Source organism: Streptomyces sp. NPDC031225, from assembly GCF_055570355.1.
Genome location: NZ_JBVIHJ010000019.1, coordinates 111,598 through 163,272 on the forward strand (window position 1 = coordinate 111,598; position 51,675 = coordinate 163,272).

At 70.9% G+C, this 51,675-nt stretch carries 45 protein-coding genes (1 of these 45 only partly in view); 27 read left to right on the top strand and 18 right to left on the bottom strand.

Translation table 11 applies throughout. The features are described 5' to 3' along the window. Positions 1-3,072, bottom strand: the 5' portion of a protein-coding gene (scy, locus tag ACZ48Z_RS29630; protein ID WP_468738938.1) for a polarized growth protein Scy. The gene continues 840 nt to the left of window position 1, outside the view; only the first 3,072 of its 3,912 coding nucleotides appear in the window; its start codon is at positions 3,070-3,072; the stop codon falls past the left edge of the window. Between the two features lie 231 nt (positions 3,073-3,303). Then, positions 3,304-3,744 (bottom strand): methylmalonyl-CoA epimerase, encoded by a 441-nt coding sequence (mce, locus tag ACZ48Z_RS29635; protein WP_468738939.1) that lies wholly within the window; start codon positions 3,742-3,744, stop codon positions 3,304-3,306. A gap of 148 nt (positions 3,745-3,892) precedes the next feature. Here mce and ACZ48Z_RS29640 point away from each other — a divergent pair, with 148 nt between their 5' ends. The 3 genes from ACZ48Z_RS29640 (at position 3,893) to ACZ48Z_RS29650 (ending at position 7,442) form a co-directional block, all read left to right on the top strand. After that, positions 3,893-5,095 (top strand): acetyl-CoA C-acetyltransferase, encoded by a 1,203-nt coding sequence (locus ACZ48Z_RS29640; RefSeq protein WP_468738940.1) that lies wholly within the window; start codon positions 3,893-3,895, stop codon positions 5,093-5,095. Between the two features lie 34 nt (positions 5,096-5,129). Continuing rightward, positions 5,130-6,086 carry a methylmalonyl Co-A mutase-associated GTPase MeaB gene (gene meaB / locus ACZ48Z_RS29645; protein WP_468738941.1) on the top strand — a complete coding sequence of 319 codons (957 nt, stop codon included), beginning with the start codon at positions 5,130-5,132 and terminating at the stop codon, positions 6,084-6,086. 126 nt (positions 6,087-6,212) lie between these two features. After that, complete coding sequence (locus tag ACZ48Z_RS29650; RefSeq protein ID WP_468738942.1) at positions 6,213-7,442, top strand: MFS transporter; 1,230 nt, start codon at positions 6,213-6,215, stop codon at positions 7,440-7,442. 8 nt (positions 7,443-7,450) lie between these two features. Here ACZ48Z_RS29650 and ACZ48Z_RS29655 read toward each other — a convergent pair whose 3' ends face one another. Further along, positions 7,451-8,056, bottom strand: a complete 606-nt coding sequence (locus tag ACZ48Z_RS29655; protein ID WP_468738943.1) for a PepSY domain-containing protein — start codon at positions 8,054-8,056, stop codon at positions 7,451-7,453. Between the two features lie 125 nt (positions 8,057-8,181). Between ACZ48Z_RS29655 and ACZ48Z_RS29660 the strand changes: the two genes are divergently transcribed. Further along, entirely contained in the window at positions 8,182-8,850 is a 669-nt protein-coding gene (locus ACZ48Z_RS29660) for a response regulator transcription factor (protein ID WP_468738944.1), read from the top strand. Continuing rightward, positions 8,847-10,241 carry a sensor histidine kinase gene (locus ACZ48Z_RS29665; protein ID WP_468738945.1) on the top strand — a complete coding sequence of 465 codons (1,395 nt, stop codon included), beginning with the start codon at positions 8,847-8,849 and terminating at the stop codon, positions 10,239-10,241. The genes ACZ48Z_RS29660 and ACZ48Z_RS29665 overlap by 4 nt, the downstream gene beginning before the upstream one ends. An 83-nt stretch (positions 10,242-10,324) precedes the next feature. Here ACZ48Z_RS29665 and ACZ48Z_RS29670 read toward each other — a convergent pair whose 3' ends face one another. The 4 genes from ACZ48Z_RS29670 to ACZ48Z_RS29685 form a co-directional block, all read right to left on the bottom strand. After that, positions 10,325-10,801: a MarR family winged helix-turn-helix transcriptional regulator gene (locus ACZ48Z_RS29670; RefSeq protein ID WP_468738946.1), complete on the bottom strand. Its 477-nt coding sequence runs from the start codon at positions 10,799-10,801 to the stop codon at positions 10,325-10,327. A 92-nt stretch (positions 10,802-10,893) separates the two neighbouring features. Further along, a complete protein-coding gene (locus ACZ48Z_RS29675) occupies positions 10,894-11,691 on the bottom strand; it encodes an AIM24 family protein (RefSeq protein WP_468738947.1) in 798 nt (265 codons plus the stop codon). After that, positions 11,688-12,338 carry an AIM24 family protein gene (locus ACZ48Z_RS29680; protein ID WP_468738948.1) on the bottom strand — a complete coding sequence of 217 codons (651 nt, stop codon included), beginning with the start codon at positions 12,336-12,338 and terminating at the stop codon, positions 11,688-11,690. Before ACZ48Z_RS29680 ends, ACZ48Z_RS29675 begins: the two co-directional genes overlap by 4 nt. Position 12,339: 1 nt before the next feature. Continuing rightward, a complete protein-coding gene (locus ACZ48Z_RS29685) occupies positions 12,340-12,972 on the bottom strand; it encodes an AIM24 family protein (protein WP_468739010.1) in 633 nt (210 codons plus the stop codon). Positions 12,973-13,650: 678 nt separating this feature from the next. On the opposite strand from ACZ48Z_RS29685, the gene ACZ48Z_RS29690 reads away from it, so the two are divergent. The 7 genes from ACZ48Z_RS29690 to glxA all read left to right on the top strand — a co-directional run bounded on the left by ACZ48Z_RS29690 (position 13,651) and on the right by glxA (position 20,939). Next, positions 13,651-13,995, top strand: a complete 345-nt coding sequence (locus ACZ48Z_RS29690; RefSeq protein WP_468738949.1) for a DUF3817 domain-containing protein — start codon at positions 13,651-13,653, stop codon at positions 13,993-13,995. Continuing rightward, positions 13,992-14,288, top strand: coding sequence for an MTH1187 family thiamine-binding protein (locus ACZ48Z_RS29695; RefSeq protein ID WP_123763116.1), 297 nt, complete (start codon positions 13,992-13,994; stop codon positions 14,286-14,288). Before ACZ48Z_RS29690 ends, ACZ48Z_RS29695 begins: the two co-directional genes overlap by 4 nt. 140 nt (positions 14,289-14,428) lie before the next feature. Next, positions 14,429-15,181 (top strand): hypothetical protein, encoded by a 753-nt coding sequence (locus tag ACZ48Z_RS29700; RefSeq protein ID WP_468738950.1) that lies wholly within the window; start codon positions 14,429-14,431, stop codon positions 15,179-15,181. After that, the gene (locus tag ACZ48Z_RS29705) at positions 15,178-15,858 is read left to right on the top strand and encodes a DUF4166 domain-containing protein (RefSeq protein WP_468738951.1); all 681 of its coding nucleotides are present in this window, start codon (positions 15,178-15,180) and stop codon (positions 15,856-15,858) included. Before ACZ48Z_RS29700 ends, ACZ48Z_RS29705 begins: the two co-directional genes overlap by 4 nt. Beyond that, positions 15,855-16,505, top strand: coding sequence for a TetR/AcrR family transcriptional regulator (locus ACZ48Z_RS29710; protein WP_468738952.1), 651 nt, complete (start codon positions 15,855-15,857; stop codon positions 16,503-16,505). The genes ACZ48Z_RS29705 and ACZ48Z_RS29710 overlap by 4 nt, the downstream gene beginning before the upstream one ends. 705 nt (positions 16,506-17,210) lie before the next feature. Beyond that, positions 17,211-18,980, top strand: coding sequence for a glycosyltransferase family 2 protein (locus tag ACZ48Z_RS29715; protein ID WP_468738953.1), 1,770 nt, complete (start codon positions 17,211-17,213; stop codon positions 18,978-18,980). A 3-nt stretch (positions 18,981-18,983) separates the two neighbouring features. Beyond that, entirely contained in the window at positions 18,984-20,939 is a 1,956-nt protein-coding gene (glxA, locus tag ACZ48Z_RS29720; RefSeq protein ID WP_468738954.1) for a radical copper oxidase GlxA, read from the top strand. Between the two features lie 4 nt (positions 20,940-20,943). On the opposite strand, the gene ACZ48Z_RS29725 is transcribed toward glxA, so the two are convergent. After that, positions 20,944-21,936 (bottom strand): glycoside hydrolase family 6 protein, encoded by a 993-nt coding sequence (locus ACZ48Z_RS29725; protein ID WP_468738955.1) that lies wholly within the window; start codon positions 21,934-21,936, stop codon positions 20,944-20,946. A gap of 147 nt (positions 21,937-22,083) precedes the next feature. Between ACZ48Z_RS29725 and ACZ48Z_RS29730 the strand changes: the two genes are divergently transcribed. Together ACZ48Z_RS29730 and ACZ48Z_RS29735 are read left to right on the top strand one after the other, a co-directional pair. Continuing rightward, positions 22,084-22,593 (top strand): MarR family winged helix-turn-helix transcriptional regulator, encoded by a 510-nt coding sequence (locus ACZ48Z_RS29730; RefSeq protein WP_468738956.1) that lies wholly within the window; start codon positions 22,084-22,086, stop codon positions 22,591-22,593. A 64-nt stretch (positions 22,594-22,657) separates the two neighbouring features. Next, positions 22,658-22,996, top strand: a complete 339-nt coding sequence (locus ACZ48Z_RS29735; protein WP_328750604.1) for a DUF3817 domain-containing protein — start codon at positions 22,658-22,660, stop codon at positions 22,994-22,996. Between the two features lie 31 nt (positions 22,997-23,027). On the opposite strand, the gene ACZ48Z_RS29740 is transcribed toward ACZ48Z_RS29735, so the two are convergent. Continuing rightward, the gene (locus ACZ48Z_RS29740) at positions 23,028-23,681 is read right to left on the bottom strand and encodes a TetR/AcrR family transcriptional regulator (protein WP_468738957.1); all 654 of its coding nucleotides are present in this window, start codon (positions 23,679-23,681) and stop codon (positions 23,028-23,030) included. Between the two features lie 232 nt (positions 23,682-23,913). Here ACZ48Z_RS29740 and ACZ48Z_RS29745 point away from each other — a divergent pair, with 232 nt between their 5' ends. The 4 genes from ACZ48Z_RS29745 (at position 23,914) to ACZ48Z_RS29760 (ending at position 28,283) form a co-directional block, all read left to right on the top strand. Continuing rightward, entirely contained in the window at positions 23,914-24,891 is a 978-nt protein-coding gene (locus ACZ48Z_RS29745) for a tetratricopeptide repeat protein (protein ID WP_468738958.1), read from the top strand. Positions 24,892-25,542: 651 nt separating this feature from the next. Beyond that, positions 25,543-26,187: a DUF6230 family protein gene (locus ACZ48Z_RS29750; RefSeq protein ID WP_468738959.1), complete on the top strand. Its 645-nt coding sequence runs from the start codon at positions 25,543-25,545 to the stop codon at positions 26,185-26,187. A 181-nt stretch (positions 26,188-26,368) separates the two neighbouring features. Then, positions 26,369-26,977 (top strand): DUF6114 domain-containing protein, encoded by a 609-nt coding sequence (locus ACZ48Z_RS29755; RefSeq protein WP_468738960.1) that lies wholly within the window; start codon positions 26,369-26,371, stop codon positions 26,975-26,977. A 118-nt stretch (positions 26,978-27,095) separates the two neighbouring features. After that, positions 27,096-28,283, top strand: a complete 1,188-nt coding sequence (locus tag ACZ48Z_RS29760; RefSeq protein WP_468738961.1) for a hypothetical protein — start codon at positions 27,096-27,098, stop codon at positions 28,281-28,283. Positions 28,284-28,438: 155 nt separating this feature from the next. Here the strand turns inward: ACZ48Z_RS29760 and pyk are convergent, their stop codons facing one another. The 3 genes from pyk to pta form a co-directional block, all read right to left on the bottom strand. Next, positions 28,439-29,869 carry a pyruvate kinase gene (gene pyk / locus ACZ48Z_RS29765; protein WP_468738962.1) on the bottom strand — a complete coding sequence of 477 codons (1,431 nt, stop codon included), beginning with the start codon at positions 29,867-29,869 and terminating at the stop codon, positions 28,439-28,441. A gap of 90 nt (positions 29,870-29,959) precedes the next feature. After that, on the bottom strand, positions 29,960-31,168 hold the full coding sequence (locus tag ACZ48Z_RS29770; protein ID WP_468738963.1) for an acetate kinase: 1,209 nt from the start codon (positions 31,166-31,168) through the stop codon (positions 29,960-29,962). Further along, the gene (gene pta, locus ACZ48Z_RS29775) at positions 31,165-33,264 is read right to left on the bottom strand and encodes a phosphate acetyltransferase (protein ID WP_468738964.1); all 2,100 of its coding nucleotides are present in this window, start codon (positions 33,262-33,264) and stop codon (positions 31,165-31,167) included. Before pta ends, ACZ48Z_RS29770 begins: the two co-directional genes overlap by 4 nt. 183 nt (positions 33,265-33,447) lie before the next feature. On the opposite strand from pta, the gene ACZ48Z_RS29780 reads away from it, so the two are divergent. Then, positions 33,448-34,473 (top strand): ATP-dependent 6-phosphofructokinase, encoded by a 1,026-nt coding sequence (locus ACZ48Z_RS29780; protein ID WP_468738965.1) that lies wholly within the window; start codon positions 33,448-33,450, stop codon positions 34,471-34,473. Positions 34,474-34,488: 15 nt separating this feature from the next. Here the strand turns inward: ACZ48Z_RS29780 and ACZ48Z_RS29785 are convergent, their stop codons facing one another. After that, positions 34,489-35,193, bottom strand: a complete 705-nt coding sequence (locus ACZ48Z_RS29785; RefSeq protein WP_468738966.1) for a helix-turn-helix domain-containing protein — start codon at positions 35,191-35,193, stop codon at positions 34,489-34,491. 187 nt (positions 35,194-35,380) lie between these two features. On the opposite strand from ACZ48Z_RS29785, the gene ACZ48Z_RS29790 reads away from it, so the two are divergent. Next, the gene (locus ACZ48Z_RS29790; protein WP_468738967.1) at positions 35,381-35,830 is read left to right on the top strand and encodes a PPOX class F420-dependent oxidoreductase; all 450 of its coding nucleotides are present in this window, start codon (positions 35,381-35,383) and stop codon (positions 35,828-35,830) included. A 234-nt stretch (positions 35,831-36,064) separates the two neighbouring features. Here the strand turns inward: ACZ48Z_RS29790 and ACZ48Z_RS29795 are convergent, their stop codons facing one another. Both ACZ48Z_RS29795 and ACZ48Z_RS29800 read right to left on the bottom strand, forming a co-directional pair. Further along, complete coding sequence (locus tag ACZ48Z_RS29795) at positions 36,065-36,757, bottom strand: response regulator (protein ID WP_468738968.1); 693 nt, start codon at positions 36,755-36,757, stop codon at positions 36,065-36,067. Further along, entirely contained in the window at positions 36,754-38,487 is a 1,734-nt protein-coding gene (locus tag ACZ48Z_RS29800) for a sensor histidine kinase (RefSeq protein ID WP_468738969.1), read from the bottom strand. The genes ACZ48Z_RS29795 and ACZ48Z_RS29800 overlap by 4 nt, the downstream gene beginning before the upstream one ends. Before the next feature lie 257 nt (positions 38,488-38,744). Between ACZ48Z_RS29800 and ACZ48Z_RS29805 the strand changes: the two genes are divergently transcribed. Continuing rightward, positions 38,745-40,127, top strand: coding sequence for a cation:dicarboxylate symporter family transporter (locus tag ACZ48Z_RS29805; protein ID WP_468738970.1), 1,383 nt, complete (start codon positions 38,745-38,747; stop codon positions 40,125-40,127). Between the two features lie 136 nt (positions 40,128-40,263). On the opposite strand, the gene ACZ48Z_RS29810 is transcribed toward ACZ48Z_RS29805, so the two are convergent. Next, entirely contained in the window at positions 40,264-40,872 is a 609-nt protein-coding gene (locus tag ACZ48Z_RS29810; RefSeq protein WP_468738971.1) for a TetR/AcrR family transcriptional regulator, read from the bottom strand. Positions 40,873-41,036: 164 nt separating this feature from the next. Between ACZ48Z_RS29810 and ACZ48Z_RS29815 the strand changes: the two genes are divergently transcribed. From ACZ48Z_RS29815 to ACZ48Z_RS29840, 6 genes are all read left to right on the top strand, one after another. After that, on the top strand, positions 41,037-41,804 hold the full coding sequence (locus ACZ48Z_RS29815) for a DUF2127 domain-containing protein (protein WP_468738972.1): 768 nt from the start codon (positions 41,037-41,039) through the stop codon (positions 41,802-41,804). 136 nt (positions 41,805-41,940) lie between these two features. After that, the gene (locus ACZ48Z_RS29820; protein ID WP_468738973.1) at positions 41,941-42,597 is read left to right on the top strand and encodes a maleylpyruvate isomerase family mycothiol-dependent enzyme; all 657 of its coding nucleotides are present in this window, start codon (positions 41,941-41,943) and stop codon (positions 42,595-42,597) included. A 350-nt stretch (positions 42,598-42,947) separates the two neighbouring features. Continuing rightward, entirely contained in the window at positions 42,948-43,376 is a 429-nt protein-coding gene (locus tag ACZ48Z_RS29825) for a MerR family transcriptional regulator (RefSeq protein ID WP_468739011.1), read from the top strand. Further along, a complete protein-coding gene (locus ACZ48Z_RS29830) occupies positions 43,373-43,705 on the top strand; it encodes a thioredoxin family protein (RefSeq protein ID WP_468738974.1) in 333 nt (110 codons plus the stop codon). The genes ACZ48Z_RS29825 and ACZ48Z_RS29830 overlap by 4 nt, the downstream gene beginning before the upstream one ends. A gap of 168 nt (positions 43,706-43,873) precedes the next feature. Next, complete coding sequence (locus ACZ48Z_RS29835; protein WP_468739012.1) at positions 43,874-46,090, top strand: HelD family protein; 2,217 nt, start codon at positions 43,874-43,876, stop codon at positions 46,088-46,090. A gap of 79 nt (positions 46,091-46,169) precedes the next feature. Then, entirely contained in the window at positions 46,170-47,546 is a 1,377-nt protein-coding gene (locus ACZ48Z_RS29840; RefSeq protein ID WP_468738975.1) for a cytochrome P450 family protein, read from the top strand. A gap of 128 nt (positions 47,547-47,674) precedes the next feature. Here the strand turns inward: ACZ48Z_RS29840 and glgB are convergent, their stop codons facing one another. Both glgB and ACZ48Z_RS29850 read right to left on the bottom strand, forming a co-directional pair. After that, positions 47,675-50,089: a 1,4-alpha-glucan branching enzyme gene (glgB, locus tag ACZ48Z_RS29845; protein WP_468738976.1), complete on the bottom strand. Its 2,415-nt coding sequence runs from the start codon at positions 50,087-50,089 to the stop codon at positions 47,675-47,677. A gap of 28 nt (positions 50,090-50,117) precedes the next feature. Further along, the gene (locus ACZ48Z_RS29850) at positions 50,118-51,506 is read right to left on the bottom strand and encodes a maltokinase N-terminal cap-like domain-containing protein (RefSeq protein WP_468738977.1); all 1,389 of its coding nucleotides are present in this window, start codon (positions 51,504-51,506) and stop codon (positions 50,118-50,120) included. Between the last annotated feature and the right edge of the window lie 169 nt (positions 51,507-51,675).

Genomic DNA, 51,675 nt, shown 5'->3' on the forward strand with positions numbered 1-51,675 from the left:
GGAGTTGACCAGTTCCTCGGCCGCGGCCGCCGCCTCCGCCCTGACCCGCTCGGACTCGGTACGGATCCGCTCCGCGTGCTGCTGGGCCTGCCCGACCGTGTCCGCGGCCTCGGCACGCAGCCGCTCCGCGTCCCCGGCGGCCTCGCCGATCAACCGCTCGGCCCGGGCGACCGATTCGGCCCGCACGCGCTCGGCTTCGGTGACCGACTCGACGCGTACCCGCTCCGCCTCGGCGACCGTCTCCGTCCGCAGCCGGTCGGTGTCGGTGATGGTCTCCTCGGTGAGCCGCTCGGCTTCGTTGCGCGCCTCGGTGATGAGGGTGTCGGCCTGCGTCGCCGCGTCCGACCGGATGCGGTTGGCGTCCTCGCGGGCGTCCGCCCGGGTGCGGGAGGCGTCCTGCTCGGCCTGGGCGATCGCGTCCGAGGCCTCGGTGCGCGCCCGCTGGGCGTACTCGGACGACTCCGACCTGAGCCGCTCCGCCTCCGAGATCGCCTCCGAGACGGTGCGCTCGGCGAGGGCCTTGGCGGCGTCCGTCTCCACGGCGGCCTCGCGCCGGATCCGGGCCGCGTCCTCACTGGCCCGCTCCCGCTCGGAGTAGGCGTCCGAGCGGACCCGGTCGGCCTCCTCCTGCGCCTCGCGCCGGGTCCGGTCGGCCACGTGCTCGGCAGCACTGCGCAGCCCGGTGATCTCCTCCTGGGCCTGCTCGTGCAGCCCGGCGACCGAGTCCCGCACCTGCTGCGCGTGCTGCTCGGCGGCCGACACCATCTCGGTGGCCCGCCGGTCCGCCTCCTCGACCAGACGTACGGCCTCGGTCTGGGCCTCCTCGACCCGGTTGCGGGCGGAGGCGAGGAGCTCCTCGCTCTGCTCGCGGGCCCGCTCGCGCTCCTGGTCGGCCTCCTGGCGGGCCGAGCCGAGGTACTCCTCGGCCTCGCGGCGGCGCCGGTCGGCCTCCTCCTGGGCGGCGGCCAGCGTCTCGGTCGCCTCGGCGGCGAGCCGTTCGGCGGCGGCGTGCGCCTCCGCCCGGACCCGGTCCGCGGTGTCCTGGGCCTCGGTCTTCAGCCGCTCCGCCTCCGCGGCGGCCTCGGAACGCAGCCGTACGGCGACGGCCTCGCCCTCGGCGCGGGAGGCGGACGCGTCGGACGCGGCCTCGGTGCGCAGCCGGTCGGCCTCGGCCTCGGCCTGCTGCTGGAGCGAACGGATCCGCTCGGCGGCCTCGCCGCGCAGTCGGTCGGTCTCCTCGGAGGCCTCGCGGCGGATCCGCCCGGCCTCCTCACGGGCCTCGGTGAGGGCCTGCTCGGCGGTGGCGAGGCGCTCCTCGGCCTCGGTGTGCAGCCGGGTCAGTTCCTCGGAGGCCTCGGTGCGGCGGGCCTCTATGGCCCGCTCGGTCTCCTCGTGCAGCTCACGGGCGGCCCGCTCGGCGTCGGCCTTGATGCCCTCGGCCTGCTCGGCGACCTCCTCGCGGTGCCGCTCGGCCTCCTGGCGGGTGCGCTGCAGGGTCTCCTCGGCCTGCCGGCGCAGCGTCGTGGCGCGCTCGATGGCCTCGGTGCGGACCTTCTCGCTGTCCGTGGTCGCGGTCTGGCGCAGCTCGTCGGCGTCCGCCTTGGCCTTGGAGAGCAGCTCCTCGGCGGTCCTGGCGGCCTCCTCGATCTGCTGGACGGCCTCCTTGCGGGCCTCCGCGCGGATCTTCTCGCCCTCGGCGACCGCGTCGGCGCGCAGCTGCTCGGCCTCACCGCGCAGCCGGCGGGCCTCCTCCTGGAGCTCGACCGTCTTGGCCCGGTACTCCTTGGTGTCGTCCTTCGCCGAGCCCTTGAGCTGTTCGGCGATGTCGTGCGCCTCGGCCCGCAGCCGGTCCGCCTCGGTCTCCGCCTCGCGGCGGATCCGCTCGGCCTCCTCGGCGGCGGCCTTGGTGGTGTTCCGCGCGTCTTCCTGCGCCTTGTTGAGGACGTCCTCGGCGGTCTTGGCCGCCTTCGACAGCTGGGTCGCGCTCTCCTCGGCGGTGAGGGTACGGGCCTTCTCGGAGGCCTCGGCGGTGATCTTCTCGGCCTCGGCGCGGGCGTCCGCGACGATCTGCTCGGCGGCCGCCTTCGTCGCCTCGGCCTCCTGGCTGGCCTCGGTGACGAGCCGGGCGACCTGCTCCTTGGCCGTACGTGTGCGCTGTTCGTTCGCCGACTCCGCGCTCGCCAGCGCCTTCTCGGCGGCGGCCTTGGCCTCGGTGAGCACCTTCTCGGCCTCGGCCTGCGCCTTGCGCAGCGCCTCGTCGGCCTCCGCGATGCGCTGCTCGGCGGCGCGGCTGAGCTCGGTGGCCTGACGGCGGGCGGAGTCCGACTCGGTCGCCGTGGAGGTGCGCAGCTGCTCGGCGTGGTCGGTGGCCTCCTGGGCCTGGGTGGAGGCGGTGTCGATCAGGCGCTCGGCGTCCGTGCGGGCGCGGCGCAGCAGCTGTTCGGCCTCCGCGCGGGCCGCCTCGGCCTCGCTCTGGAGACGCTGGCGGGCCTCGGCGGCGACCCGCTCGGCCTCGGCGCGGGCGGCCGCCATGGCCTGCTCGGCCTCCGCGCGGGACTCCTCCAGGAGCCGACGGGCCTGGGACTCGCTGCGGGCGCGCAGCTGCTCGGCCCATGCCACGTTCTCGTTGACGTGTGACTCGACGGTCTGGCGGCGCTCGGCCAGCTCCTGGTCGAGCTGCTGCCGACGGGTGACCGCCTCCTGGTGCAGCTCCGCCTGCAGGCGGGCGGCCTGCTCGGCGTGCTCCTGGAGGATGCGCTGGGTCTGCGCGCGGACCTGGCTCAGCTCGCGCTCGGCGTCCTGGCGCAACTGGTCGGCCTGGACCTGCGCATTGCGCAGCAACTGCTCGGCCTGGTAGCCGATGTCGCCGCCGCCGAATTCGGGCCGGGACATGAGGGTGCGCCGCGCCTCGTGCAGCTTGGCGCGCAGCACCTCGACCTGGTAGCCGAGGTCCTCGGCGTGCTGGATCGCCTTTTCCCGCTCGGTCTTCAGCCGATCCATCTCGGCCTCGAACCGAGAGAGGTGGTCGACGTCAGCCGCCGGCTCTCGCTCCTGGCGTTCGTAGCCCCGCACTGCGCGGTCCCATCCGTCCCCTGGTCGCAAGTCTTTCCGAACGAGCCCTGTCCATCCGCCGAACGGGGCCCCCGGGGAATGGTGTCAGATCACGGTGGAGCATGGGCTGCCGCCCACTGCTCGCCCCCCGAAACCCGGACCCCGGCGCGGTTCTGCCGCCATGGGCAGGACCCGGTCGCCCTCGCAAGAGCGGCGACCGCCCCCAACCCTACCGGCCCATATGTACGAGGGTCAGTGCTCAGGTGACTCAACAGGCGCCGAAGTGACCAGTTCTGTCAGTACGCCGTGGCAATCCTTCGGGTGCAGGAAGGTGATCCGTGACCCCATGGAGCCACGTCGCGGCTCCTCGTACAGAACGCGTACGCCCTTGCCCTTGATGTCCGCCGCCTCCGTGTCGACGTCCGCCGTACCGAAAGCGATGTGGTGGACACCCTCGCCGTTCTTGTCCAGCCACTTCGCGACGGTCGAGTCGGGGCGGGTCGGCTCCAGAAGCTGCAGGTAGGAGGCGCCGCCGTCGGACGTGTCGTTGATCTTGAGCATGGCCTCGCGCACGCCCTGCTCCTCGTTGACCTCGGAGTGGTGCACCTCGAAGCCGTACGTGGCCCGGTAGAACTCGACGGTCTTGTCGAGGTCGAAACAGGCGATCCCGATGTGGTCGATTCGCGTCAGCATGTACTCAGTGCAGCGCTCGCGAAACGGTTACGCAACGTGCGCGCGATCACACCGACGGGCCGATGACGGCACGGAGTGCCACTCAGTACATTCGAAGTAAACCCTCGTTCACTCCTCGGCAGTGCAGCCGGTAAGGGGATCGCACCTCATGTCTGGATCGAACAGCACCACCTCGGTGATCGTCGCGGGCGCCCGTACGCCCATGGGACGGCTGCTGGGCTCGCTGAAGTCCTTCTCCGGAGCCGACCTCGGCGGCTTCGCGATCAAGGCCGCCCTCGACCGTGCGGGAATCGGTGGCGACCAGGTGCAGTACGTCATCATGGGCCAGGTGCTCCAGGCCGGGGCGGGGCAGATCCCGGCACGCCAGGCCGCCGTCAAGGCCGGCATCCCGATGAACGTCCCGGCACTCACCATCAACAAGGTGTGTCTGTCGGGCCTCGACGCGATCGCGCTGGCCGACCAGCTGATCCGCGCCGGCGAGTTCGACGTGATCGTCGCGGGCGGTCAGGAGTCCATGACCAACGCCCCGCACCTGCTGCCGAAGTCCCGCGAGGGCTTCAAGTACGGCGCGATCGAGATGCTCGACGCGATGGCCCACGACGGCCTGACCGACCCCTGGGAGAACATCCCCATGGGCCAGTCGACCGAGACGCACAACACCCGCCTCGGCATCCAGCGCCCCGCGCAGGACGAGATCGCCGCCCTGTCCCACCAGCGGGCCGCCGCCGCGCAGAAGAACGGCGTCTTCGAGGCCGAGATCACCCCGGTCGAGATCCCGCAGCGCAAGGGCGAGCCGGTCGTCTTCAGCAAGGACGAGGGCATCCGCGCCGACACCACGGCCGAGTCCCTTGGCAAGCTGCGCCCCGCCTTCACCAAGGACGGCACCATCACGGCCGGCACCTCCTCGCAGATCTCGGACGGTGCGGCGGCCGTGGTCGTGATGAGCAAGGCCAAGGCGCAGGAGCTGGGCCTCGAGTGGATCGCCGAGATCGGCGCCCACGGAAACGTGGCGGGCCCGGACAACTCCCTGCAGTCCCAGCCGTCCAACGCGATCCTGCACGCCCTCAAGAAGGAGGGCCTGGAGGTCTCCGACCTCGACCTGATCGAGATCAACGAGGCCTTCGCCGCGGTCGCCGTCCAGTCGATGAAGGACCTCGGCGTGTCCTCCGAAAAGGTGAACGTGAACGGTGGTGCGATCGCCCTGGGCCACCCCATCGGCATGTCCGGCGCCCGGCTCGTGCTGCACCTGGCCCTGGAGCTGAAGCGCCGGGGCGGCGGCGTGGGCGCGGCCGCGCTGTGCGGCGGCGGCGGTCAGGGTGACGCGCTCGTCGTGCGGGTACCCAAGGCCTGAGCCGTCGTACGTCGTCCATGTGAACGGAGCTGTGATGCAGGACGTCGCCGGCCTGGTGGCCCAGGCCAGGGAGGGCAGGCCGCGGGCCGTGGCCCGGCTGATCTCCCTCGTGGAGGGGGCGTCCCCGCAGCTCAGGGAGGTCATGGCGGCGCTGGCCCCGCTGACGGGCAACGCGTACGTGGTGGGTCTGACGGGATCGCCCGGGGTGGGCAAGTCGACGTCCACCTCGGCCCTCGTGAGCGCCTACCGCAAGCAGGGCAGGCGGGTCGGCGTCCTGGCCGTCGACCCGTCCTCGCCGTTCTCGGGCGGAGCCCTGCTCGGCGACCGGGTGCGGATGTCGGACCACGCCTCCGACCCCGGCGTCTACATCCGCTCCATGGCGACCCGCGGCCACCTCGGCGGTCTCGCCCGGTCCGCCCCGCAGGCCATCCGGGTCCTGGACGCGGCCGGCTGCGACGTGATCATCGTCGAGACGGTCGGGGTGGGCCAGTCGGAGGTCGAGATCGCCTCCCAGGCGGACACCTCCGTGGTGCTGCTCGCCCCGGGCATGGGCGACGGCATCCAGGCCGCCAAGGCCGGAATCCTGGAGATCGGCGACGTCTACGTCGTCAACAAGGCCGACCGCGACGGCGCCCACGCGACCGCCCGCGAGCTCAACCACATGCTGGGCCTGGGCGAGTCCCGCGGCCCCGGCGACTGGCGTCCGCCGATCGTCAAGACGGTCGCGAGTCGCGCCGAGGGCATCGACGAGGTCGTCGAGGCGCTGGAGAAACACCGCGCGTGGATGGAGGAGCACGGTGTCCTCACCGAGCGCCGCCGCGCCCGCGCCGCCCACGAGATCGAGGCGATCGCCCTCACGGCCCTGCGCGCACGCATCGGCGACCTCAGCGGCGACCGGCGCCTCAGCGCACTGGCCGAGCGGATCGTCGCCGGCGAACTGGACCCCTACCGGGCGGCGGACGAACTGGTGGAGGGGCTCACACAGGGCTGAGGCCCTTGATAGGTTGACCGGCATGTTCCTCTCCTTGGCATAGGCAGACACCGAGCCGCGGTCCGAGCACCCCGCTCCCGCGGCTCCCCGGTGCCCCCTTCTCCGCCTCTCTTCGAGGAACTCACCATGTCCGCGTCCTACGCGCGCGTACTGCGCATTCCGCATGCCCGCCACGCCTTCACCACCGCCCTGCTCGGCAGGCTGTCGTACGGCGTCGTCCCGCTGTCCGTCCTGCTCTCCGTGACCCGCGCCTCCGGCTCGTACGCCGTGGCGGGTGCCGTGATGGCGCTCTTCGGCGCCACCGTCGTCGTCCTGGCGCCCGCGCGGGCCGCCCTCATCGACCGGTACGGACCGCGGCGAGCGCTCGTGCCCATGCTGGCGGCCTACGTCCTGCTGCTCGCCCTGCTCACCGCGGCCGTCTGGCGTCCCGGCGCCCCGCCCGCGCTCCTCGGCGCCCTCACCGCCCTCGCGGGAGCCTGCGTCCCGCCGCTCGGCCCGACCATGCGCACCGTGTGGGGCCGCCTCACCGGGGGCGACGAGGCGCTGCTCCAGCGGGCGTACAGCCTCGACGGGGTCGCCGAGGAACTGCTGTTCGTCTCGGGCCCGCTGCTGGTGGGCGTCCTCGTCGGCGTGGCCGCGCCGGTCGCCGGGATCGTCGTCGGGGCGGCCCTGATGGTGGCGGGGACGGCCGGGTTCGTACGGTCGCCGGCGGTACGGGCGATGCCTCCCGCCGGTTCCTCCCCCTCCTCCGAACGACGGGACAGGGGCGGTCGGCGGGTACTGGGCCGGGTCCGCCGTCCCGTCGTGGCCGCCGCGGCCGTGGGCCTCGCGCTCGGCGTGCTCGACCTGCTCGTCGTGGTCTTCGCCGAGACGCACCGGCACGGCGGCGCGAGCGTGGCCTGGGTGCTGGCCGCGCTGTCCGCCGGGAGCGCGGTCGGCGGGATGCTCAACGGGTCCGTGAACTGGCGCGTACCCGCCCGGACCAGGCTGGCCCTGCTGACCCTGGGCCTGGGCCTGGCGCTGCTCGGCGCGGGGCTGGCCCCCGGACTCGGCACCCTCGCCCTGGTCATGGCGGGGGCCGGGTTCTTCGTGTCGCCGGCCATCACCACCGCGTACCTCATCGCCGACGCCGCGGTCGCTCCCGAGGCCCGCACCTGTGCCGGCGCGTGGGTCAACACGGCCGTCAACGCCGGCAGTACGGGCGGAACGGCCGTCGCCGGGGCCCTGGCCGGGCAGCTGCCGGTGGCCGCATGTTTCGCGGTGACGGGCGGGGCGGTCGCCGTGACGGCGGTGCTGACCATGACGAAGGGCGCCCGGGGGAGGGGCGCCCTTCGCGGCGGTGCGGCTGTCGTGTGACGGCCGCGTCAGTCGTCGTCGCGGTCCTGGGTGACCTTGCCCGAGCCGAGGGCGACCTTCCACTCGCCCTGCTTGCCGTCCTTCACGGTGTCCACGCTCCAGGCCGCGGTGCCGTTGTCGTCGTCGATGCCGACCTCGGTCACCGTGCCCTTCGCGGCGGCGGCCAGCGCGGCCTCACGGGCGTCGGTCCCGGCACCCTTCACCGCGGCGAGCCCCGCACGGTCGTCGGCGTCGTTGTCGTCGTCCGTGTCGCGCTGGGCGCCGAGCACCTTGCCGGAGTCCGGGGCGATCCGCAGGTCGTACTCCGTGCCGTCGCCCTTGACGACGGTCACCTCCCACGCGTCGGCGCCGTCGTCGTCCAGGTCGGCGGAGACGGCGGTGCCCGGGGTGTGCTTCAGGGCGGCCGCAATGGCCTCGGCGGCGGTGACGTTGCCGGTAGGGGCGGCTGTGCGGTCGTCGTCGGAGTCGTCGTGGTCGGCGGCGGCCTGGACGCCGGTGTTCGCCTGGCGCTGCGTCGCCGTCGCCTCGTCGTTCCCCGCCGCGAAGGCCGCGACGGTGCCGCCGGTCGCCAGGGCGGCGGCGGTGAGGGTGGCGATGACGATGTTGCGCTTCATGAGGATTCCTCCAGAACCGTTCGGTTTCGTTCGCTTTCGACGACCACCACGCTGCCGGAGAGCAGCTGAAGCCGACCTGAAGCCACCTGAAGGCGTCTTCAGGTTCGGTTTGCCACCCTGTACGCATGCGCCTGTTGATCGTCGAGGACGAAAAGCGACTCGCCCTGTCCCTCGCCAAGGGCCTCACCGCCGAGGGCTACGCCGTCGACGTCGTCCACGACGGCCGGGAGGGACTGCACCGGGCCACCGAGGGGTCGTACGACCTGGTGATCCTCGACATCATGCTGCCCGGCCTCAACGGCTACCGGGTCTGCGCCGCCCTGCGCGCCGCGGGCCACGAGGTGCCGATCCTCATGCTCACCGCGAAGGACGGCGAGTACGACGAGGCCGAGGGCCTGGACACCGGCGCCGACGACTACCTGACCAAGCCCTTCTCCTACGTCGTCCTCGTGGCCCGCATCAAGGCCCTGCTGCGGCGGCGCGGCAACGGGAACGGCGCCTCGCCGGTGCTCGAACTCGGCGGCCTCCGGATCGACACCGCCGCCCGCAGGGTCTTCCTCGACGGCGCCGAGGTCACCCTGACCACCAAGGAGTTCTCCGTCCTGGAACAGCTCGCGGTGCGGGCCGGCGAAGTGGTCTCCAAGGCGCAGATCCTGGAGCACGTCTGGGACTTCGCGTACGACGGTGACCCCAACATCGTCGAGGTGTACGTCAGCACGCTGCGCCGGAAGCTGGAGGCGGGGCTCATCCGGACGGTCCGGGGTGCCGGGTACCGGCTGGAGGCCGGGAGATGAGGCGGCTGTTCGGCTCGGTCCGGGCCCGGGCCACGCTGGCCGCGACCGCCGTGGTGGCCCTCGCCCTGGTCGCTGCGGGAGCCGTCGTCCTGCTGTCGCTGCGCAGCAACCTCGCGGGCCAGGCGGACACGGCCGCCGACGGCGCCGCCCGCGCCGTGGCGGCACAGATCGCGCAGGGCGTGCCGTACCGGGAGCTGGACCTGGACGAGGACCATCCGGTCCAGGTGGTCGACGGGGACGGGCGGGTGCTCGCGGCGAGCGAGGACCTGGAGTCGATCAGCGGGACCGGTGTCCCGGACGTCACCCCGGTCCCGAGCCCCGACGCGGGGCAGGGCGACGGCGGCGACAGCGGGGACGCGCCCGACGCCGGCGACATCGGTGAGGTCACCTGGCACGGCCGGGGACGGGCCACCGTGGACGGGGACGGCGTCGCGTACCGGTTCGCCGAGGTCGAAGTCACCGACCGGCGCGACGAGACGGTCCTCGTGTACGCCGGTGCCTCCCTCCAGGCCCAGCAGGACGCGGTGCACACCGCCGCCACCGTCATGCTGATCGGCCTGCCCGTACTCCTCGGCGTGGTCGCCCGGGTGACCTGGACCGTCACACGTCGCGCCCTTCGCCCGGTCGAGGCCATCCGCCAGGAAATGGCGGCGATCACCGCCTCCGAGGACCTCGCGCGCCGCGTCCCGGTGCCGGCCACCCACGACGAGGTGGCCCGCCTCGCCCGCACCACCAATGAGACGCTGGCCGCGCTGGAGACCTCGGTGGAGCGCCAGCGCCGGTTCGTCGCGGACGCCTCCCACGAACTGCGCAGCCCCATCGCCTCGCTGCGGACCCAGCTGGAGGTCGCCGCCGCGCATCCGGAGCTGCTGGACCTGGACGGGGCGGTCGAGGACACGGTGCGGCTGCAGCACCTCGCCGCGGACCTGTTGCTGCTGGCCCGGCTGGACGCCGGGGAGCGGGCCGGGGACACACGGTTCGACCTGGCCGCACTGGTCCGAGAGCGTGCGGCGGACAGGCCGCGGGTGACGGTCGAGGCCCGGGGCGTGGATGTCGCCGGATCGCGTGGCCAGTTGGGGCGGCTGCTCGCCAACCTGCTGGACAACGCGCAGCGGCATGCCCGCTCCGAGGTGTCCGTGGCCGTACGGCGGGACGGGGACCGTGCGGTCGTCGAGGTCGCCGACGACGGGGACGGGGTGCCCGACGGGGACCGGGAGCGGATCTTCGAGCGGTTCGTGCGGCTGGACGAGGCGCGGGCGCGGGACGACGGGGGTGCCGGGCTCGGTCTCGCCATCGCCCGGGATGTCGCCGTTCGTCATGGCGGCACCCTGACGGTGCGCAACGCACCGGCAGGCGGAGCCCTGTTCGAACTCCGCCTGCCGGTGCTGTGATGCTGCTGTGCCTCAGGGGCCGGTCGCGCCCACGCGGCGGCGCCGCATGTGGATACGGCCGCCCCGGCGGCCCCTGCCTGCCCCTACGGGCGGCCTCGCTGCCCCCGCAGATGTTCCGCGATGGGCTTGAGGGCCTTGTCCAGTTCCGTCAGGGACTCGTCCGGCACGAGGTCGATGAAGTGCCTCCGCACAGACGCCACATGATGGGGCGCGACCTTCTTCATCGTCTCCATGCCGTGCTCGGTCAGCACCGCGTACAGGCCGCGGCGGTCGGACTCGCAGTTCTCGCGCCTGACCAGGTCCGCGTTCTCCATGCGGGTGATCTGGTGCGAGAGCCGGCTCTTGGACTGGAGGGTGGCGGCCGCGAGGTCGCTCATCCGCAGCCGTACGCCCTCCGACTCGGAGAGATTGACCAGGATCTCGTAGTCGTTCATCGTCAGGCCGAACGGCTGTAGGTCCCGCTCGAGTTGATACGTCAACAGCCTGTTGACCTCCAGGTGGGTGCGCCAGGCGCACTGCTCCGCATCGGTCAGCCAGCGCGTGGCCGTCTCGGTCTCCATAAATGAAGTCTACCTAAAAGGTTGAAAGGCGAACTAATGAGGGTGGTGTGACGGTGCGCACGCGTTCGATGTCACACTCCGCAGACTACCGCTCACAGCCCGAAGCGACGCTGGAGGTCCCCCAGCTGTCCGGGAAGGCGCGGTGCCCCCGGCTGCTGTGGATGCCCTGTGGGTGCCCCGTATCCGCCGGGAACTCCGGGCTCCTGCGGAACCACCCCCGTGGCCTGCTCGGCCATGAGCGCCTCGGAGGACTGGAGCAGTACCGTTCCGGCCCCCACGAACTCGAACTGGTGCTCCTCGCCGGAGGCCCCGCCGAGGCCCGTCATCGCACGTAGACCGCCCATCAGACCGGTCATGTAACCGTGGTCGTAGTGGTGGCACGGCGAGGGGCAGTCCGCCCAGCCCACAAGCGCTTGCGGGTCCACCCGGATCGGGGGCTCCATGAACACCACCGGGCCGTTGGAGGCGGCCACGAACTTTCCGGTTCCGATGAGGGTCAGGAAGCCGGGCACGATCGACTGCTTGAGAGCCAGACTTGGCTGAAAAGCGAGCAGATTGCCCGAGCGAATGGTCAGGTTGCCGTTCTCCAGGTCGTACGAGTTCACGTCGAAGGCCCGGTCGGCGAGGAGCATCTTGCCCGAACCCTCCGCCACGACCCAGTCGCTCGCGTGCAGAGGCGAATGGAAGGACGTACGGATGAGGCCGTCGAAACGGCCGTGTCCGATGCCGTTGAAGTCCATCTGCCCGTAGTAGGCGATCATCTTCCCCTTCTGCAGGAACCACTGGCTCCCCTTGAGCTCCACGCAGAAGGTGTAGTTGTTGACGTTGTCGTCCGAGGGCAGCGTCATCGGGTCGTACACGGTGGGGCCCGCGCCCGGGTAGTGGCTCACAGCTTCTCCTCCGAGGCCTGGACGTACACCGCGCCGTGTCCGCTGAGCTCCAGCTGGAAGGCCTCGCCGGAACCGCGGCCCACCATGTCGCGCCAGCCGAGCGCCGTCGACAGCTTGTTGCGGACGTCGCCGTGATGGGCGACGTAGGCCTGCGGATCGACGTGGACGGGGCGCTGCGGGGTGATGGGGACCTCGAAGACACCGCCGTGGGCCATGACGGCCACCGAGCCGTGGCCCTTGAGGGTGGTGGTGAAGAGTCCCTGGCCGCTGACCTGGCCCCGGACCATGCCCATGACCCCGCCCTGCGAGCCCATGAACATGGTGCCCTGCTGGAGGGTGCCCTCGAAGGCCAGCAGGCGGTCCGCCTCGACGTACAGGGTGTCGCCGGTCATGTTGATGACCTGGACGTGGTGGCCGCCGTGCCCGAAGAAGACGGTGCCGCTGCCCTCCACCGTCATCAGCGGGGTGTCCTCGTTGGCCAGCCGGCGCCCGAGCATCGACGCGATGCCGCCCTGGCCGCCCTGGATGTTCGGTGTGAAGGACACCTCGCCCCTGTAGGCGAGCATCGCGCCGCGCTGGCTGAACAGACGCTGGCCCGGGAGGACGGTCGCCTCGACCATCTTGGAGTTGATCTCACGAAAGGGCATCTCACACATCCCCCGCGATCGTGTTCCGCTCGCTGGGCTGGACGTAGACCAGGCCGTCGCCCTCGAAGCGGATCTGGAAGGCCTCGCCGCCGCCCTCGCCCATGAACGTGCGGAACGTCACACCGGACTGGAAGGACTGGCTCAGGTTGCCCTGGTGCGCGATGTACGCGCCCGGGTCGACGGTCAGTGGGTACTGGCGGCTCACCCGCAGGACGACCGCGGGGCCGTCGGACATGATCGCGGCCTGGCCGTGGCCCTCGACGGTCGTCGTGAAGAGCCCGTTGCCCTGCGTTGCCCCGCGGAGGCCGGTGAAGCTGGTGCCGGTTCTGAGTCCGGCGTCGGTCGCGAGCAGGTTGCTCGACTCGACGAACAGTTTGTCCCCCTGGAGACTGACGAGGTTGATCTCCGAGGCCCGGTCCGCGAACCAGCACGTCCCGTGCCCCGACACCTCCATCACGGTCATCTGCTCGCCGGTGATCCGCCGGGTCACCATGCCGCGGATCCCCTCACCACCGCCGCTCATCTTCTTGAACGCCATCTGCCCGTCGTACGCGACCATCGAGCCGTTCTTCGCCTTGACGGCGTCCCCGGTCATGTCGACGGCGAGCACCTTGCTGCCTTGGAGTCGAAACATCGCCACGGAGTGAAGGTAGCTGGCCGAAAGCCGTTGCGAACAGGTTCTGGGGGTGGAGGTCCACCCTGAGTGTGCCCCTAGGGGGTGGGGGGTGATGCCTGCGGCGGCCTGCGGCGGCCTGTGCGGGTTGGTGGGGGCGGGCGTTTTGCGCAGTTCCCCGCGCCCCTTTAATGCGCCTGCGGTTCGGTGGGTGGGTCGGGGCCGGGGTGGGGGGTGTCCGTCCTCGGTCCGGCGGCTCGGTTCCTTGAGCAGTGCTCGGTTCCGGACGCCGGCCGCTGCGGGCGGACACCCCCCACCCCGTCCCCTTCACGCCGTCGGCGGCTGCGGGCGCTTTGTGGTGCGCGCGAGTCGGCGAACAGTTCGTCTTGGCGCAGGCCGCCTGCAACCCCCCAGGGGCGCGGGGAACTGCGCGACCAGCCCCCCACCGGGCCGCACTCGCCCGTCGCCGCCCGGAGGCACTCACGTAGGCGCCCGGCCCAAGCCCAGCGCAGCGCCCCGCGGGGAACTGCGCGACCAGCCCCCACCGGGCCGCACCCGCCGTCGCCCACGGAGGCACTCCCGTAGGCGCGCTTCGACCCCCCGGGCCCGGGGGTGCGGGATCGTTTGTCACAATGGGCAAACGCTTGTGCGTTCGTTCACAAACCGCCAGACCGACGTACCTCCCACCGAAGGTGACCCGTGGACCTCAAGACAGCCTCCGCCATCCGACGCCTCCGCCTGGTCTCCGCCCCCGAGGCGATCTCGTTCCTCTTGTTGCTCGTCTGTTCGGTGCTGAAGCGGACCACGGACTTCAACGCCGTGCGGCCGATGGGCATGCTCCATGGCGTCCTGTTCATCCTTTACGTGATCTTCTGGCTCGACGCCTGGAACCGCACCAAGTGGTCTGCGAAGACTGGTATTTGGTACTTCGTCCTCTCCGTGCTGCCCACCGGCGGCTTCTTTGCCGAGCGCAAGCTCAAGCGTGAGGCCGAGGACGCCGTCATCGCCTCCCGCGCCCGCAACGAAGGGGTCGTGAACGCATGATCGTCGCCTTCTCCGTGACCCCGCTCGGGGTCGGCGAGGACGTGGGGGAGTACGTCGCCGACGCGGTGCGGGTCGTCCGGGAGTCGGGGCTGCCGAATCGCACCGACGCCATGTTCACCTCGATCGAAGGCGACAGCTGGGACGAGGTCATGGACGTCGTCAAGCGGGCCGTGGCCGCCGTGGAGGCGAGGGCGCCGCGAGTGTCGCTGGTGCTCAAGGCGGACATCCGCCCCGGTGTGACGGACGGTCTGACGTCCAAGGTGGAGACGGTGGAGCGCCACCTCGCCGGCTGACCCCCCCCGCATGCGAACCCCGGCCCGCGCGGGCCGGGGTTTTCTCGTACCCCCTGATTGAGCGATCGCTCAAAAGCGTGTACCTTCCTGCCCAGACGGTTTGAGCAGTCGCTCAAACAATGGGCTCACCTGGGGGAACAATGGGGCTCTACATAGAGGCACGCATCCGTGCCGATCTCGACGACCTCTGGACCCGGACACAGGAACCGTCCCAGCACCAGCGCTGGGACCTCCGCTTCACCCGGATCACCCACCTCCCGCGCGCGGAGGGCGAGCCGCAGCGCTTCCGGTACGCCACGCGCGTGCTGCCAGGCCTCACCGTCGCCGGCACCGGCATCTCCGCGGGGGAACGGGAACGCCCCGACGGCACCCGTACCTCCGCGCTGCGTTTCTCCTCCCCGCACCCGCTCTCGCTCCTCGCCGAGGGCAGCGGCTACTGGCGCTACCTTCCCGACGGCGACGGCGTCGTCTTCCTCACCGGCTACGACTACCGCCCCCGCTGGGGCCGCGTCGGCGTCCTCGCCGACCGGCTGCTCTTCCGCCCCCTCATCGGCTGGGCGACGGCCTGGTCCTTCGACCGGCTGCGGCTGTGGCTGGAGCGCGGGATCACCCCGGAACGGGCGCTGTGGAACTGGCTGGCCGAACTGCTGGTCCGCGCCCTCGTCGTCACCGTCGGCTGCACCGGCCTCGGCCTGGAGCGGTTCCTGCGTCTGTTCGGCCCGCTGGCCGCGTCGCTCGCGTACGTCTGGCCGCTGCTGCTCGCCGTGCTCATCTCGCTGGCCCTGTTCACGTCGCCCTTGCCCGGCACCCCGGCCGCCCGCCGCTGTCTGCGTCAACCGCCCGCACGCGTGCGTGCCCCGCGTGTCCTTCGGACCCTGGAGATCCCGCGATGACCTCGATGTTCCGCACGGTGATGGGCGACGGCTTCGACCGTCTGCACCCCCAGCTCCAGCGCCGTTTCTCGGTCGGTCTCGCGAGCGGGGAGGCCTGCACCGGGCGGGGCGTGATGGACCGCGTCTGGCACGGCCGGACCTTCGTGAAGCCGTTCCTGGCACTCGGGGCCACGCGCAACATCCTGGTGCCGAGACCCGGGCGGAACGTGCCGTTCGTTATCGAGAACGTGCCCTACGTCGACACCTACGGCCGTGAGACGGTGAGCTTTGTGCGCACCTTCCACCTGCCCGGGCGCCCCCGCCGGTTCGACGCCCAGATGGTGCTGAGCCCCAAGGGCGACCGCATCCTCGACTACCTCGGCACCCACCAGCACCTGGCCAGCGAACTGCACTTCCACGCCGAGCCCGACGGCTCGCTGCTGATCCGCTCCGGGGAGCACCGGTTCCGGGAGGGCGTGGTGGACGTCCGGGTGCCCGAGCTGGTCGGTGCGACGGCTGAGGTGCGGGAGTCGTACGACGACGAGGCCGGCCGCTTCCGTATCCGGGTCCGGGTCGTCAACCGGTACTTCGGACCGCTCTTCGGCTACGAGGGCTCCTTCGAGGCGACGTACACCGACATCGCGGCCTGTGGGGTGCGTTCGGGGCTGCGGCCGGTCCGAGAGGAGGCGCGAGCATGAGTCCCGAGACCGCGAAGTCCCTGGAGACCAAGACCAAACTCCTCGAAGGCGCCCTTCGGACCCTCACCGAACAGGGCATCGCCAAGACCTCCGCCCGCACGGTCGCGGCCGCCGCCGGGGTCAACCAGGCCCTGGTCTTCTACCACTTCGGCTCGGTCGACGAACTCCTCGCGGCGGCCTGCCGCTACGGGGCCGAGCGCTCGGTGGCCCGCTACCGGGAGCGGTTCGCCGCGGTGAGCTCGCTGTCCGAACTCCTCGCGGTGGGACGGCGGGTCCACGAGGAGGAGCGGGCCGGCGGACATGTCGCCCTCCTCGGTCAGCTGCTGGCCGGCGCCCAGACCCACGCCACCCTCGGCCCGGCCACCGCGGCGGGCCTGGAGCTGTGGATCGGCGAGATCGAGAAGGTCCTCACAAGGGTCCTCGCGGCCACACCCTTCGGGGAGTTCGCCGACCCGGCGGGCCTGGCCCGGGCGGTGGCCGCCTCCTTCGTGGGCATCGAGCTGTACGAAGGGGTCGACGCGTCCGGCGCCACAGCGGCCCTGGACGCCCTGGAGCAGCTCGGCGTGCTCGTCGCCGCGCTGGAGGACCTGGGCCCGGTCGCCCAGCGCGCGGTGCGCCTCCACCTCCGCAGGACCGGTCGCCGCTGACCACCCCGCCCGACGAGAGGACACCATGCCCGCCGCCGACAGCAGGCTGGAGGTCCTGCACGCCGACTGCCGCCGACCGGCTCCGGGTGCCTGATCGCAGCCAGACTCTCTGTACTCGCCGGTGATGTCGGTGCGGGGGCGTCAAGGTTGCAGAGGTCGTGGGGCGGCTGCGGCTCCGTTGTGGCTGGTCGCGCAGTTCCCCGCGCCCCTCGGTGGGGGCAGTGGACGCACCTTTGGACGCACACGGCCCCGCGCCCTTGGGTGGGGACAGTGGACGCACCTTTGGACGCACACGGCCCCGCGCCCTTGGGTGGGGACGGTGAACGCACCTTTGGACGCGTACGGCGTGAAGGGGACGGGGTGGGGGGTGTCCGCCCGCAGCGGCCGGCGTCCGTTGTCCAGAACTGTTGAAGCAACCGAGCCGCCGGACCGAGGACGGACACCCCCCACCCCGTCCCCGACCCATAACGCACCCGCAGGCGCCACGCACGCCCCCACCGGCCGAAGCAGGCCGCCGCAGGCATCCAGGGGCGCGGGGAACTGCGCAAAACGCCCGCCCCCACCGGACCCGCACCCGCCCGACCGCCGGAGGCGCTCGGTACTCGGCTGGACGCCCCTGGGTCGCCATCTCGCAGGATCTCCATTTTCGTATGGATATCGAAACCCCGCGAGGGTCGATCACTCCTCACTCAACCGGAGGGCGCCGTGCGGCCGGAGGGCTACGACTACGACACCTACAGCCGACTCGCCGGGCCGCTCACGGAGCCGGCCGGGTCGGCGTACCGGGTGCAGTACACCTCGCTGCTGTCGAGGGAGCCCCGCCGAATACGCGCCGTCCTGCTGATGTGCCTCGCGCCGCTCCTCACCGCGGCCCTTCTCGTCTACCTCGTGTGGCCCAGCCACTGGGTGGAACGCGAGGGCGGGGCGCCCTGGATGGTCCACCTCGATGTCGTGATGCTCATAGCCATCGGCCTGATCGAGCTGTTCATGGTGGTCAACGTCGTCTCCGTCGCCCACGCCACCCTCGTCGCCCGCGACCCCGTCCCCGTGGCCCCCGAGGCCGGCACCCGCGTCGCCTTCCTCACGACGTACGTCCCCGGCAAGGAACCCCTCGCGATGGTCCGCGCCACCCTCGAAGGCGCCACGAGGATCACCCACACCGGCCCCCTGGACGTGTGGCTCCTCGACGAAGGGGACGACGAACAGGCCAGGGCCCTGTGCGCGGAACTCGGCGTGCGCCACTTCACCCGCCACGGCGTCCCCGAGTGGAACCGTGCCAAGGGCGTCCACAAGGCCCGCACCAAGCACGGCAACTACAACGCCTGGCTTGCGATGCACGGCGACGCCTACGATCTCTACGCCTCCGTGGACACGGACCACGTCCCGCTCCCGAACTTCCTGGAGCGGATGACGGGGTACTTCCGAGACCCGGACGTCGCCTTCGTCGTGGGACCGCAGGTGTACGGCAACTACCACAACCCCGTCACCAAGGCCGCCGAGTCCCAGCAGTTCCTCTTCCACGCACTGATCCAGCGGGCCGGCAACCGGTACCGCTCACCCATGTTCGTCGGCACCAACAACGTCGTACGCGTCTCCGCCCTGAAGCAGATCGGCGGCCTGTACGACTCCATCACCGAGGACATGGCCACCGGCTTCGAACTCCACCGGCACCGCAACCCGCAGACGGGCGCCCGCTGGCGGTCCGTCTACACCCCGGACGTGCTGGCCGTGGGCGAGGGTCCGGCCTCCTGGACCGACTTCTTCACCCAGCAGCTGCGCTGGTCGAGGGGGACGTACGAGACGCTCCTCAAGCAGTACTGGAAGGCACCGTTCACCATGCCTCCCGGCCGCCTGTTCTCGTACACCCTGATGCTCGTCTACTACCCGATGACCGCCGTCAACTGGTTCCTCGGCATCCTCAGTTGCTTCCTGTTCCTCTGGTTCGGCGCCTCCGGCACCCAGGTCGCCGCCTCCGTCTGGCTGATGCTCTACAGCGACGCGGCCGCCCTCCAGATCGGGCTCTACCTGTGGAACCGGCGCCACAACATCTCCCCGCACGAGCCCCAGGGCTCCAGCGGCCTCGCGGGCATGGCGATGTCGGCCCTGTCCGCGCCGATCTACCTCAAGTCCCTCGGCGAGGCCCTCATCAGGAAGCCCAGCCGTTTCGTGGTGACCCCCAAGGGCGGTGACAGCAGCCCCGACCGGCTGTGGACCTTCCGCATCCACCTGTGCTGGGCGGTTCTCCTCGCGGCCTCCCTGGCCGCCTCGGCCGTCCTCGGCCACACGCACGCGGCCATGCGCACCTGGGCGGTCCTCGCCATGGTGATCGCGCTCGCCCCGGTCGCGGTGTGGGTCTCGACGCTGCTCAAGGAGCGCCGGGAGCGGCAGGTGCTCACCGCGGCACCGCGGATCGTCGACGAATCCGCCCTCGCCACCTCCTCTTCCGTCTCCGGCACCACGACAGGGGGCAACTAGGCCATGGCCTACCAGCCGTCCCAGAAGACCAAGAAGACCGTCCTCGGTATCGGCGGCATCGCGCTCCTCGCCGGACTCAACGCCCCCGCCGCGCTCGACCTCGCGGGCGAGAAGTACCACGCGTACCGGATCGCCCGGCCCGAGTACCGTGCGAAGTACGGCAGTTGGAGCCGGATCGACATCCCCGAGAAGTACCGCACCAACGCCATCCACGCGGCGCTCCTGCACACCGGCAAGGTGCTGATCGTCGCCGGGTCGGGCAACGAGGTGAAGAAGTTCGACGAGGGGTCCTTCGACACCGTCCTGTGGGACCCGAAGGCGAACACCTTCAAGAAGATCCCCACCCCCGACGACTTCTTCTGCTCCGGACACGCCCAACTCCCCGACGGCCGCCTCCTCGTGGCCGGCGGCACCGCCCGCTACGAGCTCCTCGACGGTGAGATCGACCGGGCCGGCGGCGGTATGCGGGTCAAGAACGAGAACCCCGACAAGGCGATGTTCCTGAAGAAGGGCACCCGCTTCCGCTCACCCGCCGGAGTCGAGTACGTCAGCCGCTTCGACGTCACCGTCCCCAAGGCCAAGCGCACCCAGAAAGTCACCTACAACCGGGCCGGGGTGATGCAGCCCTGGCAGACCAAGGTGACCGCGAGCGAGGTCCGGGTCTTCGTGGAGGCCGCCGAGAAGGGGCCGATGTCGGTCACCGAGAAGCAGGCGCAGTACGAGGTCGTCGGTCTGAAGGGCAAGGACGCCGACAACACGTACGGGCTCAGCGAGAAGATCACCTTGGACAAGCAGGACTTCCAGGGGATCCGCGCCGCCTACGAGTTCGACCCGACGGCCGAGCGGTACGTCCCGGTCGCCCCGATGGACAAGGCCCGCTGGTACCCGACCCTGGTCGGCCTCGACGACGGCCGCGTCCTCGCGGTGTCCGGCCTCGACGACGTCGGCGTGATCGACCCCGGCGACAACGAGATCTACGACCCGAAGACCAAGAAGTGGACCCGCGGCCCCAAGCGCTACTTCCCGACTTATCCCGCGCTCTTCCTCACCAAGGGCGGCAAGCTCTTCTACCCGGCGTCCAACGCCGGGTACGGCCCCGCCGACATGGGCCGCGAGCCCGGGCTGTGGGACCTGAAGACCAACACCTTCCAGAAGGTGCCCGGCCTGCGCGACCCCGACGAGACCGAGACCTCCGCCTCACTGCTCCTGCCGCCCGCGCAGGACCAGAAGGTGATGATCCTGGGCGGCGGGGGCGTCGGCGAGTCCAAGAGGTCGACTCCGCGCACGGCCGTCGTCGACCTGAAGAAGGACAACCCCGTCTTCCAGGACGGTCCCAGCCTCCCGCAGGGCACGCGCTATCTGAACAGCGTGATCATGCCGGACGACACCGTCTTCACCTCGAACGGCTCCGAGGACTACCGCGGCCGCAGCGCCAGCAACATCCTCAAGGCCCAGTTCTACGACCCCAGGGGCAACGTCTTCCGGGAGGCCGCGGCCCCTACCGTCGGCCGCAACTACCACTCCGAGGGGCTGCTGCTGCCCGACGGAAGGGTCGCCACCTTCGGCTCCGACCCGCTCTTCGACGACCAGCAGAACACCAAGCTCGGCCACTTCGAGCAGCGCATGGAGATCTTCACCCCGCCCGCGCTGCACCGCAACGCCACCCGCAGGCCCGCGCTGGAGAACGGTCCCCGGCTGCTCGATCCGCACCGCCGCGCCACCTACCGGACCGGCCACCCCGAGCGGATCGTCAAGGCCCGGCTGATGCGGCCCAGCGCGGTCACGCACACCACCGACGTCGAGCAGCGGTCCATCGAGCTCGGCCTGACCAAGCACGCGGACTCGGTGACGGTCGAGGTGCCGAAGGACCGCGCCCTCGTACCGCCGGGCTGGTACATGCTGTTCGTGACGGACGCGGACGGCACACCGTCCGAGGCGAAGTGGCTCCAGGTCAGGTGACGGATCAGTCCTGCGCGTTGCCCGCCAGTCCCAGTGCGTACTCCGGCCACCACCGACCGGCCTCGGGACCGCCCTCGCAGGTGCCGTCCGACTCCCCGGGCCGCTTGATCCACAGATAGGCGTCCAGGGTGGGCTCGCCGGTGTCGGTGGTGGGGCGGGTGCCCAGCGCCCTGCCGGGCGGGTTGCACCAGGCACCGGGCAGTGGCCCGTTGCCGTTGCGGCTGCTGTCGATGACGAAGTGCTTGCCCCCGAGGGCGGCCGAGAGCCGGAGGCCGTACTTCTTGGTGGCCGCGTCCGTCTGGAAGTTGGCGACGTTCAGGGCGAAGCCGTCGGCGCCCGCGATGCCGGCCCGTCCGAGCGGGCCGACCAGCCGGCGCGGCTCCCGGATCCAGGCCGGGTTGCCCGCGTCCAGGTACACCTTGGTGTGCGGCTGCTGCTTCAGCCGGCTGATCGCCTCCCGGAGCAGCTGCTCGCGCTCGGCCGCGTACTCCCCGGGTGTGCAGCCGTCCACGGTGTGCGCCACCGCGTCCGGCTCCAGCACCACCAGCGCCTTCGCCGGGCCCAGCGCCTCGGCGAACCTCCCGATCCACGCCCGGTAGGCGTCCGCGTCCGCGGCCCCGCCCGCCGAGTGCTGGCCGCAGTCCCGGTGCGGGATGTCGTACGCCACGAACAGCGCCGTACGTCCTTCCTGGGACGCCGACGCGGTGGCCGTCCTGATCGCCGGGGCCGGATCGATCTCGCCGGCCGGCCACAGCGCGGCCGGTTCGCCGGCGATCCGCTCCAGCAGTGCGGCGTCCCGGGTACGGCCCTCCCGCCGCCACAGCTCGATCTGCTGGGCGGCGGAACTCGCGGGGTCGACCCAGAACGGCTGGGCCGCGTTCGCCCTCGCCGAGGCGGCGCCGGCGACGGAGGCCTCGCCGACCCAGGGCGCGGACGAACAGCCCGCCGCGAGCCCGAGCACCGCGAGCGCCGCGAAAGCGTGGATCAGCCGGGACATGCTGCTCCCTGGGGCGGAGGTGACAGTCGGTCACCCATCGTGACATGCGGGGGCGATTCATCCTGGAAGGGACATGGCTGCGCCCCGCGTCGACCGAAGGACGAGACGGTGCTGACCACGATGTGACCGGCCGGTAAGGTCGGTGCCGTGCCGAAGCCGCTCAGTCTTCCCTTCGACCCCATCGCCCGCGCGGACGAGCTCTGGAAGCAGCGCTGGGGAAACGTGCCGTCCATGTCCGCGATCACCTCGATCATGCGCGCACAGCAGATCCTGCTCGCCGAGGTCGACGCGGTGGTCAAGCCGTACGGACTGACCTTCGCGCGGTACGAGGCGCTGGTGCTGCTCAACTTCTCCAAGGCGGGGGAGCTGACCATGTCGAAGATCGGCGAGCGGCTCATGGTGCACCCCACCTCCGTGACGAACACCGTGGACCGCCTGGTGAGGTCCGGTCTGGTCGACAAGCGGCCCAACCCCAACGACGGGCGCGGCACCCTCGCCTCCATCACCGGCAAGGGCCGCGAGGTCGTCGAGGCGGCCACCCGTGACCTCATGGCGATGGACTTCGGCCTCGGGGTGTACGACGCGGAGGAGTGCGCGGAGATCTTCGCGATGCTGCGGCCGCTGAGGGTCGCCGCCCGGGACTTCGACGAGGAGTGACCCCGGCCGGGGAAGGGGCGACCCGGGCCAAGATCTCCCGGAACGGGTCGTTACGCTCGTACGCATGAAAAAGAGCGTGCTGACCCGCTACCGCGTCCTGGCCTACGTCACCGGTGTGCTGCTGGTCCTGCTGTGCCTGAGCATGATCGCCAAGTACGGCTTCGACATCGACGGTGCCGCGGACTTCACCCGCGTCGTCGCCATCGCGCACGGCTGGCTGTACGTCGTCTACCTCGTCTTCGCCTTCGACCTGGGCTCCAAGGCGAAGTGGCCGGTCGGCAAGCAGCTGTGGGTCCTGCTCGCCGGGACGGTCCCCACGGCCGCCTTCTTCGTCGAGCGGAAGATCACCCACGAACTCGAAGGCAGGATCGTGGACGCCGCTCCGGCGCCCGTCAAGGCGTAACCGCACAGCCGTACGGTCGCGAGCGCGGGTTCTAGGAGGGCCCCTCCGGGCGGTGGCCCTCCTCGCCGGACGTTCCCGCCAGGCCCGTCAGCAGGACCTGGGTGAAGCCGTGGGCCCATTCCGCGTCCGCGGGCTCCGCGCTCACCAGGGTGCGGTGGACCACCGTGCCCGCCACCATGTCGAAGATCAGGTCGACCGTGCGGGTCGTCTCCCGCAGGTCCGACTCCGGGGGCAGCTCGCCGCGCGCCTGGGCGCGCTCACGGCCCTCCAGGACCAGGCGCTTCTGGCGGTCGACGATCGACGAACGGATGCGTTCGCGCAGTGCGTCGTCGTGGCACGACTCCGCCACCACCGCCATCAGCCCGTTCTGTGCCTCCGGCCGCGCCAGGATCGCCGCGAACTGCAGGACGACGCCCTCGATGTCGGCGGCGAGGGTGCCGCAGTCGGGCAGTTCCAGTTCGTCGAAGAGTTCCGCCACCGCGTCCACGACGAGTTCGTTCTTGCCGGCCCAGCGGCGGTACAGGGTCGTCTTGGCGACCCCGGCTCGCGTCGCCACGTCCCCCAGCGTCAGCTTCGACCAGCCCAGTTCCACCAGCGCCGCCCGCGTCGCGGCGAGGATCGCGGTGTCCGCTGCGGCGCTGCGAGGGCGCCCTGTGGCGCGCGGGGCGGGGGTGCGGCTCTGCATCTCACGACCATAACCGGCGGTTCCCGTGTCGCAGTGAGGGAGATCACCGGGAAGGGGTACCGGGCAGCGGTTCCGTGCCATTACGCTACGACTCGTAGCGGAAGCTCGCGGCGGACGTACGCGAGCGACGGTCCGCACGGCGTGGGGTGGGGACCCGGCGTCAGGGCCGTACCGCACGACCGGCTTTCACAACGCTTTTCACAGACGCGGGCGCACGGGGGAGGATAGACGCATGCAGCCACGGAACATGTCCATGAGCGGAGTCGTCGACCTCGCCGCGGTGAAGTCGGCCCAGGAGGCCAAGGCGAAGGCGGAGCAGGCGCGCGCCGAAGCGGCGCGGCAGGGCGGTGGCCCGGGTGCCGTCTCCCCGGCCGATCTCGTCATCGACGTCGACGAGGCGGGATTCGAGCGCGATGTCCTCCAGCGGTCCAGTGAGGTCCCGGTCGTCATCGACTTCTGGGCCGAGTGGTGCGAGCCCTGCAAGCAGCTGAGCCCGGTGCTTGAGCAGCTCGTGCTCGAGTACCAAGGACGCCTGCTCCTCGCCAAGATCGATGTCGACGCCAACCAGATGCTGATGCAGCAGTTCGGGGTGCAGGGCATCCCGGCCGTTTTCGCGGTCGTCGCGGGCCAGGCGCTGCCCCTCTTCCAGGGTGCCGCCGGCAAGGAGCAGATCCAGCAGACCCTGGACCAGCTGGTGCAGGTCGCCGAGGAGCGCTTCGGGCTGACCGGCCTCACGGTCGACCCGGACGCCGTGTCGGGCACCGCCCCGCAGCCCGCGGCCGTGCCGGCGGGGCCGTACGACGCCCTCCTCGAAGCCGCCGTACGCGCCCTGGACGCCGGGGACTTCGGCGGAGCCGTCCAGGCCTACAAGAACGTACTGAGCGACGACCCGGGCAACTCCGAGGCCAAACTGGGGCTCGCCCAGGCCGAGTTGCTCCACCGGGTGCAGGGGCTCGACCCGCAGCGGGCGCGTCAGGACGCTGCCGAGAAGCCGGACGACGCCCAGGCGCAGATCGCCGCCGCCGACCTGGATCTGGTGGGCGGTCATGTCGAGGACGCGTTCGGGCGGCTCATCGACACCGTGCGGCGCACGGCGGGTGACGACCGGGACGCCGTACGACTGCGGCTCCTTGAGCTCTTCGAGGTGGTCGGCGCCGATGATCCGCGGGTGTCCGCGGCTCGCCGGGCGCTCGCGCGGGCTCTGTTCTAGGCGGGGCGGGGACCCCGGTTCTGACCAGTCGTTAAACATCCCGGCATGTGGTGCCGGAGTGAAAAAATTGACGGAGAAGCGTCACTGCGGCCGCGCTTTGCCAAAACTTGGTAAACGCGGCCGCTGTTACTTCCAGTAAGACAGAGGCGTTGTTCTGTCGGATTCTGTCCCTCGATCAACTACTTTGTCAGCCCCCTGGTTGCCACCCAGCGTCGCCGCCCGAGACCAGCGGGTCGTTGTTCGGTTATCCGGCCGTTACTACCGAGTAACGAAGCCCCTTGTGCGGGCGGCGAGAATGCACCACGATCGGCGACGCTCGGTCCTTTCCCGTACCCCGACAGCCGGTCGGGCGGCGGGATTCCTTGGGTCCCCACCGAGCAGGGTCGGCGGCAGGTGCGCCGGCTCTTGGACAGGGGGGTCTTCGCCCGTGCGGCGAAGCCTGTCCAGCAAGGTTGTGCGTGATGTGTGTCAGGCGCGACCAGTGGTTGTCGCTCGGGGGTGATCGCCGGTGATCGGTGCGCAGTTCGCGCCTCCGAGTGCAGGCGCTCCCCTTCCCGAGGACGTAGCACTTCTCCCATCCCTGCCCGGCTGAGCCGTCCATTTCGACGGGCCAGTCAGGGCCAGGAGATGTACGTCCGAGAAGGAGGACATATGCAGTCCCAGGTGCGTGGCGGGACCAGATGGAAGCGCTTCGCTGTGGTCATGGTGCCCAGCGTCGCAGCGGCCGCATGCGTGGGGGTCGGGCTGGCGCAGGGTGCGCTCGCCGCGTCGTTCAGCGTGTCCGGCCAGGAGTTCAAGGTGTCCGCCGGTCACCTTGAGGGCCAGGGCTTCGCTCAGTACGGCGGTATCGACAGCGGTTACACGTCGACCGACGGTACGAGCAAGACGGTGCACCCGGTCGCGATCTCGTCGTTCAAGACGGCGCAGATCACGAACATGTGCCAGTCGGTCAAGACCGAGATCCCCCTCATAGGCAAGACGTTCTACCTGCGTCTTGACGCGGGTCCGGACGCGAACCACAAGGTCGAGGCCGAGAACCTCTACATCGACGTCTCGCAGCTCGACGCCGATGCGACGTTCAAGAACATCGACATCGGTGTTGCGGTCAAGGACCAGAGCAAGGGTCCCGCGATCAGGAGCGGCGACAACGTCCTGCCCGGCGGCTTCGCCCAGCAGGCCGATTCGGCGGACCTGACCAAGGTCGAGCAGACGGCGTGGGCCACCACGGCGGGCACCTTCAAGCTCAGCGGCCTGAAGATGCGTCTCGGCACCAGCTCCAGCATGGAGTGCTTCTGACGGCAGAGGCCACAGGGTGACTCGGCGCAGCTGAGTCGCTCCAGGGGCGGGGAGGCAGTGTTTCTCCGCCCCGCATGGCCGGCCCGGCTCCCGCCGGACCGCATGCACACAGACAGACTTTCCGGTTCTCCACGCCTACGGCCGAGCCGGTACGTACTTCCGGACCCAGGGAGCATTTTCCATGAGTGCCGAGACTCCGGTCCAGAGCACCGGGACTTTTGACCGGTTGCGCCTGCGATTCCGTGCCTGGCGAGGCCACCGCCCCTTCTGGGCCGGTCTGTTCACGATGCTCGGCGGACTGCCGATCGCCTACTTCCCGTACGCCACGCTCAAGCTGGGCACCATGTCGATCGCCATGGCGACCACCGCGGGTGCGGGCTCCCTCATCATCGGCGTCCTCCTGGTCACCCTGGGCCTGACGATGTGGTTCCAGTACGCCACCCGCGTCTTCGCCGGTGTGGCCGCGATCGTCCTCTCCCTGGTGTCCCTGGTGGTCTCCAACATCGGCGGCTTCATCGTGGGCTTCGTGTTCGCCCTGATCGGCGGAGCACTCGCGGTCTCCTGGGTGCCGGGAGCGCCGCCCCAGCCGCAGCCGCTGCCGGAGGGCGGGACGGACGTGGGCGGTGCGCCCCGGGCCACCGACCCCGACACCGCGATCCTCAGGCCGGTGACGGACGAGCCGGGAACGCCCTACCAGGCGCCGGAGTCCGGACACCAAGGAGCCTCGGGCGGCACGCCCGAGAACACCTGGGCCGCCGACGACGCGAACGGGGGGTCCCGTGTCGGCTGACGAGATTCAAGGCGAGAGCCCTGCGGTCTCGGCCGGGACCAGATCGGGGCCCCGGCACGCGGCGCCCAGGAAGCCGCTGTTCACCAGGTTCCATGTGCCGGCCGGCAAGGCGATAGCCATGGCGGCGATGCCGACCGCGGTGCTCATGGGCATCGGCTTCACTCCGACCCTCGCCCTGGCCGCCGACCAGCCGACCTCGAAGAGCCTGACGGTTGACGAGTACAAGGACTGCGTCACGGCGCTGGACGGCAGTGAGTCGCCGTCCGCCTCGGCGAGTCCCTCGGGCTCCGACGACACCACGGCGACGCCGTCCCCGTCGGCCTCCTCCTCCGGCTCGGGGTCGGACACGGGCTCGGGTTCCGACGGCTCCTCGTCGTCCGGCTCGGATTCGGGTTCGGGCTCCGACGACAAGGCGACGCCCACGCCGACTCCGTCCGCCTCGGCGAGCAAGGAGACCAGTGCCTCGGGCAGCGACACCGCCACGCCGTCCCCGTCGGCCTCCGCGAGCAAGGACAGCAACCTCCTCGAGGACATCGGCGACGCGATAACCGGCATCTTCACGGGCGGCAGCTCGTCGTCGAGCGAGCCCACGAGCGAGCCCAGCGCGACCCCGACACCGTCCGCCTCCGCCTCCGCGAGCGGCTCCGACACCGTGAAGGACACGACCGACAAGGTCACCGACACGGTGAAGGACACCGTCAAGGACACGACCGACAAGGCGTCGAAGGCGGCCGAGGACACCTCCAAGGCCGTCGAGGACACCACGAAGGCGGCGCAGGACGCGGCGGCCGACGCCACGGCCTCCCCGAGCCCGTCGGCGAGCTCCAGCACGGACCCGGCGGACTGCCCGGCCGCCACGGACGACGTGGGCGGCACCGAGCCCGGTATCACGGTGGCGAACAACGCCTGGACGCTCAAGGCCAGTTCGCTGCTGCTGAAGGGCGCCGACTACCAGGGCGTCGTCAAGGTGAAGACGGCCGACGGCCAGTCCAAGAAGGTCCTGAAGTACGTCATCTCCGGCGGCACCGACATCGGCGACCTCCACCAGATCGTCACCGAGCAGGGCCACACGTACCACGTGCAGGCGGGCAAGGGCACCACGTCGACGATCACCGGCGGCGACACGGTGATGTACACCGAGAGCATCTCCGGCAACCTGCTGGGGCTGATCCCGATCACGTTCAGCCCGGACAGCCCGCCGCCGCTGAACATCCCGCTGATCTACTTCACGAACGTGACGGTCAAGCAGGCCGGCCAGTACGGCGGAAACCTGCACGTACCCGGAATGCGCCAGTACAGCGAGTAGTCCCACAGACCCTTCCGGGAGCCGCACAGGACTGTGCCCCGCCGGGCAACCACCCGGCGGGGCACAGTCGCGTCGGAGACCTGAGCACACGCACCGAGGGCGCCCCCTGCGACAGGGGGCGCCCTCGGTGTCGTACAAGAGCCTTCGGGGGCTCGTCAGCTGCCGTCGCCGCCGCCGATGTGGTGGACGCGCAGCATGTTGGTGGTGCCGGCCACGCCGGGGGGCGAGCCCGCGGTGATGATGACGATCTCGCCGGGGTTGAAGCGGCTGATCTTGGCGATCTCCATGTCGACCATGTCGACCATCTCGTCCGTGGTGTTCACGAACGGCACCACGTGCGACTCGACGCCCCAGCTGAGCGTGAGCTGGTTGCGGGTGCTCTCGTCCGTGGTGAACGCGATGATCGGCTGGGACGCGCGGTAGCGCGAGAGGCGGCGGGCGGTGTCACCGGACTGGGTGAAGGCCACCAGGCCACGGCCGCCGAGGAAGTCGGCGATCTCGCAGGCGGCGCGGGCGACCGAACCGCCCTGTGTGCGGGGCTTCTTGCCGGGGACCAGCGGCTGCAGGCCCTTGGACATCAGCTCCTGCTCGGCCGCGGCGACGATCTTCGACATCGTCTTCACGGTCTCGATCGGGTAGGCGCCGACCGAGGACTCCGCGGACAGCATGACCGCGTCCGCGCCGTCCAGGATCGCGTTGGCCACGTCGGAGGCCTCGGCGCGGGTGGGGCGGGAGTTGGTGATCATCGACTCCATCATCTGGGTCGCCACGATCACCGGCTTGGCGTTGCGGCGGCACAGCTCGATGAGGCGCTTCTGCACCATCGGGACCTTCTCGAGCGGGTACTCGACGGCCAGGTCGCCACGGGCCACCATGACGGCGTCGAACGCCATCACGACGCTCTCCATGTTGTCGACGGCCTGCGGCTTCTCCACCTTGGCGATGACGGGGACCCGGCGGCCCTCCTCGTCCATCACCTTGTGGACGTCGTCCACGTCCTTGGCGTCCCGCACGAAGGACAGGGCGACCATGTCGCAGCCCATGCGCAGCGCGAAGCGGAGGTCCTCGACGTCCTTCTCGGACAGCGCCGGGACGTTCACCGCCGCGCCGGGCAGGTTGATGCCCTTGTGGTCGGAGACGACACCGCCCTCGATGACGATCGTCTTGACCCGCGGGCCCTCGACGGCCAGGACCTTCAGCTCGACGTTGCCGTCGTTGATGAGGATCTGGTCGCCGGTGGAGACGTCACCGGGCAGGCCCTTGTAGGTCGTCCCGCAGATGCTCTTGTCACCCGGGACGTCCTCGGCGGTGATGACGAACTCGTCACCGCGCTCCAGCTCGACGGGGCCCTCGGCGAAGGTCTCCAGCCGGATCTTGGGGCCCTGGAGGTCGGCGAGGACACCGATGGCCCGGCCCGTCTCCTTGGCGGCGGCACGGACGCGGTCGTACCGCCCCTGGTGCTCGGCGTGCGTGCCGTGGCTGAAGTTGAAACGGGCCACGTTCATGCCGGCCTCGATCAGCGAGACCAGCATCTCGTGGGAGTCGACCGCGGGGCCGAGAGTACAAACGATTTTCGAACGGCGCATGGGGCGATCCTATCGGTTTGTTTCGCTACGGAATATTCCGTCTGGCGGAAGATACAAATGGGCGGACGCGTGCTCAGTTGCGGTTACCGCTCAGTTGCTTTCATGTCCGACCAGTGCGTAAGTCTGTGTCGCGATTTCCAATTCTTCATCCGTCGGCACCACCGCGATCGCTACTCGTGAGTTCGCCGGCGACACCAGCCGCGGCTCGTCCGCGCGTACGGCGTTCAGCGCCGGGTCGAGCGAGAGTCCCAGCTCCTCAAGGCCCGCCACGGCGGCGGCGCGCACCTCGGCCGCGTTCTCCCCGACGCCGGCCGTGAACGCGATCGCGTCCACCCTGCCGAGCACCGCGTAATAGGCGCCGATGTACTTCTTCAACCGGTGAATGTAGATGTCGAAGGCGAGTCGTGCCTGTTCGTCGCCCTCGTCGATCCGGCGGCGGATCTCCCGCATGTCGTTGTCCCCGCACAGGCCGATCAACCCGCTCTTCTTGTTGAGAAGAGTGTCGATCTCGTCCGTGGACATTCCGCCAACACGCATCAAATGGAAGATGACGGCCGGGTCCATGTCACCGGAGCGCGTACCCATCACGAGCCCCTCCAAAGGCGTCAGCCCCATGGAGGTGTCCACGCACCGGCCGCCCCGCACGGCGGACGCCGAGGCGCCGTTGCCGAGGTGCAGCACGATCACGTTCGCCTCTTCCGGAGACTTCCCCAGCAGCCTCGCCGTCGCCCGGGACACATACGCGTGCGAGGTGCCGTGGAAGCCGTAGCGCCGGATGCGGTGCGCGTCCGCGGTCTCCACGTCGATCGCGTAGCGCGCGGCCGACTCCGGCATCGTGGTGTGGAACGCGGTGTCGAAGACGGCGACCTGGGGCAGGTCGGGGCGCAGCGCCCGCGCGGTGCGGATGCCGGTGAGGTTGGCCGGGTTGTGCAGCGGGGCGACCGGGATCAGCCGCTCGATCTCGGCGAGCACGGCCTCGTCGATCACGGTCGGCTCGGTGAAGGTCTTGCCGCCGTGCACCACGCGGTGGCCGATCGCGGCCAGCTCGGGGGAGTCCAGGCCGAGCCCGTCCTGCGCCAGCTCGTCCGCCACGGCCTTCAGCGCGGCGTCGTGATCGGCGATCGGACCGGTCCGTTCACGTGACGCGCCGCCCTGGGGTGTGTGCCTGAGCCGGGAGCCCGCCTCACCGATGCGCTCGACGAGCCCCACCGCCAGCCGGTTGCTGTCCCGCATGTCGAGCAGCTGGTACTTCAGCGACGAGGAGCCGGAGTTGAGGACGAGGACACGGGTGGCGCTCACTGTGCGGAAACCTTCTCTGTGGCGACGGTCGGGTTCTGGGCCTGGATCGCCGTGATGGCCACGGTGTTGACGATGTCCGAGACCAGGGCGCCCCGGGACAGGTCGTTGACGGGCTTGCGCAGCCCCTGGAGCACCGGGCCGACGGCGATCGCGCCGGCCGAACGCTGCACGGCCTTGTAGGTGTTGTTACCGGTGTTCAGGTCGGGAAAGATCAACACGCTGGCCTGGCCCGCGACTTCGGAGCCCGGCAGCTTGGTCTCCGCCACCGTCGGCTCGACGGCCGCGTCGTACTGGATCGGCCCCTCGATCTTGAGGTCGGGCCGCCGCTGCCGTACCAGCTCGGTGGCCTCGCGCACCTTGTCGACGTCGGCACCCGAGCCCGACGTACCGGTGGAGTACGACAGCATCGCGATCCGCGGCTCCACGCCGAACTGCTCGGCGGTCGCCGCCGACTGGATGGCGATGTCGGCGAGCTGCACGGCGTCGGGGTCGGGGTTCACGGCGCAGTCGCCGTACACGAGCACCTTGTCGGCGAGGCACATGAAGAAGACCGACGAGACGATGTCGGCGTCCGGCTTGGTCTTGATGATCTCGAAGGCCGGGCGGATCGTCGCCGCCGTGGAGTGCACCGAGCCGGACACCATGCCGTCGGCGAGGCCCTCCTGGACCATGAGGGTGCCGAAGTAGTTCACGTCGGAGACGACGTCGTAGGCGAGCTCGACCGTGACGCCCTTGTGGGCCCTGAGGGCCGCGTACTTCTCGGCGAAGGTGTCACGCAGTTCGGAGGTCGCCGGGTCGATCAACTGGCAGTCGCCGAGGTCGATGCCGAGGTCGGCGGCCTTCTTGCGGATCTGGTCGAGCGGGCCGAGCAGGGTGAGGTCGCAGACGCCCCGGCGCAGCAGCACCTCGGCGGCGTGCAGGACGCGCGGCTCGGTGCCCTCGGGCAGGACGACACGGCGCTTGTCGGAGCGGGCCGTCTCCAGGAGCTTGTGCTCGAACATCATCGGGGTGAGGCGGTCGCTGCTCGGTGCGGAGACCCGGCGGGCGAGCTCGGCGGTGTCGGCGTACCGCTCGAAGAGGCCGAGCGCGGTCTCCGCCTTTCGGGGGGTGGCCGCGTTCAACTTCCCTTCCAAAGCGAAGAGTTCGGCGGCGGTGGGGAAGCTGTTGCCGGGCACGGAGAGGACCGGGGTGCCGGGGGCGAGGCGGGCGGCGAGGGTGAGGACGGCGTCGCTCGGCACCTCGTTCAGGGTGAGCAGCACGCCCGCTATGGGCGGGGTGCCGGCGCTGTGCGCGGCGAGCGAGCCGACGACCAGGTCCGCGCGGTCGCCCGGGGTGACCACCAGACAGCCCGGGGTGAGGGCGTTCAGGAAGTTCGGCAGCATCGCGCCGCCGAAGACGAAGTCCAGCGCGTCCCGGGCGAGCCCGGAGTCGTCCCCGAGGACGACCCGGGCGCCGAGGGCCTGGCCGATCTGGGCGACGGTGGGTGCGGCGAGGGCGGGCTCGTCCGGCACGACGTAACAGGGCACGGGCATCGGGCCGGACAGCCGCTCGGCGATCTCGTCCCGGTCCTCGCGTGCCACCCGGTTGGTGACCATGGCGAGGACGTCGCAGCCCAGCCCGTCGTAGGCCCGGTAGGCGTTGCGGGTCTCCGCGAGCACCGACTCGGCGGGCTGCCCCCGGCCGCCCACGACCGGGATCACGGCGGCGCCGAACTCGTTGGCGAGCCGGGCGTTGAGGGAGAGCTCGTCCGGGAGCTGGGTGTCGGCGAAGTCGGTGCCGAGGACCAGGACGACGTCGAAGTCGCGGGCCACCAGGAGGAAGCGGTCGACGAGGGTGGAGACCAGCTCGTCGGTGCCGCGCTCGGCCTGCAGCGCGGAGGCCTCGTGGTAGTCGAGGCCGTAGACGGTGGCCGGGTCCTGGGAGAGCCGGTAGCGGGCGCGCAGCAGCTCGAAGAGCCGGTCGGGACTGTGGTGCACCAGCGGCCGGAACACCCCCACCCGGTCGACCTGGCGGGTCAGCAGCTCCATGACCCCCAGTTCGACGACCTGGCGGCCGTCGCCGCGGTCGATACCGGTCACGTACACGCTGCGGGTCACGCGAGTTCACTCCGTTTCCTGTACGGCATAAAAATCGCCCACCGAGGTGAGCAGAACCCTCTTGACAGTACCTCGATCGATGGTTAAGGCGCCCGTCAGCACTGCATGCGACGGGGGCGTGGGGGACGTGAAAGAATCGGATCTGGCTCACCGGTATCAACAGCGAGCAGGAGACACAGCACGATGCGTATCGGAGTTCTCACCGCAGGCGGCGACTGCCCTGGTCTGAACGCAGTGATCCGGTCGGTCGTGCACCGAGCGGTCGACAATTACGGCGACGAGGTCATCGGCTTCGAGGACGGCTACGCGGGCCTCCTGGACGGCCGCTACCGCGCCCTCGACCTGGACAGCGTCAGCGGCATCCTGGCCCGCGGCGGCACCATCCTCGGCTCCTCCCGCCTGGAGCGCGACCGGCTGCGCGAGGCGTGCGAGAACGCCTCCGACATGATCCACGAGTTCGGCATCGACGCGCTCATCCCGATCGGCGGCGAGGGCACCCTCACGGCCGCGCGGATGCTGTCCGACGCGGGCCTGCCGGTCGTCGGCGTCCCGAAGACCATCGACAACGACATCTCCTCCACCGACCGCACCTTCGGCTTCGACACCGCGGTCGGCGTCGCCACCGAGGCGATGGACCGCCTCAAGACCACCGCCGAGTCCCACCAGCGCGTGATGGTCGTCGAGGTCATGGGCCGGCACGCGGGCTGGATCGCCCTGGAGTCCGGCATGGCCGCCGGCGCCCACGGCATCTGCCTGCCCGAGCGCCCCTTCAACCCGGCCGACGTGGTCAAGATGGTCGAGGAGCGTTTCGCCCGCGGCAAGAAGTTCGCCGTCATCTGCGTCGCCGAGGGCGCCCACCCCGCCGAGGGCTCCATGGACTACGGCCACGGCGCGATCGACCAGTTCGGCCACGAGCGCTTCCAGGGCATCGGTACGGCCCTGGCGTACGAGCTGGAGCGCCGGCTCGGCAAGGAGGCCAAGCCGGTCATCCTCGGCCATGTGCAGCGCGGCGGCGTGCCCACCGCGTACGACAGGGTCCTCGCCACCCGCTTCGGCTGGTACGCGGTGGAGGCCGCGCACCGGGGCCAGTTCGGCAGGATGACCGCGCTCAACGGCACCGACATCGTGATGGTGCCGCTCGCCGAGGCGGTCACCGAGCTGAAGACGGTCCCGAAGGACCGGATGGACGAGGCGGAGTCGGTCTTCTAGGGACGGGCCGTTCCGCTACGGCCGTCCCCCGACCGCCTCCCAGAACCGCTCCACGATGTCGTCCAGGAACTCCTGGCCGCCCTCCCCGGCGTCCGCGGCGCCGCCGCCCCAGCTCAGGGTGGACACCATCTGCCCCTGGTACTGCCGGTGCAGCTCCTGCAGGGTGTCCTCCACCAGGTGCCGGTCCAGGGGCACGATCTTCGCGACCTGACGGACGTAGGCCTGCCAGCGGGTGCCGACCGCGCCGCGCAGGCACTCGGCGAGCCGGTTCTCGCGGCCGGTGACGGCGACGAAGTCCGGCAGGTTCAGCTCCAGCAGGTCGGCCAGGGCGGTGGACTGGCGGTCGGTGCCGTGCCACTCGTCGTGCTCCTCCATGCCGAGGTAGACGAGCAGGTCGAGACCGACGGCGCGGGCGACGTCCTCGGGCGCGATGCCGCGTGCGACGCGGTGCTCGCGCAAGGTGCGGGGGCGGCCGATGAGTTCACCGGGCGAGCACCACAACACGCCCGCGAGAGCGGTGAGTTCCGGACTGGTCGGGCAGACGATCCCGCGCTCCCAGGCGACGACGAGATCCGGGGCGACGTAGGGCAGCCCGTACGAGACGCGCAGCCCGTAGGCCACATGCTCGGGCCCCATGCCGAGGGCGACACGGAGTCTGCGGGCGGTGAGGTTGTCGAAGGGCGGTCCGGGCTGGTTCGGCAGGGCGGGGGGTCGGCGCACGGGCCACAAATTAGGGGCGTGACGGTGCGGTGACTACGGTCTGTTCGGCCAGGATCACGGATTGTAGGAACCTACGGTTTCGGCCGTGGGTTCGGGCTGGCCGAAGATCGTCTGTCGGCGGCGCGGAGGGGGTGGCGAGGATGGCGCCGGGCGCCCGGACGGGTGGCCGGAAAGAGGTGCGATCTTCGTGTACGAAGTGAATGGCAAGGTAGAGGGGCATATTCGCGAGCGGCTGCTGGCGCCGAACTTCTGGCATCTCGCGACCGTCGGCCCGGACGGAGCGCCGCAGGTCTCGCCCATGTGGGCGGACCTCGAAGGTGAGTACGTCATGGTCAACACGGCGATCGGGCGGGTGAAGGAGGAAAACCTGCGGCGCAATCCGAACGTCTCCCTCTCCCACCACGACCCCGAGAACCCCTACGACCGGGTCGAGATCCGGGGTCGCGTCGTCCGCTTCGTGGAGGGCGAGGAGGCGGAGCGCTCCATGGACCGGCTCACGCGGAAGTACATCGGGGAGGAGCGGTACCCGTGGTTGCTGCCGGGGGAGCGGCGGGTGATGCTGCTGATCGAGCCGGTGCGGGTGCGCCGGGTCGTGGGGGTGGAGCCGTTCCGCCCCGGGGTGCTGCCGCAGGACTGAGGGCGTGCGGCCGGGTCCCGGGGGGACGGCCTGAGGGGACCGGGGGCGGTGGGGCGCACCGGTACGCGCCCAGGGCCCTTCTGATGGATCTCCGCGGCGTCGCGACGCCCGGCACGCCCCCTCGCCGCACGGCGCGAAGGGCCAGGTGGCTCCGCCACATGACCCTCCACACCGCACGCCGAGCGCACGCACCGAACGCCGCTCCTTCTCCCACGGAGATCCATCAGAAGGGCCCTAGGGCTGCCGGTGTGTGACCCACCGGTACTGCAACTCCGGCCGCCCCACCGTCCCGTACTGCGGACTGCGTGCCGCCCGGCCCGCGTCGACCAGATGCTCCAGGTAACGGCGGGCCGTGATCCGGGAGATGCCGACCACCTCGGCGAGCCCGGTCGCCGTGAGCCCCTCCGCGCAGTCCCGCAGGGCCACCGTCACGCGCTCCAGGGTCGGCGCGCTGAGCCCTTTGGGCAGGGCGGCCGGACCCGGTGCCCGGAGCGTGGCCAGCGCACGGTCGACCTCGTCCTGGCCGCTCGCCTCGCCGGCCGCCGCGTGGAACTCGGCGTAGCGGATCAGCCGGTCGCGGAGGGTGGCGAAGGTGAACGGCTTCAGGACGTACTGCACGACGCCGAGCGAGACGCCCTCGCGGACGACCGTCAGATCCCGGGCCGACGTCACCGCGATCACGTCGGCCTGGTGCCCCGCCGCCCGCAGCGAGCGCGCCAACTGCAGACCGTGCCCGTCCGGCAGGTGCAGGTCGAGAAGGAGCAGGTCCACGGCCGTACGGTCCAGCAGCCGCCGGGCCTCCGCTCCCGTGTGCGCCTTGCCGACGGCCGTGAAGCCGGCCACCCGGTTCACGTACATGACATGGGCGTCGGCGGCGACCGGGTCGTCCTCGACCACCAGAACACGGATGGACTGCTCACCGGTCATACGTCACCTCCGGGAACCACGGCACCTTCGGGGACCCGGGAGGTGTCGGTGGCGCCGGGTCCGCTGGATGCGCGGGGCTCGTCCGGGGCGTCGGTGGTGCGGGGCTCGGCGTGGGGGGTGTCGGGGGGGTTTCCCAGAGGGAGGTGGACCTCGAACTCCGCGCCGCCCCCTTCGGCCTCCGCCACCGTCAGAGTTCCCCTGCAGCGGGTGACCGCCTGCCGTACGAGGGCCAGGCCGAGGCCGCGTCCGCCCGGACCCGCCGGCTTGGTGGAGTAGCCGCGCTGGAAGACCGCCTCGGCGTGGGCGGGGTCGACGCCCTCGCCGGTGTCCGAGACCCGCAGGAGCAGCCCGCCGTCCGCCGCGTACGCGGTCACCGTCACCCGCGCCCGCAGGCTCCCCTGGGCCGCGTCGACCGCGTTGTCGATGAGGTTGCCGAGGATCGTCACCAGGTCCCTGGCCGGCAGCGAGGGAGGCAGCACTCCGTCGTCCAGGCGGCTGTCGTCCGACACGACCAGCTCCACGCCCCGCTCGTTGGCCTGGGCGGTCTTGCCCAGCAGGAGGGCGGCCAGGACCGGCTCGCCCACCGCCGCCACCACCTGGTCGGTGAGCGCCTGCGCCAGCTCCAGCTCCGCCGTCGCGAAGTCCACCGCCTGTTCCGCGCGGCCCAGTTCGATCAGGGAGACGACCGTGTGCAGCCGGTTCGCCGCCTCGTGGGCCTGGGAGCGCAGGGCCTGGGTGAAGCCGCGTTCGGAGTCCAACTCACCCATCAGGGACTGGAGTTCGGTCACATCGCGCAGGGTGACCACGGTGCCGCGCTGCTCTCCGCCGGAGACCGGGGAGGTGTTGACGACCAGAACCCGTGAGGCCGTCAGATGCACCTCGTCGACCCGCGGCTCCGAGGCGAGCAGCGCACCCGTCAGCGGCGCCGGCAACCCGAGGTCCGCGACCGACCGCCCGATCACCCCGTGGTCCGAGGACACCCCCAGCAACTCCCGCCCGCCGTCGTTGATCAGCGCGACACGGTACTGCCCGTCCAGCATCAGCAGCCCCTCGCGCACGGCGTGCAGGGTGGCCTGGTGATAGTCGTGCATCCGGCTGAGCTCGGCCGCGTTCATGCCGTGGGTGTGGCGGCGCAGCCGCGCGTTGACGACGTACGTGCCGACGGCGCCGAGTGCGAGCGAGCTGCCCGCGACGACGAGCAGGGCCGTGAGCTGGTCCTGCACCCGCTCGCTGATCTTCTCGACCTGTATGCCGGCGCTGACCAGGCCGATGACCCGTCCGCGGTCGTCCTTGACGGGGGTGACCGCCCGGACCGAGGAGCCCAGGGTGCCCGTGTAGGTCTCCGTGAAGGTATCGCCCCTGAGGGCGCGTTCGGTGTTGCCGAGGAAGTGCTTGCCGATCTGCTTCTCGTCGGGGTGGGTCCAGCGGATGCCCTGCGGACTCATGATCGTGACGAAGTCGACCTCGGTGTCGGCCATGACCCTGAGCGCGTACGGCTGGAGTTCGGCCGTCGGGTGCGGGGTGCCGATCGCCTGCCGTACGGAGGGGGAGTCCGCGACCGCCCGCGCCACCGCCCTGGCCTGACTGCGCGCCGCCTCCTCGGCCTGGCCGCGGTCGCTGACGTAGGTGAACAGCGCGTATCCCGCGACGACCACCGCGATCAGCACGGCCTGCATGGCGAAGAGCTGGGCCGCCAGGCTGCGGGGTCTCGGAACCGAGGGGATGCGCATGCCGTCAGTCTGCCCCATGGCCGATTTTCACCGCTCCCCCCGCGGGCAGGGGAAAATTCCAGGTCCGGGCGGGCGCGGCCGGGCAGAGACCCTCCGGATCACGGGGCGCGAGATCATGCCCCGCTGAACCGCCCGGTGAACTCAATGAACGGAAGGGTGACCGCCCTCACAGGGCAGGGGATAGTCACGGCATTCCTCAAAGCCCGGACGTGAGCCGCACGCCGGTCATCCCGACGAAGACGTCAAGGAGGGCAGCCGTGGCCGCCAGCACCCCCGATACGGCACCTGCCGCACCCGCGAAGCGGGACCGCACCCACTATCTGTACATCGCGGTGATCGTCGCGGTGGCCATCGGAATCACCGTCGGCCTGGTCGCGCCCGACTTCGCGGTCGAGCTGAAGCCGATCGGCACCGGGTTCGTGAACCTGATCAAGATGATGATCTCGCCGATCATCTTCTGCACGATCGTGCTCGGCATCGGATCGGTCCGCAAGGCCGCCAAGGTCGGCGCCGTCGGCGGTATCGCGCTGGCCTACTTCACGGTCATGTCGCTGGTCGCGCTGGGCATCGGCCTGGTCGTCGGCAACATCCTGGAGCCCGGCACCGGCCTCCACATCACCGACTCGGTCAAGGACGCCGGTCACGCGCAGATCGACGCGGAGGCCAAGAGCACCACGGAGTTCCTGCTCGGCGTCATCCCGAAGACGTTCGTCTCCGCCTTCACCGAGGGCGAGGTCCTCCAGACCCTGCTGATCGCCCTGCTCGTCGGGTTCGCGCTGCAGGCCATGGGCCCGGTCGGACAGCCGGTGCTGCGCGGTGTCGAGCACATCCAGCGGCTCGTCTTCCGCGTCCTGTCCATGGTCATGTGGGCCGCCCCGCTCGGTGCCTTCGGCGCGATGGCCGCCGTGGTCGGTTCCGCCGGTGTCGACGCCCTCAAGAGCCTCGCCGTCCTGATGCTCGGCTTCTACGTCACCTGCATCCTGTTCGTCTTCATCGTGCTCGGCACGCTGCTGCGGGTCGTCGCCGGACTGAACATCCTCACGCTCTTCAAGTACCTGGGCCGCGAGTTCCTGCTGATCCTGTCGACCTCCTCCTCCGAGTCCGCGCTGCCGCGGGTCATCGCGAAGATGGAGCACCTGGGCGTCAGCAAGCCGGTGGTCGGCATCACCATCCCGACCGGCTACTCCTTCAACCTCGACGGCACCATGATCTACATGACCATGGCCTCGCTGTTCATCGCCGACGCCATGGGTACGCCGATGGCCGTCAGCGAGCAGATCCCGCTGCTGCTGTTCCTGTTCGTCGCCTCGAAGGGCGCCGCCGGTGTCACCGGTGCCGGTATGGCGACCCTGGCCGGCGGCCTCCAGTCGCACAAGCCCGCCCTGGTGGACGGCATCGGCCTGATCGTCGGCATCGACCGCTTCATGAGCGAGGCGCGCGCCCTGACCAACTTCGCGGGCAACGCCGTCGCCACCGTCCTGATCGGCACCTGGACCAAGGAGATCGACCGCGAGCGCGTCGACCAGGTGCTCGCCGGTCATCTGCCCTTCGACGAGAAGACGCTCCTCGACCACGACGACGAGCCCGCCGCCGAGCCCGACCTCCCCGGGCAGGGCGACAAGGAGCTCGCCAAGGCCTGAGCGGCCTGGACCCGTGGCCGCAGGGCCACCAAGAGCGGAGCCGGGCCCGACCTGAACCCGGGCCCGGCTCACCCACCCCGGGCGGCCGGGTACTCCCCCGTAGCCCGGCCGCCCGGGCCCCCTCCCCACGAAGAACTCAGTCGTTCAGCTTCGCCACCAGTGCGGTGGCCAGAGAGGCGGGCACGCCCGCCGCGGTCAGAGTCGTGACCGCGGCGGAGCGGCCCGCCTCCTCCGTTGTCAGCAGGCCGTCGTTCACCGCCTCCATCACCGCGAACAGCATCTGCTCGTGGACGTACGCCAGCGCGGACGCGGGCAGCGGTGACACGAAGACGCCCTCGTCGAGGCCGCGCTGGAGCAGCTCGGTGCAGGCGGCGCGTACGGGGGCCAGCCGCTCACGGATGCCCTGCCCGGTCGCGCTGCGCTGCGCGAGACTCACCAGGATCCGATAACGGTCGGCGACCTCCCAGACCGCGAGCACGGAGCCCGCCACGGCCTGTGCGAGATCCCGGGTCCCCTCCCGCCCCGCCGTGTGAGCGGCGGCCACCGCCTCCGCGGCACCGTCGGCGAGGGTGCCGATCAGCGCCTCACGGCTCGGGAAGTGGCCGTACACCGTCCGCCGTACGACCCCTGCGGCGCGGGCGATCTGCTCCATGGACGCGTCCGGGTCGCGCAGCAGCTCGGCGAGCGCGACGTCGAGGATGCGGCGGCGGTTGGCATCTGCGCGACTGGAGTGGCCCGTGGTCATGGGCGCCATTGTGCCTCTCCCGGCCGTTCTTGCACGGAGTTGTGCAATAGTCCCGCCTTGCGCAACCACTGGTACCGGCCTCCGCCGTCTCACCGAACTCTTACCCGGTCCCACTAGCGTCCCGTCCCCGGAAGGCACGCTTTCTCATCGGAGGCACACGGGGGATGAAGATCGACTGGGACCGGCGGACGTGTGCGCGCCGCGGTCACGTCACGTACGCGCCGGACGAGCCCCGGCTGCGGGAGCGGCTGTCGGCCGAGACCGCCCTCGGGGAGGCCTGGCGGTGCCTGCGCTGCGGTGACTTCGCCCTCGGCGAGCCGCACGGCTCGGGCCCCGCGGACCACGCGCCCCTCGTGCCGCGCGGCAAGGTGCTCAGGGATCTGTTCGTCCTTCGCTTCCTCGCGATCGAGCGGGCGGTGCGCGGGGTGTTCATCGTGCTGGCCGCGGTGGCGGTGTGGAAGTTCAGCAACAGCCAGGACGCGGTGCGCAGGCTCTTCGACGAGTATCTGGACGTCTTCCGGCCGGTGTTCAGGCACTTCCACTACGACCTCGACCACTCGCCGATCGTCGACACCGTCCAGAAGACCTTCGGGTACAAGCACAACACCCTTGTCCTGGTGGCCGTGCTGCTGCTGGCGTACGCCCTGATCGAACTCGTCGAGGCGGTCGGCCTCTGGTACGCCAAGCGCTGGGCGGAGTACCTGACGGTCGTCGCGACGGCCGCCTTCCTCCCCCTGGAGATCTACGAACTCACCGAGCACATCAGCTGGTTGAAGATCGGCACGCTGGTGCTGAATGTGCTTGCCGTCCTCTACATCCTCCTCGCCAAGCGCCTGTTCGGCCTGCGCGGCGGCCACCGGGCCTTCGAGGAGGAACGGCAGAGCGCGTCCCTGCTGGAGGTCGAGGAGGCGGCGAGGGCGGTCGCCGTATAGGCCCTGCCGTCACCTTCGGGAGGCATGAGGCCCGCCCTCCGGGCGGCGACGGGAAGGTGACCGCAGGCTCTAGGTGGGCTCGGCCCACGGGTCGGTGATCTCCCGCAGCAGGGTCAGCGCCTCGCGCAGCTGCTTCATGCGGCGCCTGCCGAGGGTGCTGGACACCGACGAACTCTGGCGGATCGTGGACCGGGAGCGGGCGAGCCTCGCAGACCTTCTGGAGAGCCTCGGCCCCGAGGAGTGGGAGACGCGCACCCGGTGCGGTGACTGGCGGGTGCGGGACGTCGCCGCACATCTCACCGTCGCGGCACGCTTCTCCTACGGCCGGGTCGTACGCGAGATGGTCCGCGCCCGGGGCGACTGGAACCGGATGATCCACGACTCGGCGGTCCGTGAGGCCGAGCTGCCGGCCACCGCGATCGTCGCCAACCTGCGCTCGATCATCGGCTCCCGCCGCCTCGCCCCGACCACCTCGCCCCGCGAACCTCTCCTCGACCTCCTCGTCCACGGCCAGGACATCGCCCTCGCCCTCGGCCGGGAACGCCCGGTACCCCCGGCGGCCGCCCGGGACGCCGCGGACCGGGTGTGGACGATGCGTTTCCCGCCGCGTCCCTGGCCCCTGCCGAAGGCCCGGCTGGTCGCCACCGACATCGAGTGGACGCGCGGGCGGGGCGAAGAGGTCCGCGGCCCGATCACCTCCTTGCTCCTGCTGCTCACCGGACGCCCGGAAGCGGCCGGTGAGTGGGCCGAGCGCGCGGGGGAGCCGTGGACGGGGGTCGCGGCTCCCCGGTGACGGCCGGCGTGCGCCGGGCCCGGGCCGCCTGCCCGTGATGGTCGGGCGGAGTGCCGGGGGGTCGCGGCTCCCCGTGACGGCCGGCGTGCGCCGGGCCTGGGCCGGCTCCACGTGACGTTGGGACGGAGTGCCACGGTGTCGTGCTGGTGGACTGGCGGAGCCGGACGCTGTTGCGGCACCAGGGTGAGACGGGCGACGGACGGTCCCGGTGACAGAGGTGGTCGCCTGTTCGGGCAGGGAGCCGCGGAATCCCCGGGCTTCAGCCCGCGGAGCATGTCAACGCATCCAGGCGTTCATTCCGGTACACCGCTCTTGCCTTGACGTCGGCGTCAAGGACTACGTTCATGCCCATGCGAATCGGCGAGCTGGCCGCACGGGCCGGGACCACGACGCGGACGCTGCGCTACTACGAGGCGCGGGGCCTGTTGCCCGCCCGGCGGGGGCACAACGGATACCGGACCTACGACGAGGACGACCTGAGGCTGCTCCGGCAGATCAGGACGCTCCAGGACTTCGGGTTCGACCTGGAGGAGACGCGGCCGTTCGTGGAGTGTCTGCGGGCCGGGCACCCCGAGGGTGATGCGTGCCCCGCCTCGCTCGCGGTCTACCGGCGCAAGCTCGGTGATCTGGACGCGCTGATCGGCGAGTTGCAGACCGTGCGGGCCCAGGTCGGGCAGCAGCTGGAACGGGCCGAGCGGGCGCGGGACGGCCTGGCCGCCGAGGCGGAGGTTCCGGGCGGTCCGGAACCGGTGTGCGAACTGGGAGGGGATTACAGGTGATCAGGGCAGCGGGTGTGACCGAGGTGACGGACACGGACTTCGAGGCGGAGGTGATCGGTTCGGACCTGCCGGTACTGGTGGAGTTCACCGCCGACTGGTGCCCGCCGTGCCGGCAGATGGGGCCGGTGCTCACGGCTCTCGCCGCGGAGGAGAGCGAGCGGTTCAAGGTGGTCCAGCTGGACGTCGACACGAACCCCCTGACCACGAACGCCTACCAGGTGCTGTCGATGCCGACCTTCATGGTGTTCCGGAACGGCGAGCCGGTGCGCTCGATGGTGGGGGCCAGGCCCAAGCGGCGGCTGCTGGAGGAGCTGGCGGACGTACTGTGACCTGACGGCATACGAAGAAATCCCCCGGGCAATTGTGCCCGGGGGATTTCTTTGGGTATATTCAATGATTCGCGACTTCAATATGATTAAGGTCGCGAAGAAGTTTAGTAGGCACAGTATATCCGGGCGGGAGTGGAATTGTCAAACACCGGTTTGCCAGACCATGAAATCAAGCGTGAACAGGAATTCATCGACGACCTGTACGCGCACGTGGACGCTCTGCGCGGCAACACCGAGACGTCGGTCACCGACGCGCTCGCCCAGGGCAACACCCCCATGCAGGCCCGGCTGGAACGGGACATCCTGGTCGCCGAGCGCTCCGGGCTGCTGGCCGCGCTGAACGCCGTCGACGGCTCGCTGTGCTTCGGCCGGATCGACCTGACCTCGGGCGTCACCCACCACATCGGCCGGATCGGCCTGCGCGCCGACGACACCGAGCGCACCCCCGTCCTCATCGACTGGCGGGCCGACGTCGCCCGCCCCTTCTACCTGGCCACCGGCCACACCCCGATGGGTCTGCGCCGCCGCCGGCACATCGGCACCGACGGCCGCCGGGTGACCGACCTGCACGACGAGATCCTCGACCTGGGCGACCAGGAGCGCACCGGCCACGAGGACCCGACCGGCGACGCCGTGCTGCTCGCCGCGCTCAACTCCGCGCGCACCGGCCGCATGAGCGACATCGTGCAGACCATCCAGGCCGAACAGGACGAGATCATCCGCGCCCCCCACCGCGGGGTACTGGTGGTGGAGGGCGGCCCGGGCACCGGAAAGACGGCGGTGGCCCTGCACCGGGCCGCCTATCTCCTGTACGAACACCGGGAGTTGCTCGCCAAGCGGGCCGTGCTGATCGTCGGCCCCAACCCGGCCTTCCTCGGCTACATCGGCGAGGTGCTGCCCTCGCTGGGCGAGACCGGGGTGCTCCTCGCGACGGTCGGCGAGCTCTTCCCCGGCGTGAAGGCGACGGAGACCGACAGCCGTGCGGCGGCCGCGGTGAAGGGGCGCGCCACCATGGCGGACGTCCTCGCCGACGCCGTACGCGGCTGGCAGGCACTGCCCGACCCGGTGATCGCGATCGAGCACGACCGTGAGGTCCTGATGCTCGACGACGGTCTGGTGAAGGTCGCCCGCGAGCGCACCCGTGCCGTCGGACTGCCGCACAACGTGGCCCGGGAGCACTTCGAGGGGCACATCCTCAACACGCTCACCGAGCTGTATGCCGAGCGGGTAGGCACCGACCCGTACGACGGCAGCAGCCTCCTCGATCCGAGCGACATCACCCAGATCCGTGACGAGATCGCCGAGAATCCCGAAGTCTGGGCCGCCATCGACCAGTTGTGGCCGCGGATCACCCCGCAGCGACTGGTCGCGGACTTCCTCGCCGACCCCGTCGGCCACCTCCCCGACGAGGACGCGACCGCGATCCGGCGTCCGGTGACCCGCGGGTGGACCGTGGCCGACGTACCCCTGCTCGACGAGGCCGCCGAACTCCTCGGGGTGGACGAGCGGGTGGCGCGGGCACGCGCCGATCGCGAGCGGGAGAACCAGGTCGCGTACGCGCAGGGCGTGCTGGACGTGTCGTACGCCTCGCGGACCTACGAGTTCGAGGACAAGGACGCGGAGGACTCCGAGGTCCTGTCCGCGCACGACATCATCGACGCCGAGCGGTTCGCCGAGCGGCAGGAGCAGGACGACCACCGCAGCGCCGCCGAGCGCGCGGCGGCCGACCGCACCTGGGCGTTCGGGCACATCATCGTCGACGAGGCGCAGGAGCTGTCGCCGATGGCCTGGCGGCTGCTCATGCGGCGCAGCCCGACCCGTTCGATGACCCTGGTCGGCGACCCGGCGCAAACCGCGGAAGCGGCGGGCGTCGGCTCCTGGGAGCGCATCCTGGAGCCGTACGTCGAGGACCGCTGGGAGCACACCCGGCTGGGCGTCAACTACCGCACCCCGGCAGAGATCATGGACCTCGCGGCGGCCGTGGTGCGCGCCGAGGACCCCGGCTTCGAGCCGCCGAGTTCGGTGCGCTCCACCGGGGAACGGCCATGGGTGCGCGCCACCGACGACCTGCCGGGCGCGGTCGCCGAGGCGGTGAGGGAACTGACCCCGGCCGAGGGGAGGCTCGCCGTCATCGCCCCGCGCCATCTGCACCGCAGGCTGGCGGCCCGCCTCGACGGAGTGACGGCGGGCGCCGAGCCGGATCTCACGCGGACCGTCGTGCTCCTCGACCCGCGGCAGTCCAAGGGGCTCGAGTTCGACTCGGTGCTCGTGGTCGAACCGGCCCTGTACGGCACCAGCGATCTCTATGTCGCGCTCACCCGGGCGACCCAGCGGCTGGGGGTGCTGCACACGGGCCGGCTGCCGAAGGCGCTGGTCACCACCTGAGTACCAGTCGTCACCCTGGCGTAACAGTTCACGCCGGAGTCACTGCGTGTGCACGGTTCGTACGGTATGCGTGTGCGGTATGGAAGCCCATTCCCATCCCATCCCGCCGGCCGACGGCCCCACACTCGGGTCGCTGCCCGTCGAGCCGCTGCTCACCGCCGAGTTCGACGTCGACCCCGGCGCGGTGTACGAACGGCTGCGCGGCACCTACGGTCCTGTCGCGCCGGTCTCTCTGCTGGGAGTGCCGGTGTGGCTGGTGCTCGGGTACACCGAGGTCACCGAGGTGCTGCGGAACGAGGGTCTGTGGCGCCGGGACGTGCGGTGCTGGCGGGTCCGGGCCGAGGGGCGGCTGCCGCGGGACTGGCCCCTGCTGGCCGGTTACGAGGTACGGCAGACGATGTTCATGGACGACGAGGAGCATCTGAGGGCCCGGCGCACGCACCACTCGGCGCTGAGTCCCTTCCAGGACGCGCGGAGCCCGGAGGGCTGGGAGCTGCGGGCCGCGGTCGCGCGGTACGCCGACGAACTGGTCGGCATGCTGGCGGCGGAGTCCGGGTCCGTGGGGTTCGCGGATCTCGGGGCGCAGTACACGCGGCCCCTGCTGCTCATGGTCACGACCAAGTTGTTCGGCTGCCCTGTGGAGTTGGGCGACGAACTGGTCATGGACCTGTGGCGGATGCTGGACGGCGGCCCCGACTCGGGGCCCGCGACCGGACGGTCGCTCGGTGCCTTCACCCGGCTCGCCGCCCACCGCAGGGCCCGCCCCGGGGACGACCTCACGTCCTACATGCTGCTCGCGGACCCCGGCCTGACGGACGAGCAGTTGGGGCGCGAGCTGTTCATGAACGCCGTGTACCTGAACGACATCACCGGGAACATGGTGCTCAACACCTTGTTGGAGGTGTTGCGGGGGAACGCGACGGTCCGGCGGAGTCTGTCGGCGGGGCAGCTCGGGGAGACGGTCAACCGGGCGGCACTCGCCAATCCTCCGGTGGCCAACCTGTGCTTTCGCTTCGCGGCGCGGGACGTGCGGTTGGGGGATGTGTGGGTACGGGCGGGGGACGCCGTGTCCGCGTCCGCCGCGGCCGCCCACCGCGACCTGCTGGCGATCAGCTCCTCCCACCTCGTGGGGGCCACGGTGTCCACCCGGGCGCATCTGGGGTGGGGGGCCGGGCCGCACCAATGTCCCAGCGCGGCGCGGGAGTTGGGCGGGATGATCGTGACGACGGCGGTGGGTCGGGTGCTGGACCACTTCGTCCGCGCGGAACTGACGCTGCCGCCGGATCAGTTGCCGTGGCGGTCGGGGCCGGTGGTGCGGGGGCTGCGGTTGTTGCCGGTGCGGTATGAGTTGGGGGCGCGGGTTCCGGTGGCGAGTCGGGGGGAACCGGCTGTGGCGAAGCCGTCCGAGACCGGGCTGCTGGCGGCCTTGCGCAAGTTCATGTTCGGGGGGCGCTGAAGGCTTTTTCTCGCCCCCGCCGCCCCTTCCCGTCCCGTCGTGAAGGGGGCTCCGCCCCCTTCGACCCCCGCTCCTCAAACGCCGGAGGGGCTGATTTCAGCCCCTCCGGCGTTTGCCGGTCCCGGGACCTACGCCGGCCGCAGCCACACCGTGGCCAGGGGTGGCAGGGTCAGTTGGATGCTGGCCGGGCGGCCGTGCCAGGGCTGGGGGTCCGGTTTCAGGACGTCCGGGTTGGTTATGTCGCCGCCGCCGTACTTGGCCGTGTCGGTGTTGAGGGACTCCAGCCACGCGGGAACGTCGTCGGGGGCGCCGAGACGGTAACCGGGGCGGGCCACGGGGGAGAGGTTCGAGACCGCGAGCAACGGGTTGCCGTCAGCGTCGTAACGGAGGAAGGCGAACACGTTGTCCTCGGCCGCGTCGCCCACGATCCACTGGAACCCGGCGGGATCGGTGTCGCGCTGCCACAGCGCCGGGGTGTGGCGGTAGACGACGTTCAGGTCCCGGACCAGGTCGCGGACGCCCCGGTGGTCGGCCTCCGCCCCGTAGGCCGGGTCGAGGAGCCACCAGTCCGGGCCGTGGGTCTCGGACCACTCCGCGCCCTGGGCGAACTCCTGGCCCATGAAGAGGAGTTGCTTACCGGGATGCGCCCACATGAAGGCCAGATACGCGCGCAGGTTGGCCCGCTGCTGCCACCAGTCGCCGGGCATCTTCGACACCAGCGACCGCTTGCCGTGCACGACCTCGTCGTGGGAGATGGGCAGGACGTAGTTCTCGCTGTACGCGTACACCATCGAGAACGTCATCTCGTGGTGGTGGTACCTGCGGTGGACCGGCTCGTGGGCCATGTAGTCCAGCGAGTCGTGCATCCAGCCCATGTTCCACTTCAGGCCGAAGCCGAGGCCGCCGAAGCCCCCGGGGCCCATGTGGTGCGTCGCGCGGGTCACACCGTCCCAGGCCGTGGACTCCTCGGCGATCGTCACCACGCCGGGGACCCGGCGGTACACGGTCGCGTTCATCTCCTGGAGGAAGTCCACCGCGTCCAGGTTCTCCCGGCCGCCGTGCACGTTCGGGACCCACTGGCCAGGCTCGCGCGAGTAGTCGAGGTAGAGCATGGAGGCGACCGCGTCGACCCGCAGGCCGTCGATGTGGAACTCCTCGCACCAGTACACGGCGTTGGCGACCAGGAAGTTGCGGACCTCCCGGCGGCCGTAGTCGAACTCCAGCGTGCCCCAGTCGGGGTGGGCCGCGCGCAGCGGGTCCTCGTGCTCGTACAGGGTGCGGCCGTCGAACTCCGCCAACGCCCAGTCGTCGCGCGGGAAGTGGGCCGGCACCCAGTCCATCAGGACGCCGATACCGGCCTGGTGGAGGGCGTCGACCAGGTACTTGAAGTCGTCCGGTGTACCGAGGCGGGCCGTGGGTGCGTAGAAGCCGGTGACCTGGTAGCCCCAGGAGCCGCCGAAGGGGTGCTCGGCGACCGGCATCAGCTCGACGTGGGTGAAGCCCATGTCCTTGACGTAGGCGGGCAGTTGCTCGGCGAGCTGACGGTAGGTCAGGCCGGGGCGCCAGGACGGGAGATGGATCTCGTACACCGAGAAGGCGGCCTCGTGGGCCGGTGCTCCGGCCGCCCGGTTCGCCAGCCACTCCTCGTCGTGCCACTCGTGGTGCGAGGCGTGCACGATCGAGGAGGTGTTGGGCGGGACCTCGGTACGGCGGGCCATGGGGTCCGCGCGCAGGGTCCTGGAACCGTCGGGCCGGGTGATCTCGAACTTGTACAGCTCGCCCTCGCCGACGCCCGGGACGAACAGCTCCCAGACCCCGGTGGAACCGAGCGAGCGCATGGCGAACGCCGAGGGGTCCCAGAAGTTGAAGGTGCCGGCCACCCGCACGCCCCGCGCGTTGGGCGCCCACACCGTGAACCGGGTCCCGGTCACGCCCTGGTGGGTCATGGGCTGCGCGCCGAGCGCCGTCCACAGCTCCTCGTGCCGGCCCTCGCCGAGCAGATGCAGGTCGAGGTCGCCCAGCGCGGGCAGGAAGGCGTACATGTCCTCGGTCTCCTGGACCGCCCCCTCGTACGCCACGAGGAGGCGGTAGGCCGGGACCTCGCTCAGAGGGAGCAGGCCCGAGAAGAAGCCGCCCCCGTCGTCGTGCAGCTCGGCCCGGAGCGCGTCGGCGACGACGGTGACGGACTGGGCGTACGGCCTGAAGACACGGAAGGCCACGCCGTCGGGCACGGGATGCGCGCCGAGCACCGAGTGCGGGGCGTGATGGGTACCGGAGAGGATCCGGTCACGGTCCTCGGCGGGCACATCCGGCGGTGCGGCCGGGACCGGGGCGGCCACGTCCTTCGCCTTCGCGGTGCCCTTCTCCGCGGCGGCCTTCACGGCGACAGCTTCGGTGACAGCTTCGGTGACAACTTCGATGACGGCCTTCTTGCCCGTCGTCTTCTTCTCCGACGCCTTCCCTGACGCCTTCTGCGTCGCCTTCTTCGCCGCTTTCGCGGCCTTCTTCTTCGGATCCGAACCGCTGGGGGTGGGCGGGGTCACGTGCGGTGCCTCCTCGGCGAAGATCGGGTCACATCGGGTCGTTTGCCGCGTAGCGCGCCACCGCGGACATCGGTACCTGAAGCCAGTCCGGGCGGTGCCGGGCCTCGTAGACGACCTCGTAGACCGCCTTGTCGGTCTCGTAGGCGCGCAGCAGTACCGGATCCGTCCGCGGGTCCACACCGCTGACCTCGGCGTATCCGGAACAGTACGCCGCCCGGCACGCCTCGGCCCAGCCCGGTACCGGAAGATCGGTCGAGTGCGCCGCGTAGTCGAAGGAGCGCAGCATCCCCGCGATGTCCCGGGCCGGGGGCTGCGGCAGCCTGCGTTCGGAGAGCGGCTTGGACGGCTCGCCCTCGAAGTCGATCAGCGACCAGTGCCCGGAGCCCGAGTGCAGACACTGCCCGAGGTGCAGATCGCCGTGGATCCGCTGTGCGGTCCAGGTGCTGCCCTCGGCGGCCAGATCGGCCAGCGCGGTGAACGCGGAGCGCAGGCCGGGCGCGTACGGCCGGAGCGCGGGGACCGCCTGTACGGCCGCCTCCAGGCGCTCGATCATGCCGTCGACGAGCAGGTGCAGCTGCTGAGGGCCGAGCGTCACCGTCGGCAGCGCCCGCGCGAGCGCGGTGTGCACCTCGGCGGTGGCCCGCCCGAGCGCGTGCGCCTCGGCGCTGAAGTCCTCACCCTTGGCCAGCTCCCGCAGGGCCAGCTCCCAGCCGTCGGACGCGCCCTGCACGAAGGGCTGGAGCACACCGAGGGTGTACGGCTCTGCGTCCAGCTCCGCCCGCAGCCACCCCGCCGGCGCGGGCACCCGGGGGCAGCCCTCCCGGGCCAGTGCCAGCGGGAGCTCCAGGTCCGGGTTGACGCCGGGCACGACTCGGCGCAGGAGCTTCAGGATGAACGTATCTCCATAGACGATCGACGAGTTGGACTGCTCGGCGGTCAGTACCCGCGCCACCAGTCCCTCCCGGATCTCCTGGTGCGGGTCCCGCTCGAAACGCAGCCCGCCGATCCGGGCTCCGGTGCGGATCGCCTCCAGGAGCAGTTCGGCGGGCAGGGGGTCGTGGAGGGCGTCGTACGCGGTGCCGCCGGCGAGCGGACCCTCCTCGACATGGCCGATCAGCGCGGGCGCCAGCCGGGGTGGCAGCGCCTCGCGCACACCTATGAGGAGCTGGTAGCAGTCGCCGGGGTGCGGCGGGGCGCCCACGACGAGCGGCTGGTGGGCGCGGACCAGCAGGTGGTACAGACCGAGCTTGGCCGTCGGCGGCAGCAGCTCGGTGGCCGCCACCAACGAGAACCCGGTGACCGGCCGCCCCTTGCCCGCGAACCAGCGCTGCCGTGGCAGCCACTCGCGCAGCAGTGGATCGAGTGAGGCGAGGAGGCCTGGATCTGTCGTGGCGGTACGGGTGACGGCTTCCGACATTGCGTGGCGTCCTTTCCCCGCAGGGCTGGTCGGGGTGTTACTGATGCGTGCCCCGGGGGGGGGGGGGGGGGGAAAGAAACCCCCCCCCCCCGCCCCCCCACAAGGCACCCCCCCCCTTTTCCGCCGCAAAAAACAAAAAACACACCCCCCCAAAGGAGGAAGAGAGGAA

What these genes read in the sequence shown, in the direction of transcription:
- ACZ48Z_RS29740 (WP_468738957.1), bottom strand. Translation starts at nt 23,681, where the DNA reads ATGCAGAGCCGCACCCCCGCCCCGCGCGCCACAGGGCGCCCTCGCAGC.
- ACZ48Z_RS29820 (WP_468738973.1), top strand. Translation starts at nt 41,941, where the DNA reads ATGCGGCGCCTGCCGAGGGTGCTGGACACCGACGAACTCTGGCGGATC.
- glxA (WP_468738954.1), top strand. Translation starts at nt 18,984, where the DNA reads ATGGCCTACCAGCCGTCCCAGAAGACCAAGAAGACCGTCCTCGGTATC.
- ACZ48Z_RS29725 (WP_468738955.1), bottom strand. Translation starts at nt 21,936, where the DNA reads ATGTCCCGGCTGATCCACGCTTTCGCGGCGCTCGCGGTGCTCGGGCTC.
- ACZ48Z_RS29810 (WP_468738971.1), bottom strand. Translation starts at nt 40,872, where the DNA reads ATGACCACGGGCCACTCCAGTCGCGCAGATGCCAACCGCCGCCGCATC.
- ACZ48Z_RS29850 (WP_468738977.1), bottom strand. Translation starts at nt 51,506, where the DNA reads ATGTCGGAAGCCGTCACCCGTACCGCCACGACAGATCCAGGCCTCCTC.
- ACZ48Z_RS29695 (WP_123763116.1), top strand. Translation starts at nt 13,992, where the DNA reads ATGATCGTCGCCTTCTCCGTGACCCCGCTCGGGGTCGGCGAGGACGTG.
- ACZ48Z_RS29705 (WP_468738951.1), top strand. Translation starts at nt 15,178, where the DNA reads ATGACCTCGATGTTCCGCACGGTGATGGGCGACGGCTTCGACCGTCTG.
- ACZ48Z_RS29665 (WP_468738945.1), top strand. Translation starts at nt 8,847, where the DNA reads ATGAGGCGGCTGTTCGGCTCGGTCCGGGCCCGGGCCACGCTGGCCGCG.
- ACZ48Z_RS29700 (WP_468738950.1), top strand. Translation starts at nt 14,429, where the DNA reads ATGGGGCTCTACATAGAGGCACGCATCCGTGCCGATCTCGACGACCTC.
- ACZ48Z_RS29825 (WP_468739011.1), top strand. Translation starts at nt 42,948, where the DNA reads ATGCGAATCGGCGAGCTGGCCGCACGGGCCGGGACCACGACGCGGACG.
- ACZ48Z_RS29780 (WP_468738965.1), top strand. Translation starts at nt 33,448, where the DNA reads ATGCGTATCGGAGTTCTCACCGCAGGCGGCGACTGCCCTGGTCTGAAC.
- meaB (WP_468738941.1), top strand. Translation starts at nt 5,130, where the DNA reads ATGCAGGACGTCGCCGGCCTGGTGGCCCAGGCCAGGGAGGGCAGGCCG.
- ACZ48Z_RS29640 (WP_468738940.1), top strand. Translation starts at nt 3,893, where the DNA reads ATGTCTGGATCGAACAGCACCACCTCGGTGATCGTCGCGGGCGCCCGT.
- ACZ48Z_RS29795 (WP_468738968.1), bottom strand. Translation starts at nt 36,757, where the DNA reads ATGACCGGTGAGCAGTCCATCCGTGTTCTGGTGGTCGAGGACGACCCG.
- ACZ48Z_RS29815 (WP_468738972.1), top strand. Translation starts at nt 41,037, where the DNA reads ATGAAGATCGACTGGGACCGGCGGACGTGTGCGCGCCGCGGTCACGTC.
- ACZ48Z_RS29750 (WP_468738959.1), top strand. Translation starts at nt 25,543, where the DNA reads ATGCAGTCCCAGGTGCGTGGCGGGACCAGATGGAAGCGCTTCGCTGTG.
- ACZ48Z_RS29680 (WP_468738948.1), bottom strand. Translation starts at nt 12,338, where the DNA reads ATGCCCTTTCGTGAGATCAACTCCAAGATGGTCGAGGCGACCGTCCTC.
- ACZ48Z_RS29760 (WP_468738961.1), top strand. Translation starts at nt 27,096, where the DNA reads ATGGCGGCGATGCCGACCGCGGTGCTCATGGGCATCGGCTTCACTCCG.
- ACZ48Z_RS29655 (WP_468738943.1), bottom strand. Translation starts at nt 8,056, where the DNA reads ATGAAGCGCAACATCGTCATCGCCACCCTCACCGCCGCCGCCCTGGCG.
- mce (WP_468738939.1), bottom strand. Translation starts at nt 3,744, where the DNA reads ATGCTGACGCGAATCGACCACATCGGGATCGCCTGTTTCGACCTCGAC.
- ACZ48Z_RS29800 (WP_468738969.1), bottom strand. Translation starts at nt 38,487, where the DNA reads ATGCGCATCCCCTCGGTTCCGAGACCCCGCAGCCTGGCGGCCCAGCTC.
- ACZ48Z_RS29710 (WP_468738952.1), top strand. Translation starts at nt 15,855, where the DNA reads ATGAGTCCCGAGACCGCGAAGTCCCTGGAGACCAAGACCAAACTCCTC.
- ACZ48Z_RS29735 (WP_328750604.1), top strand. Translation starts at nt 22,658, where the DNA reads ATGAAAAAGAGCGTGCTGACCCGCTACCGCGTCCTGGCCTACGTCACC.
- ACZ48Z_RS29745 (WP_468738958.1), top strand. Translation starts at nt 23,914, where the DNA reads ATGCAGCCACGGAACATGTCCATGAGCGGAGTCGTCGACCTCGCCGCG.
- ACZ48Z_RS29660 (WP_468738944.1), top strand. Translation starts at nt 8,182, where the DNA reads ATGCGCCTGTTGATCGTCGAGGACGAAAAGCGACTCGCCCTGTCCCTC.
- ACZ48Z_RS29685 (WP_468739010.1), bottom strand. Translation starts at nt 12,972, where the DNA reads ATGTTTCGACTCCAAGGCAGCAAGGTGCTCGCCGTCGACATGACCGGG.
- ACZ48Z_RS29670 (WP_468738946.1), bottom strand. Translation starts at nt 10,801, where the DNA reads ATGGAGACCGAGACGGCCACGCGCTGGCTGACCGATGCGGAGCAGTGC.
- ACZ48Z_RS29755 (WP_468738960.1), top strand. Translation starts at nt 26,369, where the DNA reads ATGAGTGCCGAGACTCCGGTCCAGAGCACCGGGACTTTTGACCGGTTG.
- pyk (WP_468738962.1), bottom strand. Translation starts at nt 29,869, where the DNA reads ATGCGCCGTTCGAAAATCGTTTGTACTCTCGGCCCCGCGGTCGACTCC.
- ACZ48Z_RS29650 (WP_468738942.1), top strand. Translation starts at nt 6,213, where the DNA reads ATGTCCGCGTCCTACGCGCGCGTACTGCGCATTCCGCATGCCCGCCAC.
- ACZ48Z_RS29840 (WP_468738975.1), top strand. Translation starts at nt 46,170, where the DNA reads ATGGAAGCCCATTCCCATCCCATCCCGCCGGCCGACGGCCCCACACTC.